The 57671-nt window shown below is 42.5% G+C and carries 56 protein-coding genes and 2 riboswitches (1 of these 58 running past the window's edge); of the genes, 45 read left to right on the top strand and 11 right to left on the bottom strand.

Going from position 1 to position 57671, the window contains the following annotated elements:
* On the top strand, positions 1-80 hold the 3' portion of the coding sequence (locus FWJ32_RS04570; RefSeq protein WP_149544796.1) for a hypothetical protein. Its footprint begins 415 nt before the window's first position; the window shows 80 of its 495 coding nt (coding positions 416-495); the start codon falls outside the window, past its left edge; it ends in the stop codon at positions 78-80.
* 169 nt (positions 81-249) lie between these two features.
* Here the strand turns inward: FWJ32_RS04570 and FWJ32_RS04565 are convergent, their stop codons facing one another.
* Positions 250-1332: a VIT1/CCC1 transporter family protein gene (locus FWJ32_RS04565; protein WP_203227579.1), complete on the bottom strand. Its 1083-nt coding sequence runs from the start codon at positions 1330-1332 to the stop codon at positions 250-252.
* 249 nt (positions 1333-1581) lie between these two features.
* Between FWJ32_RS04565 and FWJ32_RS13280 the strand changes: the two genes are divergently transcribed.
* The 17 genes from FWJ32_RS13280 (at position 1582) to FWJ32_RS04485 (ending at position 22189) form a co-directional block, all read left to right on the top strand.
* On the top strand, positions 1582-1737 hold the full coding sequence (locus tag FWJ32_RS13280; protein ID WP_162523499.1) for a hypothetical protein: 156 nt from the start codon (positions 1582-1584) through the stop codon (positions 1735-1737).
* Between the two features lie 398 nt (positions 1738-2135).
* Positions 2136-8414: an S-layer homology domain-containing protein gene (locus tag FWJ32_RS04560; RefSeq protein ID WP_149544794.1), complete on the top strand. Its 6279-nt coding sequence runs from the start codon at positions 2136-2138 to the stop codon at positions 8412-8414.
* A 161-nt stretch (positions 8415-8575) separates the two neighbouring features.
* A riboswitch (purine riboswitch) is annotated at positions 8576-8678 on the top strand.
* A gap of 66 nt (positions 8679-8744) precedes the next feature.
* On the top strand, positions 8745-9212 hold the full coding sequence (purE, locus tag FWJ32_RS04555) for a 5-(carboxyamino)imidazole ribonucleotide mutase (protein WP_149544793.1): 468 nt from the start codon (positions 8745-8747) through the stop codon (positions 9210-9212).
* A 105-nt stretch (positions 9213-9317) separates the two neighbouring features.
* Positions 9318-10025 (top strand): phosphoribosylaminoimidazolesuccinocarboxamide synthase, encoded by a 708-nt coding sequence (gene purC / locus FWJ32_RS04550; RefSeq protein ID WP_149544792.1) that lies wholly within the window; start codon positions 9318-9320, stop codon positions 10023-10025.
* Positions 10022-10270, top strand: coding sequence for a phosphoribosylformylglycinamidine synthase subunit PurS (gene purS, locus FWJ32_RS04545; protein ID WP_149544791.1), 249 nt, complete (start codon positions 10022-10024; stop codon positions 10268-10270). Before purC ends, purS begins: the two co-directional genes overlap by 4 nt.
* Entirely contained in the window at positions 10267-10932 is a 666-nt protein-coding gene (gene purQ, locus FWJ32_RS04540; protein WP_149544790.1) for a phosphoribosylformylglycinamidine synthase subunit PurQ, read from the top strand. Before purS ends, purQ begins: the two co-directional genes overlap by 4 nt.
* Positions 10929-13082 carry a phosphoribosylformylglycinamidine synthase subunit PurL gene (purL, locus tag FWJ32_RS04535; protein WP_149544789.1) on the top strand — a complete coding sequence of 718 codons (2154 nt, stop codon included), beginning with the start codon at positions 10929-10931 and terminating at the stop codon, positions 13080-13082. The genes purQ and purL overlap by 4 nt, the downstream gene beginning before the upstream one ends.
* Complete coding sequence (purF, locus tag FWJ32_RS04530) at positions 13076-14479, top strand: amidophosphoribosyltransferase (protein ID WP_149544788.1); 1404 nt, start codon at positions 13076-13078, stop codon at positions 14477-14479. Before purL ends, purF begins: the two co-directional genes overlap by 7 nt.
* 69 nt (positions 14480-14548) lie before the next feature.
* Positions 14549-15562: a phosphoribosylformylglycinamidine cyclo-ligase gene (purM, locus tag FWJ32_RS04525; protein ID WP_149544787.1), complete on the top strand. Its 1014-nt coding sequence runs from the start codon at positions 14549-14551 to the stop codon at positions 15560-15562.
* On the top strand, positions 15559-16185 hold the full coding sequence (gene purN / locus FWJ32_RS04520; protein ID WP_149544786.1) for a phosphoribosylglycinamide formyltransferase: 627 nt from the start codon (positions 15559-15561) through the stop codon (positions 16183-16185). Before purM ends, purN begins: the two co-directional genes overlap by 4 nt.
* On the top strand, positions 16182-17702 hold the full coding sequence (gene purH, locus FWJ32_RS04515; protein ID WP_149544785.1) for a bifunctional phosphoribosylaminoimidazolecarboxamide formyltransferase/IMP cyclohydrolase: 1521 nt from the start codon (positions 16182-16184) through the stop codon (positions 17700-17702). The genes purN and purH overlap by 4 nt, the downstream gene beginning before the upstream one ends.
* A gap of 10 nt (positions 17703-17712) precedes the next feature.
* Positions 17713-18960 (top strand): phosphoribosylamine--glycine ligase, encoded by a 1248-nt coding sequence (gene purD / locus FWJ32_RS04510; RefSeq protein ID WP_149544784.1) that lies wholly within the window; start codon positions 17713-17715, stop codon positions 18958-18960.
* A gap of 444 nt (positions 18961-19404) precedes the next feature.
* On the top strand, positions 19405-19818 hold the full coding sequence (locus tag FWJ32_RS13415) for a hypothetical protein (protein ID WP_203227578.1): 414 nt from the start codon (positions 19405-19407) through the stop codon (positions 19816-19818).
* Positions 19761-20507 carry a hypothetical protein gene (locus FWJ32_RS04500; protein ID WP_203227577.1) on the top strand — a complete coding sequence of 249 codons (747 nt, stop codon included), beginning with the start codon at positions 19761-19763 and terminating at the stop codon, positions 20505-20507. Before FWJ32_RS13415 ends, FWJ32_RS04500 begins: the two co-directional genes overlap by 58 nt.
* 290 nt (positions 20508-20797) lie before the next feature.
* Entirely contained in the window at positions 20798-21244 is a 447-nt protein-coding gene (locus FWJ32_RS04495; RefSeq protein WP_149544782.1) for a hypothetical protein, read from the top strand.
* A gap of 387 nt (positions 21245-21631) precedes the next feature.
* Positions 21632-21778, top strand: a complete 147-nt coding sequence (locus tag FWJ32_RS04490; protein ID WP_149544781.1) for a cyclic lactone autoinducer peptide — start codon at positions 21632-21634, stop codon at positions 21776-21778.
* A gap of 11 nt (positions 21779-21789) precedes the next feature.
* A riboswitch (cyclic di-GMP riboswitch) is annotated at positions 21790-21879 on the top strand.
* A gap of 79 nt (positions 21880-21958) precedes the next feature.
* Positions 21959-22189 (top strand): LytTR family transcriptional regulator DNA-binding domain-containing protein, encoded by a 231-nt coding sequence (locus FWJ32_RS04485; protein WP_203227576.1) that lies wholly within the window; start codon positions 21959-21961, stop codon positions 22187-22189.
* Positions 22190-22212: 23 nt separating this feature from the next.
* Here the strand turns inward: FWJ32_RS04485 and FWJ32_RS13570 are convergent, their stop codons facing one another.
* The 4 genes from FWJ32_RS13570 to FWJ32_RS04465 all read right to left on the bottom strand — a co-directional run bounded on the left by FWJ32_RS13570 (position 22213) and on the right by FWJ32_RS04465 (position 24561).
* A complete protein-coding gene (locus tag FWJ32_RS13570) occupies positions 22213-22545 on the bottom strand; it encodes a hypothetical protein (RefSeq protein ID WP_238988790.1) in 333 nt (110 codons plus the stop codon).
* 127 nt (positions 22546-22672) lie between these two features.
* Entirely contained in the window at positions 22673-23038 is a 366-nt protein-coding gene (locus tag FWJ32_RS13565) for a recombinase family protein (RefSeq protein ID WP_238988789.1), read from the bottom strand.
* The gene (locus tag FWJ32_RS04475) at positions 23035-23562 is read right to left on the bottom strand and encodes a hypothetical protein (RefSeq protein WP_149544779.1); all 528 of its coding nucleotides are present in this window, start codon (positions 23560-23562) and stop codon (positions 23035-23037) included. Before FWJ32_RS04475 ends, FWJ32_RS13565 begins: the two co-directional genes overlap by 4 nt.
* Before the next feature lie 699 nt (positions 23563-24261).
* Positions 24262-24561: a hypothetical protein gene (locus tag FWJ32_RS04465; protein ID WP_149544777.1), complete on the bottom strand. Its 300-nt coding sequence runs from the start codon at positions 24559-24561 to the stop codon at positions 24262-24264.
* 395 nt (positions 24562-24956) lie between these two features.
* Between FWJ32_RS04465 and pepT the strand changes: the two genes are divergently transcribed.
* Positions 24957-26174 carry a peptidase T gene (gene pepT / locus FWJ32_RS04460; RefSeq protein ID WP_149544876.1) on the top strand — a complete coding sequence of 406 codons (1218 nt, stop codon included), beginning with the start codon at positions 24957-24959 and terminating at the stop codon, positions 26172-26174.
* Positions 26175-26197: 23 nt separating this feature from the next.
* Here the strand turns inward: pepT and sfsA are convergent, their stop codons facing one another.
* Positions 26198-26887, bottom strand: a complete 690-nt coding sequence (gene sfsA, locus FWJ32_RS04455; RefSeq protein WP_149544776.1) for a DNA/RNA nuclease SfsA — start codon at positions 26885-26887, stop codon at positions 26198-26200.
* Positions 26884-28056: an MFS transporter gene (locus tag FWJ32_RS04450; protein ID WP_149544775.1), complete on the bottom strand. Its 1173-nt coding sequence runs from the start codon at positions 28054-28056 to the stop codon at positions 26884-26886. Before FWJ32_RS04450 ends, sfsA begins: the two co-directional genes overlap by 4 nt.
* 189 nt (positions 28057-28245) lie before the next feature.
* On the opposite strand from FWJ32_RS04450, the gene tsaE reads away from it, so the two are divergent.
* The 4 genes from tsaE to tsaD are packed head-to-tail and all read left to right on the top strand — an operon-like array spanning position 28246 to position 30865.
* Complete coding sequence (tsaE, locus tag FWJ32_RS04445; RefSeq protein WP_149544774.1) at positions 28246-28695, top strand: tRNA (adenosine(37)-N6)-threonylcarbamoyltransferase complex ATPase subunit type 1 TsaE; 450 nt, start codon at positions 28246-28248, stop codon at positions 28693-28695.
* The gene (gene tsaB / locus FWJ32_RS04440) at positions 28692-29369 is read left to right on the top strand and encodes a tRNA (adenosine(37)-N6)-threonylcarbamoyltransferase complex dimerization subunit type 1 TsaB (RefSeq protein WP_149544773.1); all 678 of its coding nucleotides are present in this window, start codon (positions 28692-28694) and stop codon (positions 29367-29369) included. The genes tsaE and tsaB overlap by 4 nt, the downstream gene beginning before the upstream one ends.
* 11 nt (positions 29370-29380) lie before the next feature.
* Complete coding sequence (rimI, locus tag FWJ32_RS04435) at positions 29381-29836, top strand: ribosomal protein S18-alanine N-acetyltransferase (RefSeq protein WP_149544772.1); 456 nt, start codon at positions 29381-29383, stop codon at positions 29834-29836.
* Between the two features lie 9 nt (positions 29837-29845).
* Entirely contained in the window at positions 29846-30865 is a 1020-nt protein-coding gene (gene tsaD, locus FWJ32_RS04430) for a tRNA (adenosine(37)-N6)-threonylcarbamoyltransferase complex transferase subunit TsaD (RefSeq protein ID WP_149544771.1), read from the top strand.
* Here the strand turns inward: tsaD and FWJ32_RS04425 are convergent.
* Positions 30849-31379: a biotin transporter BioY gene (locus tag FWJ32_RS04425; protein WP_149544770.1), complete on the bottom strand. Its 531-nt coding sequence runs from the start codon at positions 31377-31379 to the stop codon at positions 30849-30851. The genes tsaD and FWJ32_RS04425 overlap by 17 nt on opposite strands.
* An 81-nt stretch (positions 31380-31460) precedes the next feature.
* Here FWJ32_RS04425 and FWJ32_RS04420 point away from each other — a divergent pair, with 81 nt between their 5' ends.
* A complete protein-coding gene (locus FWJ32_RS04420) occupies positions 31461-32435 on the top strand; it encodes a D-alanine--D-alanine ligase family protein (RefSeq protein ID WP_149544769.1) in 975 nt (324 codons plus the stop codon).
* Here the strand turns inward: FWJ32_RS04420 and FWJ32_RS13275 are convergent.
* Positions 32430-32582 carry a hypothetical protein gene (locus FWJ32_RS13275; RefSeq protein WP_162523498.1) on the bottom strand — a complete coding sequence of 51 codons (153 nt, stop codon included), beginning with the start codon at positions 32580-32582 and terminating at the stop codon, positions 32430-32432. The two genes, FWJ32_RS04420 and FWJ32_RS13275, sit on opposite strands and share 6 nt — an antisense overlap.
* 360 nt (positions 32583-32942) lie before the next feature.
* Between FWJ32_RS13275 and FWJ32_RS04415 the strand changes: the two genes are divergently transcribed.
* The 4 genes from FWJ32_RS04415 (at position 32943) to FWJ32_RS04400 (ending at position 35738) form a co-directional block, all read left to right on the top strand.
* Positions 32943-33449: an acyltransferase gene (locus tag FWJ32_RS04415; RefSeq protein WP_149544768.1), complete on the top strand. Its 507-nt coding sequence runs from the start codon at positions 32943-32945 to the stop codon at positions 33447-33449.
* A complete protein-coding gene (locus FWJ32_RS04410) occupies positions 33430-34020 on the top strand; it encodes a DUF1405 domain-containing protein (RefSeq protein ID WP_162523497.1) in 591 nt (196 codons plus the stop codon). The genes FWJ32_RS04415 and FWJ32_RS04410 overlap by 20 nt, the downstream gene beginning before the upstream one ends.
* A complete protein-coding gene (locus FWJ32_RS04405; protein WP_149544766.1) occupies positions 34017-34967 on the top strand; it encodes a D-2-hydroxyacid dehydrogenase in 951 nt (316 codons plus the stop codon). The genes FWJ32_RS04410 and FWJ32_RS04405 overlap by 4 nt, the downstream gene beginning before the upstream one ends.
* A gap of 93 nt (positions 34968-35060) precedes the next feature.
* Entirely contained in the window at positions 35061-35738 is a 678-nt protein-coding gene (locus tag FWJ32_RS04400) for a redox-sensing transcriptional repressor Rex (RefSeq protein WP_149544765.1), read from the top strand.
* 177 nt (positions 35739-35915) lie between these two features.
* Here FWJ32_RS04400 and FWJ32_RS04395 read toward each other — a convergent pair whose 3' ends face one another.
* Positions 35916-36695, bottom strand: coding sequence for a sugar phosphate isomerase/epimerase family protein (locus tag FWJ32_RS04395; RefSeq protein WP_162523496.1), 780 nt, complete (start codon positions 36693-36695; stop codon positions 35916-35918).
* Positions 36696-36856: 161 nt separating this feature from the next.
* On the opposite strand from FWJ32_RS04395, the gene FWJ32_RS04390 reads away from it, so the two are divergent.
* Positions 36857-38863, top strand: a complete 2007-nt coding sequence (locus FWJ32_RS04390) for an oxidoreductase (protein ID WP_149544763.1) — start codon at positions 36857-36859, stop codon at positions 38861-38863.
* Positions 38864-39063: 200 nt separating this feature from the next.
* Here FWJ32_RS04390 and FWJ32_RS04385 read toward each other — a convergent pair whose 3' ends face one another.
* Complete coding sequence (locus FWJ32_RS04385; RefSeq protein WP_149544762.1) at positions 39064-40581, bottom strand: PucR family transcriptional regulator; 1518 nt, start codon at positions 40579-40581, stop codon at positions 39064-39066.
* A gap of 313 nt (positions 40582-40894) precedes the next feature.
* Here FWJ32_RS04385 and FWJ32_RS04380 point away from each other — a divergent pair, with 313 nt between their 5' ends.
* From FWJ32_RS04380 to FWJ32_RS04310, 16 genes are all read left to right on the top strand, one after another.
* The gene (locus tag FWJ32_RS04380; protein WP_149544761.1) at positions 40895-42319 is read left to right on the top strand and encodes an FAD-binding oxidoreductase; all 1425 of its coding nucleotides are present in this window, start codon (positions 40895-40897) and stop codon (positions 42317-42319) included.
* 15 nt (positions 42320-42334) lie between these two features.
* The gene (locus FWJ32_RS04375) at positions 42335-43501 is read left to right on the top strand and encodes a (Fe-S)-binding protein (RefSeq protein ID WP_149544760.1); all 1167 of its coding nucleotides are present in this window, start codon (positions 42335-42337) and stop codon (positions 43499-43501) included.
* A 93-nt stretch (positions 43502-43594) separates the two neighbouring features.
* Positions 43595-44002, top strand: a complete 408-nt coding sequence (gene gcvH / locus FWJ32_RS04370; RefSeq protein WP_149544759.1) for a glycine cleavage system protein GcvH — start codon at positions 43595-43597, stop codon at positions 44000-44002.
* Positions 44003-44842: 840 nt separating this feature from the next.
* Positions 44843-45457, top strand: a complete 615-nt coding sequence (locus FWJ32_RS04365) for an oxidoreductase (protein WP_149544758.1) — start codon at positions 44843-44845, stop codon at positions 45455-45457.
* A 1-nt stretch (position 45458) separates the two neighbouring features.
* Entirely contained in the window at positions 45459-46601 is a 1143-nt protein-coding gene (locus tag FWJ32_RS04360) for a uroporphyrinogen decarboxylase family protein (protein WP_149544757.1), read from the top strand.
* 11 nt (positions 46602-46612) lie between these two features.
* A complete protein-coding gene (locus tag FWJ32_RS04355) occupies positions 46613-46792 on the top strand; it encodes a hypothetical protein (protein WP_149544756.1) in 180 nt (59 codons plus the stop codon).
* Positions 46793-46958: 166 nt separating this feature from the next.
* Positions 46959-47780: a formate dehydrogenase accessory sulfurtransferase FdhD gene (gene fdhD / locus FWJ32_RS04350; protein WP_203227575.1), complete on the top strand. Its 822-nt coding sequence runs from the start codon at positions 46959-46961 to the stop codon at positions 47778-47780.
* A gap of 91 nt (positions 47781-47871) precedes the next feature.
* Positions 47872-48360: a 4Fe-4S dicluster domain-containing protein gene (locus FWJ32_RS04345; RefSeq protein ID WP_149544754.1), complete on the top strand. Its 489-nt coding sequence runs from the start codon at positions 47872-47874 to the stop codon at positions 48358-48360.
* Positions 48361-48381: 21 nt separating this feature from the next.
* Entirely contained in the window at positions 48382-50367 is a 1986-nt protein-coding gene (locus FWJ32_RS04340; protein WP_149544753.1) for an aldehyde ferredoxin oxidoreductase N-terminal domain-containing protein, read from the top strand.
* Positions 50368-50425: 58 nt separating this feature from the next.
* Positions 50426-50575 (top strand): hypothetical protein, encoded by a 150-nt coding sequence (locus tag FWJ32_RS13270; protein WP_162523494.1) that lies wholly within the window; start codon positions 50426-50428, stop codon positions 50573-50575.
* 131 nt (positions 50576-50706) lie between these two features.
* Positions 50707-51915, top strand: a complete 1209-nt coding sequence (locus FWJ32_RS04335; RefSeq protein WP_162523493.1) for a ThiF family adenylyltransferase — start codon at positions 50707-50709, stop codon at positions 51913-51915.
* 12 nt (positions 51916-51927) lie between these two features.
* On the top strand, positions 51928-53133 hold the full coding sequence (locus FWJ32_RS04330) for a molybdopterin molybdotransferase MoeA (RefSeq protein ID WP_149544751.1): 1206 nt from the start codon (positions 51928-51930) through the stop codon (positions 53131-53133).
* A 346-nt stretch (positions 53134-53479) separates the two neighbouring features.
* Positions 53480-55384: a molybdopterin biosynthesis protein gene (locus FWJ32_RS04325; RefSeq protein ID WP_238988788.1), complete on the top strand. Its 1905-nt coding sequence runs from the start codon at positions 53480-53482 to the stop codon at positions 55382-55384.
* A 264-nt stretch (positions 55385-55648) separates the two neighbouring features.
* Positions 55649-56587 (top strand): GTP 3',8-cyclase MoaA, encoded by a 939-nt coding sequence (gene moaA, locus FWJ32_RS04320; protein WP_149544749.1) that lies wholly within the window; start codon positions 55649-55651, stop codon positions 56585-56587.
* A 2-nt stretch (positions 56588-56589) separates the two neighbouring features.
* Positions 56590-57057 carry a cyclic pyranopterin monophosphate synthase MoaC gene (gene moaC / locus FWJ32_RS04315; RefSeq protein WP_149544748.1) on the top strand — a complete coding sequence of 156 codons (468 nt, stop codon included), beginning with the start codon at positions 56590-56592 and terminating at the stop codon, positions 57055-57057.
* 2 nt (positions 57058-57059) lie between these two features.
* Entirely contained in the window at positions 57060-57494 is a 435-nt protein-coding gene (locus tag FWJ32_RS04310) for an MOSC domain-containing protein (protein ID WP_149544747.1), read from the top strand.
* Positions 57495-57671: the final 177 nt, after the last annotated feature.

Genomic DNA, 57671 nt, shown 5'->3' with positions numbered 1-57671 from the left:
TTACGATAGTGGTTCTTATTATCACTTTAATTAAAACAGCATTTAAGTTTTTATTATCGAGAAGTAAACATGAAATATGATAGTTGTATTATCGACGCTTTGAGGCCTATTTATTTCTGCTAATAAATGTGCCATGATGAGCCGTGAGTGGTACAAGGCAATCAGGGATGTGCTTTAGATAGCCTATAGGGAAGGAAGCTGGCATCCGGAGCCACATTATTGTGCTCCTGATGCCAACTGTAACAGATTCTATGCACTTATTCCGAATACACCCTGTACCAAAAGACCGAAGAGGTATGATACTACTGCGGCACCAAGGCCAGATATTACCATCTCTGCAATCTTGCCCTTTATATTGGGGTTTCCAGCGGTCAGAGATACTACTGAGGCCACAATGGCCAGGGCCAGGCCGGCTAAAAGCGCAGATAAAGCCAGGGCAGAGAAGGATGAACCCATCAAGAAGTAGGGCAGCACAGGGAATACAACGCCGATGATGTAGGCCAGGCCGGTAAAGATAGCAGACCTTAGTTCATTCTCATCAGACTCTTCGACCAGTAACCCAATCATTGAATCCTCATTTTCCCCTATCCTTTCGGCAACCTCGTTGCTCATATCTTCGGGCATACCTGACTCAGCCAGTTTATTGATAAGTTCTCGTTTGGCCCTCTCCTTGGATACACTGAAGAGAAGGGACATTTTTTTCTTTATGCCTTCGTTTACCTGTCTTTGAGACCTTACGGATATAAATGTGCCTATGGCCATAGAGAGAGCTCCGGCCAGGCCGACCACAAGCCCGTTTATACCCACGAAAAGAGGATTTGTCGGATATACAGCGGACAACCCTGTCACGGCGCCCAGCAGTTCCACTATACCGTCGTTCATACCCATTATAAAATCCCTTATGTTACCAACAGGTAGAGCATTCTGTACACCCTCAAAAAAATTCTCATGGTCAAGTTCGTCCTCTATTATCTTTTTCAGGTTCTCCCTTTCAGTATCGGACATCTCTACCGAGGTTAAAAATTCGTAATATGTCTCTGTACTGGTGGACTCCGTCATCTCTAAGAAAGAGGTGTAAAGACGTGGCCCAAGTATAGAGCGTAGAAACTTAGACCAGATCAGACTAAATGAACTGACACGCTCGGAAAGGGTATAACCCCTGTCCTTCAAAAATTTATACCAGAACTTCACATGTTCTGCTTCTATCTGGTAGAGCTCATTGAATTTCTTTTTGTTTTCTTCGTCTTTTTCAATCTGCGACAGATAGGAATAGAGCTTTGCAGCATTAAACTCCTCTTTATAAAACCCTAATGCCATTTCAATTTCATTCATGATTTATGACTACACCTCCTTATGACAGTTTTACCATGAATTTGATTCTGCATCAAGCCGATTTAACTTTATTTTAATATAAAGATAACAGTAATTTTACAAATAGGATGTATAATTTAAAACAATCCAGAATATGAATGAATTGGACTATTATATTGGGTTTGTTGGTTGCATATAATCTTTTTATGGGCATAAAGGAGATGGGTAAAAAAAGGAACAATTGGATATATGTGAAGAGGCTGGCAAGCGATGGAACCAATGTCTGATATTGCAGCTGCCTTTTCATTTGTTCGTAAATTTGCTCCAACCTTGGGTTTCTTGTATGTTATCGTGATGTTTATAGCATTTATTATTTTAAAAGTTGCAATAATAGGTTTTATGAAGAGATGTGGGGAAAGATTATAGCAGATAATGTGAAGTATGAAATATATGCCCTGGGACCTATGGTTACCTGTGGGATTTTAGCAGTACCCATTTGATTATAAAACGTTCTAATACTGTCTAATAATTAGAGTATAATAATCATTGATTTTGATGAAAAATAGTTATTAATATCAGATGGATCAGGTAATAAAGTATAGTATATATTTTTTATTTTTTACATAATGAGGGAGGATTTTCAAGGTTTATATAGAATATTAATTGTAAGACATCTGATATTAGATAGGGGGAGATGATAAGTGCAGGCAAGTGCTTTTTAAGCAGGTTTTATGTAATGTTTTACAAATTTTGTAATTCTATCTATTCAAGACAACATAGTAAAACCGGGGGTAATCAGATTCAGTGGGATTGGAGGAATAATGATGTTCATAAGACTGAATAGGAGTAATAGATTCTATGCTTCTTTAATTCTAATATTAGCTATGTTATTTAGCATGATGCCTTTTAACCTCTTTGCTTCAAATAATGTACAGGCAGCAGCCGCTGATCATGTTGTAATAAGTGAAGTTTATGGAGGAGGTGGAATCTCTGAAGTCCCTTATAGGAATGACTTTATAGAGCTTTATAATCCAACTGGAGAGGATGTTTCACTTGATGGCTGGTCTGTTCAGTATGCTTCTGCAACTGGAACTTCGTGGAATGTAACAGTACTTAGCGGCACAATAGCATCACACGGTTATTATCTGGTGCAGGAATCTGGTGGTTCTGCCGGAGATGCACTGCCAACTCCAGATGCTGCTGGCAGCATAAATATGTCGGGCACAAAAGGCAAAGTCGCTCTGGTTAAAAATACGCAACCAATTACAGGTAAATCAGATGAGGATGTTGTTGATTTTGTTGGCTATGGAGGCGCTAATGATTATGAAGGCTCGGGTCCAACCAGTTCCCCATCCAATACAACCAGTGTTCAGCGTAGAGCCAATGATGGTTCAGATCCAACTGCTGATGGAAAAAATAACGGCAACGGATGGGATACGGAAGATAATAAAGCAGATTTTGTTACCGGAGCACCTGAACCGCAAAACAGCCAATCGCCAAAAGAACCATCCGAAGGTCCAAATCCGCCTTCCAATAATAGACCATCTATAGAAAATATAAATTTTACACCGGAGAAACCAGAGCCCAACAGTAATATTTCTATCTTTGCTGACATATCTGATATAGATAGTGATGATACGGTTGAGGCATGGGTATACTATAAAAACGATAGCGCCCAGGAGTTTTCTACTGTAAGCATGGCTGTCTACAATGGTACGACGTATACAGCCGGTTTTACAGTAGGCTCTATCACCTCATCATTCAAAATAGTGGCCTCTGACGGTAAGGATACCACCGAGAGCAGTCTGATAAATGTGCCTATAAACAGAGGCACCATATCAATACTTGAAGCTAAATCGTTACCGGACAATACCGATAATGTCACTGTCGAGGGAATTATAACTGCAAAATTTGGCACAAGTAACGCATATATTCAAGATGATACCTCGGGAGTATTGATTTATGGTGCAAACAGCAGCTTTGACCTGGGTTATAGGCTGAGGGTTACCGGTAAAATGACCACATACAATGGAGAAAGAGAGTTGAGTTTTTCCGGCAATGGTGTTGAAATATTACAACAGGGTGTACAACTACCAACACCCCATGTTATTACATTGGACCAGGTCAAGGATACTAAAATTCAAGGTACATTGGTTGAGGTACAAAATGTAAAGGTGGACAGCATTTCCGGCACTAATTTTTATGTTACAGATTCCAGGGGAGAAAACAGGGTTCAGATATACAATCAACCTAAATTTACATTACCTGATTTTATAGCAGTAGGTAATTATGTAACAGTCTATGGCATACCTGCAATATACAAAGACACATATGAAATAAAAATAAGGGTTCCTGGAGACCTGGCGATTGGTGCACCGCCGGAAGATACAACCCCACCCGTAATAACTCATACCCCTGTTACAGAGGGAGAGGCGGGAACTGATATAACTATAAATGCAGTGATTACCGATGACCTTAATATCCCGACAGCAAAGTTGTATTATCGCGTAAAAGATAGTCAGGATTTCACATCCATAGACATGACAGCAACCGGTACCAATTATACAGCAATAATACCAGGTGAAGTTATAACTACATCAGGTATTGAGTATTATATAGAGGCAAGTGACGGGAAAAACACAGCCAGAAAACCTGAGACCGGGGCATACAGTATAAATATAACAGCGGATACTACAGGACCGTCTATATCTAATATTTTACCTGTTGAGGACAGTGTGATATTTTCAGCCCGTCCTATAATATCAGCAACGGTAACAGACCCTTCGGGTATTGATGAAAGTAGCATAGTGTTCACTCTTGACGAAAATGATATTAAGCCGGACGCAACTTTTAAAAATGGCAATCTAAAATATGAGCCTGAAAGCGACCTTAATATGGGAAAACATACTGTCAGTTTATCCGTAAAGGATTTGAGAGGCAACGAGAGCAGCATTACATGGGAATTCACTATTATGGAGGAGGGAGCTCTCCAGCATTTTGTCGGCACAACCCACAACCATACTGAAATTTCCCATGATGCAAGAGGTAACCCGGAAGATGCGCTTAAGGCTGCAATAGCCCACAACTACGATTGGTTTACTTTTTCAGAACATTCCCATGATATAGATCCTTCATTAAGACCCAATGACAGTGTCAATGCACCTGGCAGCAGCACTCTTTTTGAAAGAAAGGGTGGAAACGACTGGCAATTGGAAAAGCAGCTGTCAAGTGAGTACACCAATAATCCTGAAATAAAAAGTGGAAACTTTGTTGTATTCCCGTCATTTGAAATGACGTCAACTACATGGGGACATTCAAACGTGCTGGGGACAGAGAATTTTATAGATAGAATTCAGGAGGGTGGGGCTTACCAGGACCTTCAAAAGTTTTATGCCTGGGTTTTGACTCATCCGGAAGCCGTGGCACAATTTAACCACCCCGGAATGCCTGAAGGTTCTTTTGGGGGATTTGTACCTTATCAGCCGGATGTAGACAAGCTTTTTTCCATAATGGAGGTAGGCAACGGCTCCGGAGAGTATTCTTATGTCAACACAGATTATATTTACTATAAAGCACTGGACATAGGCTGGCATGTGGCGCCGACATTTGGCGAGGACAATCACGATGCTACGTGGGGTCAGACCCCAAGAAGGACTGTTGTGCTGGCAGACAGATTGACCCCAGATTCACTTCTTGATGCCATGAAGAATATGAGGGTATACATGGTTGAAGACCCCAACCTCAGGTTAGAAGTGACAGCCAATGGTTATCCAATGGGCAGTGAACTTCCGTCCGATGGGAAAATAAATTTTAAAGTAAAGGTCTGGGATGATGTTCAGGAAGATGATTCCTACGACTGGGTTAAGAAGACTAATTTTAAGACAAATGATGAAATTAAGAACATAGAGTTGATTACCAATACCGGTAAGACTATCGAAAGTATTGACCCCGCTGGTACAAGCTATGAAGGAGAGTTCACTATAGATTCTACAGGACATAACTGGTATGTTATAAAGGTAACCCAAGAAGACGGGCAGAGGGCATATTCCGCCCCATTCTGGACACCAGAAGTGCCGGTTGACTTAAAGATGGTGGGATTAGGGACTTCACCTGAACAGTGTATTGTAGATACAGAGGTAACATTATCTGCAGGACTTTCAAACCTGGGTGTAGAAACCATAAACAATATTGAGGTTGCTTTTTACAAAAACTCTGTATCTGATGAAAATTTAATAGGTACTGTAACTGTACCTTCAATATCACCTAAAGGTAATGCTACTGCAACTTTAAAATATACACCTGATGTAGCCGGTTCTATAACTATAATAGCTAAAATACTAAATGCTCCTTCAGGTGATAATGATTCGGATAATCAGGCCAGTGTTGTTTTAAAAGTAAACGAACCTCTTGGAATAACAGTTATGATAGACATGGGTCATAACAATGATTATGCTAATGGCAACCTGACAGAGCTTCAGGATCAACTAAGGCAAGCAGGTTTTACAGTGGTACAGAATACTTCCAAATTCACTGTTGATTCTTTGAATAATATAGATGTTCTTATTATGACTCAGCCAATTGGTTCTGTTAATTACCTTACCAATGAAGAAATGCAATATGTTTCTGACTTTGTTAAAAATGGTGGAGGTTTATTTTACACTGGTAAAGGGAGTAACAACAATGATCCTACAGTAAGCAATCCTTTACTTGATAATATAGGTGCAAATATTCATATTAACTTCGACGACATATACGAAAATGATTCATCAAGGCAATATCAAGGAGACAAATCTCCATGGGCGGTTCTGATACAGAACTTCCCGAGAGAGGATAATGAGATAAATATGTGCGTTGACCGTGTCCAGAATCTAAGGTATTTCAGTGGAGCTTCTCTGGTGGATAGAAACAATCAAGAGTTAACAAACGATGATGGCGTTACAATCTTGGCTTATGCAAACCCGACAAGCTATCAGACTGACCAGGTAGGATATACCAGTGATACCACATACAAATATAGCGATCCTTCAAAAATGCCAATATTGGCCGTGCAGGAAATAGGAAATGGCCGCATTGCAGTTACGGGTAGAGGTTTCTTCTCAAATTATGAATATGGTTCTGGCAGTGACAATGAGCTGCTTACACTAAACCTGCTTAACTGGCTGGCTAAGAATGATATTACACTTACACCTATTGGCGATTTTCGTAATAAGCCTGAAGGAACTTATGGTGTGGTCAGAGGAGTTGTTACAAGTGGTGCTGGAGTATTCTTTGATGCCTTTTATCTACAGGATGAGACAGGTGGAATAATGGCATTTAATGAAGTGCCTGAAAATGCTGAACTTGAACCAGGGGATATTGTAAGGGTATACGGTAGAAGGACAGTATTTGAAAACAATGACGAACTGACATTTGATAAATATAATGTTGATGTTATTAAGGTTGGCCATACAGATCCTCTACTGCCGAAAGAGATTAAGACGGGAGACGCATCTAAACCTGAAAACCAGGGTAAACTTATAAAGACCTCAGGATATTTGAAACAATGGTACAACGATACATCATTCTATATTGATGATGGCAGTGGCCAGGCTCTGGTCTTTGTGGACGGATATATCATAAATCAAAGTGGACCATTACCGGAATTAAAGGTGGGTGACTATTTAACAGCTGTTGGATTCCCTAGTGGATTCAGTGGTGGTCAGAGAATTAGGGTCAGAGATACAAGAGAAATTACAATATCTGCACCAACTACAGTACCGGTAACAGGTGTAACCTTAGACAAAGAGACCTTAGATCTGAAGGTTGGAGAGACATATAAGCTTATAGCCACAGTAGAGCCTGAGAATGCAACAGATAAGAGAGTGACCTGGTCATCAAGCAATGGAGCTGTAGCAACAGTTGGTGAGGACGGTACAGTAACAGCAGTATCAGAAGGCACAGCAACAATAACTGTTACCACTGTAGATGGTGATAAGACAGATAGTTGCATAGTTACAATCACACATACATCAAGTGGTGGTGGGAAAAATAGGGACAGAGGCAATGACAATGATCATAATACACCAATCGCAGATATTGTTGATTCTAGCGTTAGTATTTCTACAGGTAATGAAGTAAATATAAACCTGAGAGATATAATGAATATTAATAATGACACACTATCAATAAAAGGAGAAAATGTTGATATTGAACTTCCTTTAGATGAACTTAAGAACATGGATGAATTTGCAATTCTCCATGTAAAAGTAAGCTCTCAACCGCTTAAAGAAGCTGAAATTAAGGAAGACCTTAAAGGTTATAAAGCTGCTTCGGATGTATATGATATCAACCTGGAGGTCGTAAATAATAATGAGAGCAGCAAAGTCAATTTTAATAATCATCCGGTTACGGTGAAAATAAGATATAATGGCAGTGGTGCAAACAGGGATCTACTTGGAGTATATTATATAGATGATGCGGGTAAGTTCGTGTATATTGGTGGTAAAGTGGTTGATGAGGACAGTATTATTTTCAAAACAACCCACTTTAGCAAATACGTGGTTATGGAATACGATAAAACATTTGCCGATACTGTAAATCATTGGGCACAAAATGATATAAAAATAATGGCAGCTAGACACATAGCTATGGGCATAGATGAGGCTAATTTTGCTCCAGACCGGAGTATCACACGAGCTCAGTTTGCATCATTATTGGTCAGGACTTTAAAATTGGACGACGATTCTACACAAGCACGTTTTGAGGATGTATCCAGTAACGCATGGTATTACAGTGATATAAGCGCAGCATATAAAGCGGGTATAATAACAGGTATAGACGATAAACACTTTATGCCGAACAAAAACATCACTAGAGAAGAAATGGCGTTAATGATATTTAGGGCATATAAATATGCAACAGGCAAGCAACTTGAAAAGGCTTTGGCAGAGTTTAATGATAAGGATAAGATCAGTGCATGGGCTTTGGAGGCAGTAAATAATGTCTATAATTTAGGTATAGTCAATGGTCTACCGCAGAATATGTTTGGTCCAGATCAAATTGCTACCAGAGCACAGGCGGTTACTATGTTAAAGAGATTGATGGAGGTTGCTGATATATATTAATAAATATTAGCATATAAAATACTAACTTAACACCTTAATATATTTCTGAACACATCTATAGTAAAGCATAATATTTGCATAAAATACGAACGTTATATGATGCATGAATAAAATTATTCGTATAATCTCTTGACAGTGAGATATTCATCTGTTAATATATAGATATCTCAATTCAATGCACTCATATAACCCTGATAATATGGTTCAGGGGTCTCTACCGGGAAGCCGTAAACTTCCCTGGCTATGGGTGTAACACTTTAAAGAGCCTGTGAGAATATAGGCCCTTGGGGGTGTTATACGCCCTTAAGGGCTATTTTTGTTGGAGGAGGAATGTTCGTGTTTAAGAAGATTGCCTTTATTGTTGGGAGCAGGTCAGACCTGCCGAAAATAGATGGAGGCCTTAAGATTTTGGAGAAAATGGGTATTTCCTGCGATGTAAAGGTATTATCTGCCCACAGGACTCCGGAAGAGGTAAGGGATTTTGCAATAGCTTCCGAAGGGGAATATGACTGTATTATTGCGGCAGCGGGCAAGGCTGCTCATTTAGCCGGTGTAATAGCATCCCATACGACCATACCAGTTATAGGTGTACCTATAAAGTCTGTACCCTTAGACGGTATGGTTTCTTTATTATCTATAGTGGAGATGCCGAAGGGGGTGCCTGTTGCTACGGTAGGTATAGACAATGCGGAGAATGCAGCCTTGCTGGCGGCTGAGATTATTGCACTGGGTAACAGCGAGGTGGGAGAAGCACTGAAGAGGTACAGGGAAGAGATGAGGAAAAAGGTGCTGTCATAGTTGTGATTTTGGACTCTATTCTGATGTCAAAGAAAGCGGTATTGGATGGGTTTGATTTGACTGTGGAGATAAAAAGGCGCAAATATCTGATAAGGAGGAGGAAAAATGGAGCTGTTATATGAAGGAAAGGCCAAAAAGGTCTATTCAACCGACAATCCTGATGAGCTTATGGTGGAGTATAAGGATGATGCCACTGCCTTTAATGGTGTGAAGAGGGGCACTATAGTGTCCAAGGGCATAGTGAACAACAAGGTATCGGCCCACTTTTTTAAGTTGTTAGAGGAAAATGGAGTGGCTACACACTTTATAAGGCTGCTCTCGGGGAGGGAAATGCTTGTAAAAAGAGTGGAGATAGTACCGGTAGAGGTAATAGTGAGGAACTATTCCGCAGGAAGTATAGCAAAGAGGCTGGGGCTTGATGAAGGGATAAAGTTTCCATTTCCCGTTATAGAGTATTCATACAAGAGCGATGAGCTTGGTGATCCCATGATAAATGACGACCACATAAGGGCTCTGGGCCTGGCCACTGATGCGGAAATGGCTGCAATAAGAGGTATGGCTTTAAAAGTGAACGAGGTGCTCTCAAACTACCTTCTGCATAAGGATATCATACTGGCCGACTTCAAGCTGGAGTTTGGAAGGTATCATGGGGAAGTAATTCTGGCTGATGAGATTTCTCCCGATACATGCAGGTTCTGGGATAAGAACACCATGGAAAAACTTGACAAGGACAGGTTCAGAAGGGATCTGGGCGGTGTTGAAGAGGCTTACAATGAGATATTAAAGAGGCTTACAGGGGAGAGTGTGCTATGATAAAGGCTAATATAAGGATAAGTCTGAAGAAGGGGGTCTTGGACCCCCAGGGCCAGGCCGTTAAGAATTCACTTAAAGGTCTTGGCTATGATGTGGAGGATGTAAGGATAGGAAAACATATCGAGGTCAGTATAGGCGGTGATGACATTGACAGGGCCAACGATACGGTGAGGGCAATATGTGAAAAGCTCCTGGTAAATCCTGTCATAGAAGAGTACTCCTACGACATGGAGGTGTCAAGATGAAAGCTGGAGTGGTGGTCTTCCCCGGGTCTAACTGCGACAGCGACTGCTTTCATGTACTAAATGACGTTGCAGGTATTGACACGGTCTATATATGGCACAAGGAAGAGAGACTGCCTGATGTAGATCTCCTGGTCCTTCCAGGGGGCTTTTCGTACGGGGACTATCTGAGGCCTGGGGCTATGGCTGCTCTGTCACCCATAATGAAGGATGTCAGGAGGTTTGCAGACGATGGTGGGTTACTTGTAGGAATATGCAATGGGTTTCAGGTTCTCTGTGAGGCTGGGCTTTTGCCTGGTGTGCTTTTAAGAAATACCAGTATGAAGTTTATATGCCGATGGGTTGATGTGACGGTGGAGCAGGAAACCGTATTTACAAGGGGGCTCAAGGGGAAAGTGTTACGGATGCCCATAGCCCACGCAGAGGGCAATTATTATGCAGATAGTGATACCCTTAAGAGCCTTTATGAGAATAATCAAATCGTATTTAAGTATACAGAGGATGTCAATGGTTCTATGGACCGTATAGCCGGCATAATAAACAGGAAAGGTAATGTCCTTGGTATGATGCCTCATCCTGAGAGATGCTCTGAGGAGATACTGGGTGCAACCGATGGACTTTATATATTTATGTCAGCCTTAAATTCGCTGGGGGTGAGGATATGAACCTGATGGGCCTTACTCGGAAAGAGTATGATCTCATAGTTGAGCAGATAGGAAGAGAGCCCAATGAGACGGAGCTTGCCCTGTACTCGGTTATGTGGTCAGAACACTGCGCATATAAATATTCAAAAAAGATGCTAAAGTTGCTCCCGACAAAAGGGGAAAGGGTGATACAGGGGCCCGGGGAGAATGCCGGGATACTGGATATTGGAGATGGCCAGGCCATTGTCATGAAGGTGGAAAGCCATAACCACCCGTCTGCTGTTATGCCTTATGAGGGGGCAGCTACAGGTGTGGGTGGAATATTGAGGGATATATTTGCTATGGGGGCCAGGCCGATAGCTGTCTTAGACTCTTTGAGGTTTGGATACCCAGATGACGAGCACACAGTGCGCCTCATCTCCAATATTATCAAAGGTATTGGTGATTACGGCAACTGTGTGGGTATACCGACAGTGGGTGGAGAGACTTCTTTTAATAATTCATTTAAAGGTAATCCTTTGGTAAATGCCATGTGCGTAGGCATAATAGACCAGAAGGATATCAAAAAAGGTGCGGCAAAAGGCAGGGGCAACCTGGTAATGCTGGTTGGTTCAACTACCGGCAGGGATGGTATAGGTGGTGCAAGTTTTGCCTCGGAGGAACTGGAAAGGGAAAATGAGGAAAAGAGGTCAGCAGTACAGGTGCCAGACCCATTTATGGAAAAGCTGCTTTTGGAGGCATGTCTCGAGCTTTTGAAGCATGACGCCATAGTAGGAATGCAGGACATGGGAGCGGCAGGTATAGTATCCTCTTCATCTGAAATGGCAGCGCGCGGCAACTGCGGCATGATACTGAATTTGGACAGGGTGCCTCTGAGAGAGGATGGGATGTCGGCTGCAGAGATACTTATCTCCGAGTCCCAGGAGAGGATGCTCATAATAGTAGAGCCTGAAAAGAGAGATATTGTAGAGGGGATATTTGCAAAGTGGGGACTTGTGTCCAGCGTCATAGGTGAGGTAACGGACGATGGGATGTATACAGTGATGTACAAGGGAGAGACAGTGGTAAGTCTACCTGTAAAAAGCCTGGCCGACGGAGCCCCCGTGTATTACAGAGAGGTAAAAAGGCCTGCCTATGTAGATGAAGTTCAAAATGTAGAGGTTGCGCATACAGAAAACATAAGAGAGGTCTGTGAAAAGGTCCTCTCTAACCTTAACATTTCAGACAAGAACTGGGTGTACGAACAGTATGACCACATGGTGAGGACTGATACGGTAATACCTCCAGGATGCGATGCTGCCCTGCTCAGGGTAAAGGGCAGCAGAAAGGGGATAGCCTTGAGTATAGACTGCAACTCCCTTATGTGTTACATTGACCCCAGGGAAGGGGCTAAAAGGGCTGTGGCTGAGGCTGCCAGGAACATCTCCTGCGTTGGCGCAACACCGATAGGGATAACGGATGGACTCAATTTTGGCAACCCGGAGAAGGACGAGGCATACTGGCAGTTTAAAGAGGCCGTAGGAGGAATAGTTGAGGCCTGCAACATCCTCGGCATACCTGTGATAAGCGGTAATGTAAGCTTTTATAATGAGACTGAAGGCGTATCAGTGTATCCCACTCCTCTTATTGGTATGGCCGGCCTTATAGAGGACATTAATAAGCGAATGGATGCAGCATTTAAGGATGAGGGAGACATTGTGGTTCTTCTTGGTAGAAACGAGCCCGAGCTGGGTGGCAGTGAATTTATGCATAGTGTTATGGGCATAGATGGTGGTGCCCTCTATCCTATAGACCTTAGACTGGAAAAAAGGACTCAGAAGTTCCTGAGGGACCTTATAGCATGCGGCATCATAAATGCAGCCCACGATGTATCTGACGGTGGACTTTTTGTGACACTGGTGGAGATGGCTCTTTTGGGCAATCGTGGTGCCGATATTGTCTTGCCTGAAGGTGACAGGGTGGTACAGCTCTTCTCAGAGTATCCGGGAAGGATTGTAGTAACTGTTAAAGAAAACATGCTGTGTACGCTCATTACCATGGCTGAAGACAGAGAGATTGAGACGGCCGTACTGGGAAGGGTAGGAGGCTGTGCACTGAGGTTTACCGGCATTGACCTGGCTTTTTCATTGGAGAGACTGAGAAACTTAAAGAGGGGTAATCCACCATGCTGAAAGAGGCCTGTGGGGTTTTTGGTATAGCAGGGACACCGGATGCGTCAAGGCTTACCTATTATGCATTAAATGCCCTCCAGCACAGGGGACAGGAGAGTGCCGGTATTGCTGTGTCTGATGGTGAGACAATAGGGTTTTATAAGGATGAAGGCCTGGCCTCAGAGGTGTTTAAGGGCGGTGTTATTGATACACTGAAAGGTACCATGGCCATAGGACATGTCAGGTATTCCACCGCAGGAGGAAGCGGTGTGATAAATGCCCAGCCTTTGGTGGTAAGGTACAGGGAGGGTTATATGGGCCTGGCCCATAATGGCAATCTGGTAAACAGTGAAGAGATAAAGGATTATCTGGAAGACAACGGGAGTATACTCCAGACAACAACGGACAGTGAGCTTTTCCTGCATTTGCTGGCGAGGTATCATGATGACGGTTTGGTAGGCGCTATAATGAGGTGCATGGGTGAGGTAAAGGGCTCATATTCCATAACCCTTTTAACTCAGGACAGGCTCATAGGTTTCAGGGACCCGTGGGGCTTAAGGCCGCTGTCTCTGGGTAGGCTTGGGGATAGTCTTTGTATTGTGTCGGAAACTGTGGCCTTTGACATCATCGGGGCAGAGTATATAAGGGATATAGAACCCGGAGAGATAGTGGTAATAGAAAACGGGGATATAAAGAGCTACAGGTATATGGAGTCAAGCAATAATCTCTGCATCTTTGAATATATATACTTTGCCAGGCCTGACTCAGTGCTTGGAGGCCTCAATGTTTATGAGGCCAGGAAAGAACTTGGCAGGACACTGGCCAAAGAGTGTCCTGCCGATGCTGATATGGTGATAGGTGTGCCCGATTCCGGGACCTTTGCTGCTATCGGTTTTGCAGAGGTGAGCGGCATACCATTGGGCGAGGGCCTTATAAAGAGCAGATATGCTGGGAGGACATTCATTGAGCCGGAGCAAAAGCTCCGTGAGATTGGTGTAAGGCTGAAACTCAACGTCTTAAAAGAAAGGATAAGGGGCAAGAGGCTTGTGGTAGTGGATGACTCCATAGTCAGGGGAAATACCAGCAGGAGACTTGTTAAAATGATCAGAGACGCCGGCGCAAAAGAGGTGCATATGAGGGTGGCGGCGCCGCCTGTGATTTCTCCATGCTATTTTGGTATAGATATACCTACGAAGGAGGAGCTTGTGGCCTCTTACAGCACAGTGGATGAGATAAAACAGACGATAGGTGTGGACAGCCTTGGCTATCTTTCTGTGAACGGCATGATAAGGTCATTGAAGGGTCATGGTTACTGTACAGGATGCTTCACAGGTAAATACCCTATGGAGATCCCGGAGGTGGCCAGGCCTACCTACATTAAGAGGCCGCCGCTTAGGATGAATGGTTTACATGTATGATTTGGGTGCAAGAGGGCGTTTTACTCTACCTACTTTGTGCAGTGAAATCATATATGAGGAGGTAAAGAATTGGACTACAGAAAAGCGGGAGTAAATATAGATGAGGGCAACAGGCTTGTTGAAATGATAAAGCCTGTGGCTAAAGAGACGTATATACCTGGCGTCATGGCAGGCGTGGGAGGATTTGCAGGCCTCTTTGAACTCTCAAATATGAAGGAGCCTGTGCTTGTATCAGGCACAGATGGGGTAGGGACAAAGCTGAAGGTAGCCTTTATGGCAGACAGGTATGACACCATAGGCATAGACCTGGTGGCCATGTGTGTAAATGACGTGGTGTGCTCTGGGGCCAGGCCGGTTTTCTTTTTAGACTATTTTGCCACATCAAAATTGGACGCAGCAAAGGCTGCTGCGGTAATAAGAGGTATAGCAGATGGATGCAAGATGGCAGGATGTGCCCTTCTGGGTGGTGAGACAGCAGAACTTCCCGACTTTTACTCCGGCGACGAGTTCGATCTGGCCGGTTTTGCTGTGGGGGTGGTAGAGAAGAACAGGATTATCACAGGGAGAGGGATTAAGGAGGGGGATATAATTATAGGACTTCCATCATCGGGGCTTCACAGCAACGGATTTTCCCTTGCCCGTAAGGTGTTGTTTGAAAAGATGGGATGCCATGTGGACTCGTATATAGGCAGCCTGGGTACCACGCTGGGCGAAGAACTCTTAAAGCCAACCAGGATATACGTAAGGGATGTGCTGGAGCTCATTGAAGAGGTTGAGATAAAGGGGGTTGCACATATCACAGGTGGAGGGTTTTATGACAACATACCAAGGATATTGCCCGATGGGCTTGGCGCAATAATAAGGAAGGGTACATGGCCTGTCCAACCCATCTTCTATTTCATAGGTGATGCTGGTGAGATTGAGGAAAGAGAGATGTTCAGGACATTTAATATGGGTATAGGACTCATACTTATTACCTCTCCAGAAAGTGCTGACAAGGTCCTGACAGTGCTTGATAACATGAGGAAAAAGGCGTATATTATAGGAAATATTGTAAGAAGAGAGGGAGTTGAGATAGTATGAGTTTCAGGATAGCGGTATTGGCATCAGGCAACGGTACCGACTTTCAATCCATTATAGACGGGGTAAAGTCCGGCTATATAGATGGAGAGGTAGTTGCATTGATAGTAGACAGGGAATGCGGCGCCCTGGAGAGAGCGAGAAAAAACGCAATAAGGGGCATACTTCTTGACAAAAAAGAATTAAACGAGAGGTTCTTTCCGGTACTCAAGAGTGAGATTGCCTCTCTTCATCCAGACCTGGTTGTACTTGCCGGATTTTTGACAATACTTCCTGGATGGATAGTGGATGAATTCCACGGCAGGATTATAAATATCCATCCATCGTTAATACCTGCATTCTGCGGCAAAGGGTTGTATGGGGACAGGGTCCATGAGGCGGTATTAAAGTCAGGTGCCAGATACACCGGGTGCACGGTCCACTTTGTGACAAGAGGCGTAGATGCTGGCCCGATAATAGAGCAGAGGGTGGTGGAGGTGAAGGACGGTGACACTGTAGAGACACTTAAGGCAAGGGTCCTTGAGGAGGAACATAAACTCCTGCCTTATGTGGTAAGGCTGTTTTCTAAAAACAGGATTCATCTGGACGACAGCCATGTGATAATAGAAAAGGAGGAAACACATTGAGGGCATTAATAAGTGTGTATGACAAGACAGGAATTGAGAAACTGGCTAAAGAACTGGTGGACCTTGGATTTGTAATAGTTTCTACCGGTGGCACGGCCAGGTATTTAGCTGAAAATGGCATAGGCGTGATGGATGTATCTGAGGTCACAGGTTTTCCAGAGATTATGGATGGCAGGGTAAAGACGCTGCACCCGAAGGTCCATGGGGGTATACTGGCCAGGCGGGAAAATGAGGACGACATGAGGACATTGGAGAACCTGTCCATCAAGCCTGTAGATATGGTTGTTGTAAACCTGTATCCATTTAAAGAGACTGTTTCAAAGGGGAATGTTGCCATCGAGGAGGCCGTAGAAAATATAGATATAGGTGGCCCGTCTATGATCAGGGCTGCTGCCAAGAACTTCAAGGACGTCATAGTCCTTACAGACCCGACGGATTATAATTGGGTAACTGATGATATAAAAAAAGGGGGCATCTCTCTGGAAAAAAGGATGTACCTTGCCAGAAAGGCCTTTGCCCTTACAGCCTATTATGACAGCCTGATTGCTGACTATTTTAGAGGTCTGACCGGTGAAAAGTATACGGAAAGGCTAACTTTAGCCTACGACCTGAAACAGAATTTAAGATACGGCGAAAACCCGCATCAGACTGCGGCTTTCTATGAGAAACCAATCAAGACAGGGGCAAGCATAACATCGTCGGAAATTCTCTGGGGCAAGGAACTATCATATAACAATATCGGTGATGCAGAAGCGGCCATGAAGGCTGTCATGGAGTTTGATGAGCCTGCCTGTGTTGCCTTAAAGCACCAGAACCCATGCGGAGCAGGGATAGGAGTTGACCTTATGGAGGCGTACACGAAGGCCTATGAGGCAGACCCAGTCTCCATATTTGGCGGCATTGTGGCCTTTAACAGGACTGTTACTCTGGATGTGGCTGAGAAGCTGGGAGAGCTTTTCCTCGAGGTGGTAATAGCACCAGACTATGAGGATGAAGCCTTGAAAAAGTTAAAAGAGAAAAAGAACCTCAGGATAATAAAGACAGAAACAATGGTTGACAGGGGTGACAGCATAGAGTTCAAAAGTGTCAGGGATGGACTTTTAATACAGGATGAGGATAACGGGCTTTACAGTAATATACAGGTGGTCACAAAGGCTTCGCCTACCGATGAGGAGTTAAAAGACCTTCTCTTTGCATGGAAGGTGGTAAAACATATAAAATCCAACGGCATAGTTCTGGCAAAGGGTGGACAGACCACGGGGATAGGGCCTGGCCAGGTTAGCCGAATATGGGCTGCGGAAAATGCCATAAGACAGGCAGGTGACAGGGCAAAGGGTTCAGTAATGGCATCCGATGCATTCTTTCCGTTTTCTGATGTCGTGGAAGAGGCTGCAAAGGCCGGCATAAAAGCCATCATACAGCCGGGAGGGTCTATAAGGGATGAAAGCTCTATAGATGCATGCGATAGGTATGGTATATCCATGGTCTTTACAGGCATGAGGCACTTTAAACATTGAGGTGGGTTATATGAATGTACTGGTGATAGGAAGCGGTGGAAGGGAACATGCCATAGCATGGAAGCTCAGACAGGATGACAGGATAGATAAGATATACGCTGTACCGGGGAATGGGGGTACAGCCGGAATAGCTGAAAATGTGAATATCAATGTGAACGACTTTGAAGCACTGTCTCAATTTGCCGAGAACAGGGCGGACATTACAATTGTAGGTCCTGAGGTGCCGCTGGTAGGCGGCATAGTTGACTATTTTGAGGCTAAGGGGCTTAAGATATTCGGACCATGCAGGAAAGCTGCCATGCTGGAGGGAAGCAAGATATACGCCAAGGACTTTATGAAGAGGCATAGAATCCCCACGGCGGGATATGAGGTCTTTGACAATGCCTCTGACGCAACAGCATATCTTAAAAAAGCCAGTTATCCAGTTGTCATAAAAGCTGATGGTCTGGCAGCAGGAAAAGGGGTCCTCATTGCGGAAGACTTTGGCCAGGCCGGAGAGGCCATAAAAGAGATTATGGTGGAAAGGCGCTTTGGTGAGGCGGGGAAGAGGATAGTCATTGAAGAATACCTGGAGGGCCACGAGGTTTCCCTGCTTGCCTTTACCGACGGCAAAACCGTGGTGCCTATGTTACCAACCATGGACTATAAAAGAGCGTACGATGGAGATGCCGGACCCAATACAGGAGGTATGGGCAACATAGCTCCAAACCCGTATATGGATGAAGAAAGCTATAGATACGCTGTGGAAAATATATTAAAGCCCACCATAGATGGTTTTAATGAAGATGGAATAAAATACAGGGGGGTGCTGTACGCAGGGCTTATGCTCACAGAAAAGGGCCCCAGGGTGTTAGAATACAATGTAAGGTTTGGTGACCCGGAGACGCAGGTGATACTGCCGCTTTTGAAGACGCCATTGATAGACATAATCTCTGCCATAATGGGTGAAAGACTGGATGAAATAAATGTGGAGTGGCAGAATGGACACTGCATAACCGTTGTCCTTACCTCAGGAGGTTATCCTGGAAACTATAAGACAGGATATGAGATAGTAGGGCTGGATAAGGTCACCCTGCCTGCCTTTCATGCAGGGACTATATATCGTGATGGCAAGTATTTCACTGCGGGCGGCAGGGTATTAAATGTCACCACTACAGGTGAAACACTGGATGAAGCCAGGGAAACAGTATATAGTGAAATAAAGAAGGTAAATTTTAAAGATATGTACTTTAGAAAAGATATAGGCATACTCACGTAATAAGCCCGATATAGCGGGCTATTTTTTACGGCTAGCCTCCAGATAATTATTTAATGAACTTACTATATTTTCCAGTTCGTCCTTAGGGAGTTTCACATAATCCTCGTCCTCATCACCCTTTCCTGAAATAAGCCAGACGCCTATCTCACCCTCGCAATCTATTTGTAAAGAATCAAATCTTAATTTTCCATCTAACAAAAGGAGAGCTATTTAGTAATCAACATTATTTAAGTTAAATCGGAAATCGTGTAAAATTTATTTAGTTAAAAACCCTCACAAATATCAGAATGGAAAAGAGGCGAAAATGCCATGACGGGTTTAAAAAGCAAAATGATAATAAGTGCTGCATCTTTATTCACACTCATAGGTACGGTCGCTGCTGTCAAACCTGTGTGCATGGGACGGTTTTACCGCAAAAATTATCATTGAGAGGAGATTAAAAAAATGAAAAGTAAGAAAAAATTATTATCATTCGCATTATCATTATTGATGATATGTGTGTTTTTAAAGAGTACAGTTGTTTCTGCAAATGCAGACGATATAAGTAGTCAAGAAAAATCAATCGCAGTGGGCTATACTTTTCCTGTTAAGCCTGGAACAAGCGAATGGAATGAATTAATAGACCATACTCAAATGGTGGAGGCATGTCAGGTACCAGAAGGTCTATTGCACAACATGACAACTGATGAACTAATAGAAACAGTACTGAATTATCCATTATTGATGGAAATATATACATATGATACTTTCAAAAAGGTTTTGATGCAGTATCAACAAATTTTAACGGACTTGCGGAATTATTGCAAAGAAAGGATGCAGCCAGTAAATTATTTAACAAATACAAAAAAATTGATGTAGCTAAGGATGTTAAGAAAGTTACTTCGAAACAAATTTTTGATTTGTCCTTTATAGAAATAATATTAAGCCAAGATGCCATATTAAGCCAACTGAATGATACAGAAATGAGGGAATTAGAAAAAGAAATAGAGAATAAATATTTACAAAAGAAAGCCCATCCTGATATTTATAGCCTAACGGCAGCAAGTGCTTATTCTGTACTAGCACAAAAACAGGATTCCAGTGTAAGTGCGCAGACAATTTACTATGTATATACACCTAACGGTACAGCAGTTGAGGTGTTCCATAATACCCCAGAGTTAACTGCAGCAGAAAAAGCTGCCCTCGATGATTGGGTGGATACGACATATCCAACTGTCGTCCGTATAACTTCTGCAACTAAAAATTATAATTGTCATTCTTATGCATGGTATAGTCAATCTACTACTAGTAATACGTGGTGGATGAATTATCCGAATGCTTATTGGACAGATGGAAGTTATACTAGAAGAACAGGCGATCCAGCCAAAAACGACAAAGTATATTACAGTACATCAGGTAAAGAACATTCAGGAATAATATATGAACTAGGGAGGATAACTGGATATTATGTGAGATCAAAATGGGGATCATGCGGGCTTGTAGAACATTATTACACTTCTTGCCCATATTATGTAAGTGATAGTGCTTTGCGATATTATTATAGGTAAAATTACATTTACATGTTATTTGAGTAAATGTTAAAAAACAAAATATTCTCATGAAACCGGGACGGTTTTAAGAAAGCAGACCGTCCCCATTATTAAGCACGAAGCTCTTACATTTTATTTTTATTTTATGTATTGACATAGTAAAAAATCTGTCATATTTTAACAACATATGGGTTATGCCCTTTCACTTTTTAATTGGGGTCAATTGAAAGGAGTGAAACTTGAATATTATGAAAAGGATTTTAATTATTATATCGTTAATAATGACGTGTATAGGAGTCAGTGGATGTATGAAAGCTGATAAAATGGCAGATATAACTGTGACCATCGGACAAGAAAATATTAAAAGTATCGCATTAAAAAATAATAGAAATAATTTATCGGATAATAAGAATATGTTTAAGTTCGCATTCGAACAAGAAGCTTCATCAGATATTAAATACATTAAAATTGGCGAAAAAATTGCTTTGGATTTTGGAAATAACCATCCGGATAAAATGATTATAAAAGAAATCCTCTTGAACTCAAATGGAGAAAATTTATATGGCGACGAAACGATTGTAGAAGTTCCATTTAAAAGAGAAAATAACAAATATGTTTTTATAGTTGAAAAAAACCCCGCCTCTTTTTTAAGTTCAGTAAAAAAGAAGACGGAATTCAGAGGTTATAAAATAATAGCATATTTTGGTGAAATTGAATATGTATATGCCTTCGTAATAGAAACCGATGCGTTTTAAAAATTACAATCCGCTTGAAGTTATGAGCTAATACCTTGAGCCCCACAACAATGTGCCAGCAATAGTTGTTCATATAATTCTGTCAGGGATATGATTTCAATAAATGATCAAGGAACTATTTGGTCTTTCTCCAATGCTAATTTAGAAAAAAATAAACAAAAAAATAGAAAGGAAATAGATCGATAATAGTTTTAAACAAGATTTCATGTTTGAACACCTCTTTTGGTTTTGATGTTTATAGCTTCATTATATCACTCCCCTTCCGCCGTTCATACCCAAAAAACCGCCAGTTGTACCGGAAAATCCGCCAGTTGTTCCAACCCGGCAGGAAATTTCAAACAAATGTAGAAGAAATCATAAGAAAAATCAGAAAGGAGGCGAAAAACTATGTTCAAAAAAATCGGAAAAAGCCTTCTTGCATCTCTGGCCTCAGTAATAACTTTAGTCGCATTTACAGGCGTGAGTCCCGCCAGCATATGGATACTGTACGAACCCGACATGCCGGACGCACTGAAGAAACTTTCCACGAGGTAAAAACCAAACAGTAGAGAGAAAGGCAAACTTATCGAAAGATAAGGGCGCAAAGCCACAGGGTCTAAGGTGATTGCATTCACTATGACAGCCTGGTTGCCGTTAGATATCTGCAATAGTTTATCAACCGCACCCTGTGCACGGTTTTTTATCCAAATTCATTGCCGAGGAGGGTTGGTAAACATGAATCATAATATTGTTAAAGAGGTTCAGCCACAGAAAGACAACTGCCAGGTCCAAAAAATCATAATTAAGTCCGATGAAAAAAGCGTCTTGGTAAACATCAACAATGATAAACTGTTTCGTTGCCACAAGGGCTACATAATAAATGCGGACTTTGTTAATGAGATTGTCCCCTGGGGAAAGAAAACCTTTCTCGTGAAGATGGCCTATACCAAAAAATATTGTGTATAAACCACATTAATAAGACGTTTCGATCAAAGAAATCGCCCTTTTAATAAACGAAAACACCTTTTTAAGCAACAGCATTTAGGATTCGCTATATCTTCAATCGGGACAATTCCCCGAACCTCTAAACGGTCTGGATACACCCACAATTTAACTTGTAACCTGTCAAGCAGTTCTTCCCAGGTTACTATTCTCTGAGGGAATCCGACCGTTAAATGTTTTTCATCGTGAACCTTCACAAAAGCAATATTCTCCGTAACAGTTTTTTCATCCGGCTGGTAGCGGACATCAAACAGTTCCTCATACCAGCCGTCGGTTTTTTCTTTTTTCATTTTTTCAACGTGTTCAGGACTCAACTGCACTTTGTCACCCCTCCAGAGATAATTTGTCCCAGCGTAAACAGTGTGAGTAAGAATACGCTGGATGGTAGCGTCGCCCCAATGAGCCTGCATCTTACCAGCGCGTCCCTTTCGAGTTTTGCGAAATTGGTTAGGTGTGGGTATTCCCAAGTTCTGTAAGCTTTTCGGCAATCCGCACCATGCCCAAAGGCTTTTCGGACTCGTCTCCATAGACGTACCATTGGAAAATGAGCTTAACTATCTTAGCCTCATCTTCTCGAACTACCCATTCTTCTTTTTCGTCGCCCCACCTGTGGCCGAAGGGTTGAGAGCCGCCGGAATACTTACCTGCTTTTGCCAGCTTTTTCTTGCCGGTCACCGTCCTTAACTTGATAGCTTCTCTCTCGTATTCTGCAAAGGTGGCAAGAATGTTTGACTGGAGCTTGCCTTCGGGAGTGTCATCGTTGGAACCCTGCACGAAAATAAAGCCGTCACCTTTAAAACCGCACCGCCTCACTTTTCGCGCTTCGTTCCGCAGGGCGGCAAGAGTGAATGATTTTGTTTGGAACGTGCATAATACCAAAGACCTACCAGCGATAAACCTAATAAAATCAGAAAAGTGATTATTCCTGGCCAGAATACAGATGCGGTAACTGCAATAGAACGGGAAGATAAATCTTTATTTGTTTCATTCTCCCCATTAGTCGTTTTTTCTGTTTGTGTAACAATCGGGTCAGCAGTATTGAGAAATTCATTGTATGTTTCAATGTAATCCTTAATCTCCCAATGCTCGTCATTGATACCAATGTTACTGCCACCTAATAAACTTGTTACCCGTTGTCCTTCAATGACTGCAATACAGTTAAGGTCAAATGTGACATGTGGATTGTCATTATCATCATTTCTTAAAAACAGAAGCAATTCTGTGTTGGTTTCCGGTAGAGTATGAACACTACCCATCCAACCGTAAACAGGATTTTTCTTCCCAGTAAACACTATTTCTGGTTCGGAATACTCACCTTTTAGAACCCGGTCTACCAAAACAGTAAATGTTCTTTCTTTGTATCCGTCCTTAACGACATACCAAACACCAGTAGTTTTGTTAATATACCTTCCTGTTTGTTCATCATAAATATATCCTTCAAGTGGTTCAACTTTATTCTTTGATACGATTTTTCCAGTAGAATCAACTATTGCTGTACTACTATCTGGTAATACTCTTTCCCGAGTTTCTACTTAAATTTTGACATCTTACTTTGCTGTTCTGCCATGATATACAAGCAGAGTAATTGCATTTAAAATGATGGTAACGATGAGAAGAACTGCTGCGACGAACGCCATATTATCCGTTATGTCCATAAGAGCAGACCAATCCGCAATCTTAACCAGATGATAGTTATAGAAAATCTGAAAACATAGCGAAATAGCACAAGCACTGATGCTCATAATGGAAAGAGTGACCCAATTCCTATAGTCATGCTTTTTATATCGCATGAGATTAACAACAGGAAGTATCCAAGCAATTAGACCAAGCACGAGGCTGCCAAGATTAAGCAAACCAATCATAACATACTCCTTTCATGATAAATTTGTACAATCCCGTCTGTTCATCATAGATGTATCCTTCAAACGCTTGAGATTTACTACCGTCCGGTAATATTTCCTCCCGTATTTCCACTTCTCCACAGCCAGCGAGTATAATCAGTAGTAATCCTGACATGATAAGTATAGTTACTTTCCTCACTTCATGCTTCTCCTCAAAAGCAACTCTTTCCTGACAAATATGGCAATGAACATAACTATTGAAATTAAAGCTAAAAAGGTTGAGGGCTTTACACCTATAGTATCTATATGCTTCAAGTCAGCATAAACCATCCAGGGCCAACCGATTACATCCATAGGTATACCTATCAATGGCGAAAAAACCTCCTGCTTTCCTGTGATGCTTCTATGAATATAACCTGTCAGACTATAGACCATCCCAGTTACGAAATAAGCAAGGATTATTCTTTTAATAAATTGTTTTAATGTTCTCATCAACATTATTACCTCCAACAAACAACTTTTCAATTTATATTTTACCACAACGAATCCTGTGTCTCAATAAAGTTGCTTATGCCATTCGGAGTATAAATATATTGACGAAAAAGTTCTGCAGGGCATAGAGTCGTATAATTGGTTGTAGTTTGAGGAAAAGCAGAGAGTACCGTTGTTTTCCTATGCAGTACTCTCATTGGTTTATTTTACATAAGCGATTATTTGATTTCAACAATTAGAATGAACGGTAGCGAATCCAAATTCACGCGTTTCCTAAATACTGAATAATATCTACATCCCCTAAAAAATAATAGTGAGGATTAATCTGTATATTGCTGTTTTACTAATAATGAATTATACTAAAAATGCAGCTTAAAATTCGGGAGGAGATTGTATTGATATCTGATGTTGCAGAAAGATTTTTAAGGTATGTAGGGTATGATACCAGGTCAGACGGCAGGTCTGATACCTGCCCAAGTACAGAAGGACAGAGGGTGCTGGCTGAGGCACTGGCAAGGGAATTAAAGGAAATGGGCATAAAAGATGCCGCAGTGGACGAAAACGGGTATGTGACGGGTACGCTTCCAGCTAATATGGATAGGGATGTACCAACAGTTGGTTTTATTGCCCACATGGATACAAGTCCGGAGGTAAGCGGTGCCGGTATAAACCCCAGGATAATAGAAAATTATGACGGTGGCGATATTGTACTGAACAGTGATACGATACTGTCGCCCAAAGAGTTTCCACATCTTAGAAACTACACAGGCAAAACCCTCATCACCACGGACGGCACGACTCTCCTTGGGGCTGATGACAAGGCTGGCGTTGCTGAGATAGTGACTGCTGTGGGTTACCTTATAAAGCATCCGGAAATAGAACACGGAACCGTAAAGTTCGCCTTCACACCTGATGAGGAGATAGGTAGGGGAGTGGACAGGTTTGACGTAGAAAGATTTCACGCTGATTTTGCCTATACCATGGATGGTGGGGAGATAGGAGAGCTGAGCTTTGAAACCTTCAATGCCGCTTCATGTGATGTCCTGATCCACGGCAAGAACATACATCCGGGCGATGCCAAGGGGAAAATGAAAAATGCCATCCTTATAGCCTCTGAGTTTGCAGGGATGCTTCCGCCCAATGAGACTCCTGCCTGCACAGATGGATATGATGGCTTCTATCATATTATTGCATTTAATGGTACTGTCGAAAAGGCAGAGCTCAGTTATATCATAAGGGACTTTGATAAGGCCAATTTTGAAAAACGCAAAGAGACGATGGAGTCTATAGCTGATAAACTCAACAAAAAGTATGGAAATGGCACTGTGGAGATAAAGCTCAAAGACCAGTATTATAATATGAAAGAAAAGCTTAAGGATAAGATGTATATAGTAGATATAGCAAAGAGAGCCATGGAGGAAGCAGGTATAGAGGTAAAAATAAGACCGGTGAGGGGTGGCACTGATGGTGCCAGGCTTTCATACATGGGCCTCCCTACCCCAAACATCTTCAGCGGAGGGCACAACTACCATGGCAGGTTTGAATATATACCAGTAGAGTCCATGGAGAAGGCTGTGGATGTAATAGTCAATATCGTCAAGATTGTATGCAAATAATATGAGGCAGGCCTAGCCTGCCTCTAAAGTTTGACATCAACCTTTGCCTTCAGGGCAATATCATTCCTACTGATACTGCAGGTATATGCGTTTACCTCTACACCTGATTTTACGGCCTTTCTTACATTGCTGCCAAATTCCGGGTCCATCATGTCATTGGGTGTGAAACGGTTAATTCCATCCATCTGTATGACAAACATCAGGACGGCACGCATCCCGTTTTTGACGACCTCTATAAGTTCCTTTACATGCTTTGAACCCCTTACGGTAGGGGCATCGGGGAACATGGCGATATTATTTACCTCAAGGGTAACGCCTTTTATTTCCATATAGCATACCTCTGATTCATTTGACATCTTAATGTCAAATCTGCTGTTTCCAAAGGTCTTTTCCTTTTCTATAACTGTATATCCTGCAAAGCAGGGTATTATTTTATCTCTCAATGACTGTAAAATTAATCGGTTTGGCACCTGTGAGTCTATGGATATCAGCCTGTCTCCCTTGTATACCATTTCAAGTTCGTAAGGTGTCTTGCGGCCTGGCCTCTCCCTTATCTCTAATAGAACCCTTGCACCGGGCAAAAGCAGTTCCTTTAAACGCCCGGAATTGGGTACATGGACCAGGGTTTCCCTTCCATTTAGATCCACTAACGCCTCAAATCGATTTAATCTCTTAATAAATGATGCCTCGATAACAGGGTTTTCTATCCTCAATTTTTCACGGCTCCTTTTTCCGGCTTGAAGAACAGCGTCATTATAAACGAAAGGACTGCAAATATAACGGTATATTTTACTGCAATATCCACACCGGATGCATCGGCCACTATACCGCTGATAAACGTCACTATGCTCCCTACAGCAGGTGCTATGCCCATGATAAGCCCGGTAACCATACCTTTTCCGTTGGGGAGGAGGGCCTGGCCTGCTAAGATTGAAACATTAAAGCAAAACCTGTAGAGGAAGGCCGTGATAAGGATAAATAGTATGGAAACTGCTCCGCTGGTAAAAGAAAATCCAAGGAAAAATATAATTGTAAGTCCCATGGTATAAAGCATAAGTTTCTTTATATCAAATCGGTTTACAAAGAATCCGCCTAAGAATAATCCTGCCACTGACATTATGCCAAAGAACGACTGTATGTAGCCGGCATTAAGCTGGCTCATTCCTTTACTCACAAAGTAAAGGGCTATATAGGTTGAAAGGGTGCTGTATCCGCATGCCCTGAATATCTCTATTAGCGTGAGAAGCAGCACCTTTTTCTTGCTGGACGAAGATACCTCCTCATGCACGGTGTTTATGGTAATGGCAGGCCTTTTATTTCGGTAATACATAAGCAGTATAATGCTTATTATGAGGCCTGGAATAAAGGATATTAAAAAGCCAGCCCTGTTAAAGGAGTTTAATAGCGGCACTATTATCATCGGTGTCACTGCAAATCCAAGGTTGCCCATGAGTGAATATATAGATAGGCCCAGTCCCTCATTGGAGGCCGCATGTCTGTTTGCCTCAATAACCCCAAGGGGGTGGAAAAGAGTTATTCCAAAGCCGGAGAGGGCAGAGAGCAGTATTATAACCATAAAATTGTTTGTCAGTCCTACAGAACTGATTGCTGCAGCACTCCAGAATATGGATACGGGGATCCATAGTATGTTGCCCCTGGTATCGGCATAGTGGCCAAACAATGGCTGAAAAATAGATGTGGCAACATTGGTCATCATTATTGCAAACCCCACCCGTGACGGTGTGAGATCCATGTTGATTACCAGGTAGGGTACTATAGACTGGAGTATGGCTGCATAGTAGTCGATCCAGAAATGGCCGGCTGACACAGCCATTACTCCTGTCCAATTAAATTTTGATTTTGTCTCTTCGATTGTTTCCAAAAAAATCACTTCTCCTCTTGTCCAAGGTCAACCCAGTCGTCAAAACCTTCCCTTTTCTCTGTGTAGAAGAACTCTGTGCCTCATAAATCTTTATTTATTATATCATATAAATTTATGGGTGGAAATTATACAACATTTCCATAAAATATGTTAATATTATTACATATGAAGATTTTATGAGGTGAATCCATGGAAAGAATTTTTATAACGCAATCAGAAGAAGATACATTACGGTTGGGCAATGAGATAGGGAAAAGGCTAAAACCCGGCAGTATACTCTGCCTCGTGGGTGACCTTGGTACCGGCAAGACACACTTTACCAAAGGTATAGCTACAGGACTTGGGGTAGAGGATGTTATCTCCAGTCCAACGTTTACCATTATGAATGAATATGATGGGAAAATCCCTTTATATCATTTTGATGTATACCGGATTGATGAGGACGAGTTTCTGGATATCGGACTGGATGAATATCTGTATGAAAATGGGGTGTCCGTGATAGAGTGGGCTGACAGGCTGGATGGAGAAATAAAGGATGCCATTTGGGTATATATCAGGTTCATAGATGAGAGCTCAAGGGAGCTTTTATTTAAATGGGATAATCCGATATATGACTTTATAAACGAGGTGCAGGTATGAGGATACTGGGTATAGATACGTCCACCAGTGTGGGCAGTGCAGCAGTGGTGGAGGATGACAGGATACTTGGTGAGTTTTATATAGAGAGCAACATGACCCATTCGGTCAAGTTTATGCCTATGATGGCAGGGCTTTTAAAGACCCTTGAAATGAAGATAGAGGATGTGGATGCGGTTGCTGTTACGATTGGACCGGGATCGTTTACCGGCCTCAGGATTGGCCTTGCCCATGCCAAGGCCATATGCCATGCACTGGACAAACCTATAGTTGGCATAAATACACTGGATGCCCTGGCATACAATATGTTTAATATGCGGCGCACCGTTTGTCCAATGCTTGATGCGAGGAATGAACAGGTGTATACGGCTATCTATGAGGACGGCAAGAGGGTAAGCGAATACATGGGGATAAGCATACATGACCTCATACACGAGCTCAGGGGAAGGGATGTTATGATATCAGGAGACGGGGCAAGGAGGTATGCGGAAGTGTTTAGGGATAATCTACCTGGCGTTATATTGGCTCCAGCTTATCTCATGATGCCGAGAGCATCGTCGATTGCCATGCTTGGTATAGAAAAGTTAAAGGCGGGGGAAGAGGACAATCTTTACAAGATTGCCCCGTTTTACATGAGAAAACCTCAGGCAGAGCGCCTCAGGGAACTTAGAAAATAGTAAGGGGTCTTATGATGAAGGAAAACATAAGGATTGTGCCTATGACAAAAGAGCATGTAGACAGTGTAATTGAGATTGAAGAGCTGTCCTTCAGCATACCATGGGCCAAAGAGGCATTCGAGATGGAGGTCACCATGAATAAATGCGCTACATATATTGTAGCCATGATAGATGATGTAGTGGCCGGTTACGGGGGCTTCTGGGCCATTTTGGATGAGGCGCATATAACAAATATTGCTGTCCATCCGGATTACAGGGGGATAGGGGTAGGCAATGCCTTACTGGAAGGGCTCATTGAGGCTGCAAGGAAACGGGGGGCAACATCCATGACCCTTGAGGTTAGGGCGTCCAACGAGATAGCCCAAAACCTTTATCGCAAATACGGTTTTAAGGCTTATGGAAGGCGTAAAGGGTATTATCAGGACAATGGCGAAGATGCCATTATCATGTGGAAATATGACTTATGAGGTGGAAAGATGGATATATTAACCATTGGGATAGAGTCATCCTGCGACGAGACATCAGTCGCAGTTGTAAAGAACGGCAGAGAGGTGCTTTCAAATATAATCTCATCGCAGGTTGAGGTCCATAAGATATATGGTGGGGTGGTGCCTGAAATTGCTTCAAGAAGGCATATCGAAGTCATAGACTATTTATTGGACGAGGCCTTAGAGGAGGCTGGCATCAGTCTTGAAGATATAGATGTGGTAGGGGTTACAGCCGGGCCTGGCCTTATAGGCTCTCTGCTTGTGGGTGTGTCTTATGCGAAGGGCCTGGCCTTTGCCTTAGGCAAACCCCTGGTAGGTGTAAACCACATAGCAGGGCATATCTCGGCTAACTTCATCGAGCACAGGGATTTAGAGCCTCCACTTCTGTGCCTTGTGGCATCAGGAGGCCACAGCCACATTGTCGGTGTGAGGGACTATACTGAGTTTGAAATTATAGGAAAGACTACAGACGATGCAGCAGGAGAGGCATTTGACAAGGTTGCCAGAATACTGGGGCTCCCTTATCCTGGTGGGCCAAACCTGGAGAAACTGGCTGCGGGAGGCGACCCCTGTGCCTACGAATTTCCGAAATCGTATCCATCAAGGAGGGACTATAACTTTTCTTTCAGCGGTGTGAAGACGGCGGTGCTGAACCTTGTGAATTCCTTGAAAATGAGACAGGAGCCGGTGCCTGGCGAGGATATAGCAGCCAGCTTTCAGAAGAATGTGGTGGAGGTGCTGATAGATAAACTTATAAATGCGGCCATAGACTTTAATTATGATAAGGTGGCTATAGCTGGGGGTGTCTCCAGCAATAAGGCACTCCGACAGAAACTTAAGGAGGAGGCTGAAAAAGCAGGGCTGAAATTCTATTACCCTGCTCCGGTCTACTGCACTGACAACGCTGCAATGATTGCATGCAATGCATATTATGAGTATTTAAGAGGGAATATCTCTGATATGACATTAAATGCCTACCCTCATATAGGGCTCAAGAGGATAGGCTGAGAAGAGCTTTTTTGACAGGTCTTGCAACGATAATGGCAAGGGCAGCCTTGGCTATGTCAAAGGGGATAAAGGGTATAGTGCCCGCATAGAGTGCCTTTACCATGCCCATGCCGGTTACTGTGGAAAGCTGTAATGTGCCAATGGTATAGATTATGGCCAGGCCGGCTAAACAGCCCAGGCCCGGGAATAACCATCCTGTCCTCTTATAGGATGTTGCGCTTATGATATAAGCAGCCAGGGGGAACGAGATTAAAAAGCCGCCCTTGGGGCCCGTGAGGACGGCCAGGCCTGCCTCAAACTGAGCAAAGACAGGTATCCCAACAGCCCCTAATAATATGTAAACCAGCATGGAAAGGAAGGCGTCTGCTGGGCTCAAAAGCAATCCTGCCAGTACTACGCCAAAAACCTGCAGTGTAAAAGGTACAGGAGTAAACGGCAGGGGGATTGCAATCTGTGCAAGCACCGAGACTATTGCAGCCATGAGAGCAATAAAAACAAGTTTTTGAGTCTTCATTATTGTCAACCTCCATATATAAATTAGTTTACAATAGCAATTTTAATATATGGCTAAAAAAATGTAAAGGGGGAAGGGAATATGAAGATAGCAATAGTGACAGATAAACAGAGAAGTGGCCTGCTTACCGGTGAAGAGGGAAGGCATGAGGACAGACAGAAGAGAGAAACAGTCTTAAACATCAAGGAGGTTTTATCAAAGAGGTTTGAATGCATAGACCTCATTGCCGATGACAATATAATAGCAAGGCTAAGGGAAGAAAGGGTAGACATGGTCTTTAACCTTTGCAACGGTATAAAAGGTGACTGCAAACTGGCCCAATTACCTGCCATGCTTGAGTTTGCTGGAATACCGTACACGGGCTCCAGCGTAATGGGTCATGCACTGTCGCTGAATAAGGGATATGCATGCAGGGTGTTTCAGAGCATGGGGATACCTACCCCCAATTTTATATCAGTTTACAGTGTAGATGAACTCAAGACAAAAAACATACAATTCCCTGTGCTCGTGAAGCCGTCCGATGAGGGCTCAGGCAGAGGGATTCATCAGGACAGCCTTGTCTGTGATATGGACAGCCTCATTAAAAAGGTGGACAGAGAACTTAATACCTACAATCCACCTGTAATGGTTACGGACTTTATTGATGGCAGAGAGTTTACAGTGGGTGTAATTGGAAACGGGGACGAGGTGGAGGTACTGCCTATCATGGAGATTGGCTTTGACAACCTGCCACAGGATATGGCCAGATTTTACAGTTTTGAGGTAAAGACGTACTATGGTGAAAAGACTACATATACATGCCCGGCTGATATAGACAACGTGTTAAAAGAGAGGATAGAACAAACCGCCATATTGGCATACAGGACGTTATCCATCAGGGACTATGCACGGATCGACATGAGGGTGAAAGATGGTGTGCCTTATGTATTGGAGATAAACTCGCTGCCAGGACTATGGAAGGGATACAGCGACCTTCCAAAGATGGCTGAATCTTCCGGCCTCGGATATGAGGGACTTATAATGAAGATTGTAGAAAGTGCATTAAAAAGGTTATAGGTCTTTTTCGTCTACTGCAGCATATCCCTCTAATTCGTCACATTGGAAAACCCCGCTTGATGTAATCATCTGCGGACTTCCCCAATGTGAAGTAAAAAATTCAGTTACCATATTTTTGTCAATCTCACTGATTGGAATGACTTTCATAGTCTTGTCCCCCATTGATACCACCCTCAAACAAACTGTCTCTCCAGGCTATTCTTTAGCTGCTTAACTTTATAACAATTTAACAGACAAGCGGTATGGTGTCAAGGTGCCATATGGTTCAAAAGATGTGTTCTTTTAAAATGGTGAAAGAGCAGTGGATTACCTGTACGATATAGTGAAGAAGGTTATGAAATGGATGGCCAGGCCGGACGGTTGAGGTTTTTAGTATAACCAGAAGTGGAGGGGTGGGTTCTATTCAGAAATAAGTAATATGTGGTAAAATATAATCAAGTGGATGTTGACATTGTCGCTTACTGACCTTAACATTAGAATATACCAACTGAGGGTAGGAGGGGTAGGTTGAGACGGGTAGAGATATACAGGATAGAGGGCGATAAAAACTCTCTTCAGCATCTTTATGAGACGGTGGGTTTCTGGAAGGTTATCCGCAATTATATAGTCATATCTTTGGGCAGGCGTACCCCATGGTTTAACCTTAAAAGTGCAATGTACCGCTCCATAGGCATGAAGATAGGTAAATTTGCTTCCATAGCTGTGCTGGTGATGCCGGATTTTCTCTTTCCTGAGCTTATAGAGATTGGTGAAAATACGATAATAGGGTATAACACCACCATACTGTGCCATGAGTACCTCACAAACGAATACAGGCTGGGTAAGGTAAAGATAGGCAGGAATGTGATGATTGGGGCAAACTGCACCATTATGCCCGGCGTTGAGATAGGTGACGGCGCTGTAGTATCCGCATGTTCTCTGGTCAATAAGGATATACCTCCGGGTGCTTTTGCAGGTGGAGTACCTGTGAAAATTTTAAAGAATGGGGATAATCATGAAGGAATTTCTCAGTAGAATATTTGAGGACAGGCGCTGGGTCATTATAATAATGATACTAAATCTGGCAGGCACAGTATATGGATACTTCTGGTATGAGGGACAGCTTGCTGCCACTCCCTTGATATATTGGCCGTTTACACCTGATTGTCCGGAGTTTGCCATGTTTTTTTCCATTGTATTGATTTTCTACCTGTTAGACAGGAGATTGTATGACTTTGAGGTGTTGACCTTTTTTGGCCTTATAAAGTACGGGACATGGACTGTGTTTACCATAACCCTCTACTTTATAGCCTCGGGAGATGTTACAAATTTTGATGAATGGATGCTCCTTATATCCCATGTGGGTATGGTGATGGAGGGCAGCCTCTTTTTTAAATACCTTAGGTTTAACTATATAAATATATTTGTTTCTCTGGCATGGTTTTTATTGTCAGACTACATGGACTATGTGGTGGGTGTGTATCCATATCTGCCGTATCAGGCGCACCTGCCTTTAGTAAGGGCATATGCGGTAATAAGTACATTGGCAATATTTATATTTTTAATATACATGGGGAATAAAAGGAAAGGGGTCTTCAAGGAATGAAGAGGATTGTCTTTGGCACAAGGGTTTCTGAAAAGCATCTGGTAAGGACGAGGGAGATTGCTCCCGACTGGGAGATTGTGACGACAGGGGGTCCAGAGGGGACAAGGGATAAGATAGGAGGGGCCGAAATTTATGTGGACTGGGCCTATAATTTTTACAGGGAGATTATTGAGAGAGCGGACCAGGTAAAATGGATACAGTCCCTGAGCGCCGGGGTTGATAGGCTGCCTATGGACCTCATAAAGGAGAAAGGGATAGTGGTTACCAATGCCAGCGGCATTCATAAGATTCAGATATCAGAGAATGTGCTTGGATATATGCTGATGTTTGTAAGGGGCCTTAACAGGTTTTATGAGTTCCAAAGGGGAAAGAAGTGGGATAATAGCCCCAGGACGACTGAACTGTACGAAAAGACAATGGGTATTATTGGGGCAGGGAGCATAGGTTCGGAGATTGCAAGGCTGGGCAAGGCATTTGGTATGAAGGTGCTGGGCTTGAGGAAATCTGGCAAACCAGAGGAATATTATGATGTTATGTATACCAGCAATGGCCTTAAAGAATTGCTTGCACAGTCTGATTTTGTGATTTCCTGCATTCCTCTCACGGGTGAGACCCATCACCTGCTTGGTGAAGAGGAGTTCAGGGCAATGAAACCCACGGCCTATTTCATTAATATATCAAGGGGCGGCGTAGTGGATGAGAAGGCCCTGATAAAGGCACTTAAAGAGGGTTGGATAGAAGGAGCCGGCCTCGATGTCTTTGAAGAGGAACCCCTGCCTTTAGACAGTCCGCTGTGGGATATGCCAAATGTGATAATTACTCCTCATGCAGCCGGCCTTACGGATAGATATATGGAGCGGGCCATGGGGCTTTTTAATGACAACCTTGAAAGATATCTGAAAGGGGAAGATTTGATTAATGTGGTTGACCCTGACCTGGGATATTAATTTTTTTAACAAACATTGTTAGCTGTATTGCTTTAATGAAACGAAAAATGATATAATCGTTTCATAGACAAATTAAATAGCGGGGTGGAGTGAATGGGAAAAGCTACGAGGGTATCCATGGCCGTAGTAAGGCGGCTCCCAAGGTATCACAGGTATTTAGGAGAACTTCTGAAAAATGATGTGAGAAGGATATCGTCGAGAGAACTCAGTGAACGCATGGGTGTTACGGCGTCACAGATAAGGCAGGATCTTAACTGTTTTGGAGGATTTGGACAACAGGGTTATGGCTATAACGTGGAGGAGCTATACAGCGCTATAACCAAGATCTTGGGACTTGATAAGTCATATAATTCGATTATTGTTGGTGCTGGCAACCTCGGCCAGGCCATAGCAGGATATACAAACTTTGAAAAATCGGGTTTTACACTTAAGGCCTTGTTTGACAAAAATCCTAAACTCATAGGCCTCCGTATAAGGGATATAGAGATACTGGATGTTGATATACTGGCGGATTTCTTGAATGAAAACAAAATTGACATCGGCATATTGTGTATACCAAGATCCAGTGCCCAGCAGATAGCAGATATATTAACGCATAATGGTGTAAGGGCAATCTGGAACTTTTCTGTGACAGATCTCAATGTACCGGACAATGTAATAGTTGAAAATGTGCATTTGAGCGACAGTCTCTATACCATATCCTATAGATTGAATGAGGATGAACTGTTTAAAACCATCGAAAAGGATAAACAGAAAGCATTTAACTCCTGATATCAGGAGTTATTTTTGTTTGCAGTTTTAAACTACCTAAAGCTGTCTGATTGACAGGAGAGGGATATTCGGATTGGAAAAAGCTATAAAAGAGTCTATCTCATGATACCTTGGATGAACTTGCCGATATCATAGCATTCTTCCAAAAGGATTTTGACGAATATGAGGAAAAAGGTGTTAAAAGAATATTGTATGTATTCTTTCTCTTGCAATTTTCAAAAAATCTTCAGGTTTTATGGAATTGACTTCGTCCTTTGTTGCACATATTTCTAAAGATAAAATGCCATTATAGTTTTTTGGGAAAATCTTGACATATTCATCCCAATTTATTACACCTTTGGCTGGTAAAAAATGTCTATCTTCTTTCCCATCGTTATCAGATATGTGAGTGCATAAAAGTTTATCACCCCAGCTTTTCAAACTGTCAAATTTTCCTTTGCTGGAAAGCCAGTCGTGGGAAGTATCATGACAAAATCCTAAATTTTCATCATTTATGTTTTTGAATATGTAATCCAAATACTCATTTTTCCTTGTATTTTCTAAAGCAATTTTTAGTTTTAACTCCTTTGCCTTATCGACAAGTTTTAGCATATTTTCAATTCCTTTTTCATTTGGAGAAAAAGGAGCATTATTTTCTACATGCATCACGACCAGATTAATATTATTTTCAGCACATTCCTCGAGCCACAAAAAATATTTTCGAATAATGTCAGTCTCAACATCTTTTTCGCTAATCCATAAAAGGTTACAATCATTATAAGGAAAGTGGACATTATCTATGATAAGTCCCATTTCCCGTGCCAATTTGGGCATGTCCTTTCTATTACTCTCATCTTCATCTTCCCACCATAATGACACTGCATCAAAACCTGCCTTTTTTATTAGTTCAATCCTTTTTTTAAAGGGCATAATATAACCGAACCATGAGAATACCCCGGTTAATAATTTACGCTTCATCAAAAAAATCTCCCTTCCAAGCATTCATACATTATATATATCATAACTGAGAGAGAGTTATGTTGTAAATATATTTGTTAAATTTTTATTAACGAGGAAGGATTTTGTCAGTCAAGTGTCAAATATATTACAATATAAAATATTGAGAGGAGTGAGTATAAATGGCAGGCTTTGAAAAGCTTTTTGAACCCATCAAGATAGGCAGCGTGGAGATAAAAAACAGGATTGCAATGGCTCCTATGGGTATACTTGGGCTATCTACCGAGAGAGGAGGTTTTTCCAAGAGGGCTGAGGACTACTATGTAGCAAGGGCAAAGGGTGGCACCGGCCTTATCATAACCGGTATAGTAAAGATAGAAAACGAGATAGAAAAGGTTCATGAGGGGACTATCCCGTGTCCCACTATTGACCCGTCACACTTCATAAGGACATCCTCCGAAATGGTGGAGAGGATTCATGCCTATGGGTCAAAAATATTTTTGCAGCTGGGGATAGGCTTAGGCCGTGTGGCTTCACCTCAGATGCTTGCCTGTCAGCCTGTAGCCCCATCCGCAATACCTAACTATTGGGACCCATCGATTACATGTCGCGAGCTTACTACAGATGAGGTGGAAAGACTTGTAAAGATGGCTGCCGAATCGGCGGCTATAGCAAAGGTGGCCGGGTTTGACGGTGTCGAGATACATGCTGTGCATGAGGGCTATCTTTTAGACCAGTTTACTATTGCGATGTTTAACAGGAGGACAGACAAATACGGTGGAGATTTGATGGGAAGATTAAGACTACCTATAGAGGTAGTTAAGGCTATTAAGAAGGTAAATGGTGAGAACTTCCCGGTGGCTTTAAGGTTTAGCATAAAGAGCTATATAAAGGACTGGAATCAGGGTGGACTTGACGGTGAGGATTTTGTAGAAAAAGGGCGCGACACTCAGGAGGGCCTCACAATAGCGCCCATACTTGAAAAGGCAGGCTACGATGCCTTTGATGCCGATGCCGGTTCATATGACGCATGGTACTGGGCACATCCGCCCATTTATCAAAAACATGGCCTGTACCTGCCGCTTACCGAGCAGCTAAAAAAGGTTGTCAATGCGCCGCTGATAGTAGCCGGGAGAATGGAGATACCGGAGCTTGCAGAAAAGACCCTGGAGGAAGGCAAGGCAGCAGATATGATAAACCTTGGAAGAGGGCTTCTGGCAGATCCTGAGTGGGTAAACAAGGTCATGCAGGGAAGGATCGAGGATATACGTCCGTGCATAGGATGCCATGACGGATGCCTGGGGCGTGGCTTTGTTGGCAAACCCCTATCATGTGCAGTGAATCCTGCCTGCGGCCGAGAGATAGAGTATGGCATAAGTCCTGCAGAGAAGGTTAAGGACGTTCTGGTAATCGGCGGCGGTGTGTCAGGCATGGAGGCCGCCAGAGTAGCTGCCTTGAGGGGACACAAGGTTACACTCTACGAAAAGACAGGAGAGCTTGGTGGCCATGTGGTAGAGGGTTCAGTGGACGAGTTCAAGAAGGACAATGCGAGACTTCTTGACTGGTATAAGACGCAGATGAAAAAGTTAAATATCGATGTGAAATTGAATACCGAGGTGACACCACAGCTTATTGAGGGGAGAAAACCAGATGTGATTTTGGTTGCTACAGGTTCTAAACCTATTATGCCCAATGTTCCAGGTATAGACAGGGACAATGTTGCTACTGCCACGGATGTATTGCTAAAGAAAAAACCCGTGGGACAGAAGGTGGTTGTAATCGGCGGCGGACTGGTTGGCTGTGAGACTGCTATCAGTTTAGCTATGGACGGCAAGGATGTTACTGTTGTAGAGATGTTGCCTGAGCTTATATCCTCCGGACTTCCGGTACCGCATATGAACAGGACTATGGTTCTTGATATGCTTAAGTTTTATAATGTCAAAGCTGTAACCAATAACAGCCTGCTGGAGGTAAAGGACGGTGCCGTTGAGGTTATAGACAGAGATTTCAAGAGAAGTACAATACCGGCTGATACTGTTGTAATTTCTATAGGCCTTAGAGCTGATCAAAAGCTGTATCATGAGATTGCGGATAAGATGCCTAATGTTTATATTATAGGCGATGCCAATAAGGCGCGCAATATCATGTACGCCATCTGGGATGCTTACGAAGTGGCAAGAAGTATATAGTTAATGTTGATAATGGAGTACCCCTGTTCTTATAAAAGGACAGGGGTATTTTTGTTGATTAAATTAATCTTTAGACAAAGCAGGAAAAAGTTAGAAGCACTGGGGTTAAAGGTTACCGTGGAAAACGTAGCGTAACAAAAACATTAAATATTTTTTAACATAAACATAGAGAGAGTTTTAAAAAACGACTTTTTCTGGGTTTAGGTGGTTGTTGTTTTTTTGCCTTTTTTGCTGGGATTTATTTTCGGGATAGTACTTTTCATGTGTTCCTTTATCTGGTATGAAAGCATAATATGCATTCTAACATCAGGGTTATCCAAATCTGCATCAATTAATTCATATATTCGCCCAAGTCGGTACTGCAGGGAATTACGGTGGATAAATAAGGCATTGGCAGTTATAGTGCAGTTGCGTTCATTACGCAGGTATTCATACAACGTTCGAGTAAGTTCAGTCCCCTTTTTACGGTCATATTCCTCAAGTTGATTAATAGCAGGATGGAGCATCATTGTATTTTTGCTGTATTGTGCAAACTCATTTAAAAGATAACTCCAAGCATGGTCAGCGCACATGTTTACAATGTCCTTATCCTGTGAATATTCTATTGCAACCTCTGCTTGCTTGAGGTAGACAGACAAGTTGCTCCAATCACTAAATGGCATTGAAACACCACAGCAAAATAGCCCATCTTTTAACAGTTGTTGTATCCTGGGTAGGGCTATAGGCCAATCCTGACAATCAATAAGCATAATTAAATAAGTTTTCCAAATGAAGGTAAAACCTTGCGGAATATGGTGTTCAAGTAGTCCCAACAGGGCTGTTCTTGACAACTGGTCAGGGTATAGGTTGTGAAATGAAATTAAATACCAGTTTTTTGTATCTTCCCAGCCCATTGTGAACATTACCCATTTTAACGCATCGTCATCTGGAAGCTTACCGGATAGCATTTCTGAAAACAGCACTGAAGCAGGATGTACATCAGTGGGTAAATTGATAAATCGCAGTAGAATCAAAATTGCTTGCTTTAGAGTTTCTGCCAGCTGTATCATACCATTAGTCAGCACTGTATTCTTTTGAATTATGTGAAAATATATAAAATTTCCCTTGCCATAGTTTATACTGCAGTGAATACATCGATAGTTATACGGCGGAAAAAACATAATTGCGATTTCCTTTTTGTATTCGATTTCAAGACACTGTTCAGGGAATTGTTTCAGTCTGCCATATGCGTAAGCTGGAACATATCCGTGTAAAATCATATATTCCCACATTTCCTCATCCGGGCCCGGCTCATATTGACTCGTCTGGGCAAGTACCTTTCCGCGCCAGTCTGCGATAAACATAGGATTATTAAATACAGATTGGCTTAAATCAAGAAGTGCCTGGAATGATTCACCTGAATAAGCAGCTTCCTTAAGCGAGGTTTCCCATTCATTATAAAATTCAAAGGCTTTGAGAATATCATTCAATACATCTCTCAAATTCTTATGGTCGAACATTATCCAATCTTTATTATTTACGCATAAAACTTTTTCTTCAGAAAACTTATCAGGGAAAAAATCGGAAGCACGACCGATATAAACTATGGAGTTGCTCATGTTGGGATCTTCAGCAGAAAACAGCCGAACACCCGAAAGCACAGCATGTCCTTCGCAAATGTTAACAGATGGTTTGTATTTGGCTAACCAATCCGCGAGAATCCACATGCTCAACTTCATAAAATATATCACCCATTTTCAGTATAATGCAAAGTGACCGAAAAAACAACCAGTTCGGTAGAGATATTTCAGTCTGTGTGCACATACTAAATGGCAATATAATTTTCTATAATAAAATCAATAAAATAATTAAGAAAAAGCTTATCAAATGTAACCTTTACAAATGTCATTAAAAATTAGCAGATTAATTATTAAAAAGAGGAATTTATAATATGTTTGCAGAGAGGAATATAATTATTTAAAAAGAGTCAAGTGCGCACGCTGGAAAAATACCAGCGTGTGAAAGAAGAATTAAAGAAAGGAGATTGTAAAAATGGAGACAAGAAAACATCATCCATTGTATGAGGCCATAGGTGCGATTGTTGGATCAAAATATGTTACGGATGAAGACTTCGCCCTTATACCTTACTCACGTGATGTAAGTGCATTTGCACCGGTAAAACCTGGGATAGTTGTTCGACCTGGAAGTACTGAAGAGGTGTCGGAAATTGTAAAGCTTGCAAATCGAACGGGTTTCCCGGTGACGCTAAAAGGAGGCGGGCAATCCGCCGGCGGTATAACAAAAGGTGAACCGGCAAGAAACATTGTTCTTGATCTAGGCCGTTTGGATAAAGTATTCGATATTGACGTAGAAAACCAGAAGGTAACTTATGGCGCAGGTATCCGTCCCAGTATGCTTGACGATGCGTTGAGAGATTATGGATATTTTGTTCACTCAGTTATAGGGCCTTACTTTACTGCTTCGATGGGCGGAATACTAAGCGGGGTAAATGGTGGCGGCGTTAACGTTTCAGGAGGATATAACTGGCGTCATATATTGGGCTTGAAAGTAGTCTTGCCTACTGGCGAAATTATCACCACGGGAGCAGGGCCTGACACAAATGTAAATCGAACGGGTATTGACTATAGGGAAGCAACAGCGCCGGATTTGACTAATTTATTCTTAAGCAGTGGAGGTGCATTCGGCATCATTACAGAAGTAACTCAATTGATGTATCCTATCCCCAAGATTAGTAAGTCCGGTAGTTTCCTTTTTAGCACAATGGAAGACGTGTGGAACGTTCAGTTGGAACTGAGTAAGACCACCCCGCCATTATACAGCGGCATAATAATGCATGATATGCCCACCATGGCAAAGTTCGGTGTACGCGGCGTGGAAGGATACGGTCTGTTCTTCTCGGTGCAAGGCAATAACCAGGAAGATGTAGACCTCAGGCTCAAAGGTATCGAAAAAATCTGTTTAGACGGAAAGGGTCAACCGGGAACTCCTGAGATGGTTTTTTATGGTGCTCATGGTTGCACCGGGACGGCGGAAATAGTGCATGAAGCTTGTTCCAACTCCTGTCCGTTTATGACATGGGAACTAGCATATCCCAGGAAGGGTTCTCTGGAATTTTGCAAAAAACTTCTTTACGTATTTGATAAGCATGAAGAAGAAAATGCAAAATATGGAGCCTCAAGGGTATTTTATTCGTTCCCAATCGCAAACGCGATGTTAATTGGAGTAACTCTGCATTGGAATGATGCTGTTCCCGGAGCAGGAGATTATGTAAGAAAGGTATGGAAAGAGGGTGTCGATTTTATTCTGAAAGAAGGAACGAGTGTATGCTACGCCCAAGGCAGCAACTCAAACCTTGTAAGTTCGGTTTGGTCACCTGCATTCTCCAAATTCATTGGCGGTATCAAGAAAACGCTTGACCCGAATAATATTCTATGTCCAGGACTTTGGAACCTATAAGGAGGAAGAATAAACATGTTGGAAAAATATAGAGTTGCAGTTGAAAGCTGTGGAAGATGTGGGAAATGCATCGTTGGAGAGGCCGGTTACATATGTCCTGTCCAACAACATACAGGTGGCTTTGACCATTATGTCGCTAGAGGAAGAAACCAGATAGCAAGAGCAATCCTTGATGGTAAACTTGAATACACTCCTGAGCTCATTGATGTCGTCTATACCTGTCTTGGATGCAAAAGTTGCTATGAACAATGCGGACTGCTGGATCATCACACAGGACAACCGGCAATTGATGAAACGAAGATTACCCGGGCTATGAGAGTAGATATTGTCAGAGAAGGTAAAGGCCCTCTGCCAGCTCTCAAAGCAGTAGATTCCAATGTTCAGAAGTCACATAACCCATTTGGTGAACCTGTAGAAAAACGATCTGCGTGGGCTGCAGGACTAGACCTTCCTAAGACGGGTGATACAGTCTACTTTGCTGGTTGCTATGCATCTTATCGAAACCCTAAAATAGCTAAGGCTACAGTAGCCATTCTCAAAAAAGGTGGTATCGATGTGGCATACCTAGGGGAGGATGAGTGGTGCTGCGGCGTTCCAGAATTATGGGATGGTAATGCGTCTCTTGCAGAAGAATTGATCCAGCACAATGTTAATGCGTTAAAAGTGGCGGGTGTTAAAAGAGTTATAACATCTTGTGCAGGTTGTTTTCATTCCCTTAAAACAGATTACCCTGAAATCATTGGCAAACTTCCCTTTGAAGTTGTGCATAGCAGCGAAGTAATTGCTGATTTGATTGAGAATGGTAAGATTAACCTTGACACAGAAATTGTAAAGACCCTCACTTACCATGATCCATGCCACCTTGGAAGACACGAAAATATTTACGAGCCGCCAAGGAATGCCTTGAAGGCAATCAAAGGAGCAAAGTTTGTTGAAATGCCTAGAAACAGAGGTAACGCTTGGTGTTGTGGCGGTGGTGCCGTGGTTGCTGTAGCGTTTCCAGATCTATCAAAGGACATAGCGTATGATAGAATACAAGAGGCCAAAGGCACGGCAGCAGAGGCCCTTGTGTCGGCTTGTCCTTTGTGTGAGAACAGTTTGACTCAAGCAGCGAGGAAAGACAAAATGGAAGTATATGATCTGTCGGTGATTGTGGCTGAGGCCATGGGGATACAGATTTGACCATGCCTTTTATTGAATAAAGATAACAATTGCTTTGCAGGTGGTTATTGACTTAATTCAGAATTAGCGAATGTGCGAGAGGAGTGTTATTAAATGGCTGAGGAATATGAAGTTAGAATAACTCTTTATTATACAAAGGAGGACACGTGGGCTAGGGTTATGACTGACGGCACGGTGAGGGTCGGTATAACTGACTTCGCTCAAAAGATGTTGAAAGAAATAGTATTCGTCGAATTACCTGAAGTTGGGAGTGAGGTCAAGCAGATGCAGCCTTTCGCATCGGCGGAGTCTATAAAATCAGTTTCAGACATCTACTCTCCCATAAGTGGCAAAGTAAAGGAGGTAAACGCTAATGTGATCGACGAGCCAAGCATTATAAATCGGGACCCATATGATGCAGGGTGGCTAGTGGTGATTGAGCCAACGAAACTAGAGGAAGAGCTTAACAACTTACTCAATGCTGATGCCTATAAAGCGCTTATCAAAGAAAAGAACCGTTGATATCTATATAGCCCCCTAACGAACTTGGAAGAAATCTTTGTATCATGGGTAACATAATAAATATAGCAATAGTTAAAAGAAGTAAGCATACAAAACGACCAACTGAAACAACTGCTCGCTGAAAAAAATTGGAACTTGCTATATTGCGTGAAATTAGAGACCTTAAAAACCATCGGTAGCCGACAAAGTCGCTATTGCCAACAGGTGGATCAGGAATAGTTATCCCAAACAAACCGTCCTGAACTTTGTCGGCTTAGCCAGTTCCACCTACTATACCCATAGCCAAAGCAATAAGAATTCTAACTCGAGTTTTAAAACTAGAAAGGGTTGTAAAATACCGGGATACAGCCTAAATCTAAAAGGCACACTGATTAAAGATGAAGCCATTAAAACCTGGCTGATTGAACTAACAGCGCCATAGAGTCATGCTGTTAACCAGGGCCACAATACCCTGGATGTATACTTCCCTATACAGCTCTGTAATGGATACACATGATAACGATATCCCCAGGCCATGGGTGGCTGACAGGCGAGAGCATTAACTTCAATGACTACTGCTAGGGGAAAAGAACCGGGATGTCCGCCACGGGCTGATCTTGCAGGTCTATGACGCGATCATAATAAAAACGTTTGCACCACTTGCTTACAATCTAACGCGGGGCATCTAATCGTGAAGAAATTTCATCATTATCGTAATTCTGCGCAGCTAGCAAGGTTATTTAGTCCAAACCACATCACGATACGGTGACGCATACTTTTTTTGCTGCTGATTCAAGTACTTTCTTTTCATGATCTGTTAAATCAATTTCATATAGCTTTTTCCTTATACCGGGCCTTGCTGTGTTGGCGGATGCCGTACATCGGTATGGAGCCAAGGCATCGATCGAACTCGCTGGATTTGCATTTGGACATGAAATGCCTGAAGGCAAGTCGCCTATCGATATGATGTCTCAAGAAGATATAAATAATTGGATCAAGTTATTTGCCGATGCAGCAGAACGCGCTCTTAAAGCTGGAATGGACATGGTCTTGCTTCATGGAGGGCATGGCATACTTATCAGCAACTTCTTTTCACCGTTGTTTAACCACCGTACAGATAAATATGGCGGCAGCATAGAAAATCGAGCCCGTGGTAAGAACATATTCAAGAGCATGGTTGAAGCAGGCGGATTTGAAGTGTATGACCTTAGGATAGACCAATCAGTTGAAAATTTTGTGGAAAAGGTAAAGGAAGTAAAGCCAGACATAGTGGGCTTAAGCGGGGTATTGACGCTTGCAATAGACTCCATGAAGGATACAATTGACGGATTAAAGGAAGCAGGACTCAGGGACGGGGTAAAGATAATAATAAGCGAAAATCCTGTAACCAGGGAATCATATGAGTATGTTGAGGCAGATGCATTTACCACAAACGCCGCTGAAGGTGTAAAAATATGTAAGGGGTGGGTGAAATAATATGACAAGTGCACAGGAGATGCTTCAAGAAAGAATGAAGTTGTTTAATGATGCAATGAACTTCAGAAAACCTAAAAGAACTCCGATGATAGCCAATACTTTCACATGGAAGATATTTGATTCTGATTTGAATGTCAAGCTCAGTGAGGCAACAAGCGATTGGGACATTATGGAGAAAGTTATGTGTGAGCATCACGAGCGCTACCAGTTTGATGCTTATCTTGATTATGGAACAAGAAATGTTAATAAATTGAACAATATACTTGGCGGACTTCAACATCAGATCAATGACGAAACTGGTGCTATTAATGCGGTAGATCATGTACTTATGGAGGGGGACGAATATGATGAATATTTGGCTAATCCTACCATGTTCCTCTGGACAAAAGTAGCACCAAGAAAATTCGGGGAACTTACAATTGGGCAGATACAGGAAGCAATTATAGAACTGGGCAAATTCAGAGCATATGATGCAAAGATAAAAGGCATATTCCAAAACAAATATGGTATTCCTGAAGTTTACAAGAATTACTGCCAGCTTCCAATTGAAACTTTATTCACCGGATATAGAGGGATAAAGGAGTTTTCCATCGACATGAGAAAGCGCCCCAACAAGATAAAAGATTTTGTACAGGCATCAGAGCCTGGCTTTTTAGCTTATGTTGATAAGCTTTTGGAACTTCCAAATACACATTATGTTTGTGACTTGTATTCAGCATTTTTGGCCCACAGTATAATGAGCGTAAAACAGTTTGAAGAGCTCTACTGGCCTACATACAAAAAAGTGATTGACAGATTGACAGCACAGGGAAAAACCACATATCTTTTCTGTGAAGCCGAATTCCTGCGAATTGCCGATTTCTTCCAGGATGTACCCAAAGGTACAATAATACTGCACGTTGAAAATGATAATATATTTGAAGTCAGAAAGAAAGTCCCAAATATTTGTCTTGCAGGAGGAATGCCTGTTGACCTATTGGGAAAATCAACACCACAAAAATGCGTAGATTATGCTAAAATGCTTATTGATGAAATGGGTGAAGGTTTTGTATTCAGCCAGAACAAAATGATGTCCTATAAAAATGATGCCACTCGTGAAAATATGCTGGCTGTCAATGAATTTGTTAGAAATTACAGTGGATAGGAGGCAAAACTATGGATTTGAATAAAAAAGTTTCATTTACTCCAGAAGGTTTCAAAACTATGGATTTGAATAAAAAAGTTTCATTTACTCCGGAAGGTTTCAAGGAAGTTGTGGATTCACTGGAATTTCTGCCTGAAGACCAAAGGGAAATAGCCCTTGTAGGACTTCTTACACTTCTGCCAAATCTTTAGAATTAATATGTTTGTAATAAGCAAAGTTGGTGGGATATTGCAGAAACGTAGGCATAATGCTCACCTTCCTATGAGCATCATACCACAACCATATTAAATTTTACAATAGATAATGCGTCATCGTATTTATGTTAAAGAGTGCTAAGTATTAAAGGAGTCAAAGGAGTTGGGAGATTTGGAAGAAAATTTAATAGAGATACCACAAGGTGTTGCCCCGGGTATTAAGAGTCAAAGATATGCTAATGGAAAATGGGAAGAAATTGATCTTTCCGTACCAAAGGAGATGTCTCTCACCATATATATAAACAGTCAGGAGTTGGTGACCATCCTCTGCACTCCTTTAAAATTGAAATTCCTGGTGATAGGATACATGCTCGCTGAAGGAATTATTAATGATATCGATGATATAACTTACGTGTTTTTCCGTCGGGTTTGCGTGGATGATGCCATTGCAGATGTAAAATTAAAGAAAGAGGATTTCGTTTTGCCTGTAAAAAGAGTTCTTACCTCCGGTTGTGGTGGTGGCATGAACCTAATTGATAGTGATATTGGCCCCAAATTAAATTCTAAAATATATACAACACCTGAAAAACTACTTTTTTTGATGCAGCAAATGCAGCAAAGCGCTGTGCATTATCGCACGAGTGGTGGTATTCATACTTCTGCTATCTGTGATAGCCAGAGCATTATTGCATTGGAAGAAGACATAGGGAGGCATAATACTATTGATAAAATCATTGGTGAATGTATGATGCGAAAGATTTCTACCAAGGACAAGATATTAATAACCAGTGGAAGAATATCTTCAGAGATGTTACGTAAAGCTGCAAAAATGCAAACTCCTATAATAGTTTCGCTCACTTCACCTACAGAACGGGCAATTTTACTGGCACAAGAGCTTAATATAACACTTGTTGGGTATGCTCGAGGTAGCCATCTTACGGTATATTCAAAACCTGAACGACTGGGTGTCGTGGCAAAGTGTTAGTCTTGTTTCGCTATATAGATAGATCCCCAGAAATTAGGTATATGCTTTTAAGTGATTTATAAAGTCTATAATCTCAAAAGGAGGGTTATCTATGAAAAATACAGAAAGTGTAAATCATGAAAAAAAGGGTGGTCCCTGGAAAAAAGCAATAGGTTATATATCCATGGTAGACCCAAGTGAATCACTTTGCCAGGACTGCAGAATCTGTGAGATGTATTGCGCAGCGGTACACGATGGAGCTTGTGGACTAGAACTGAATAGAATATGGGAGTCAAGGGATCCATTCCGCGGTGAGTACTTTGCTTATTCTTGTAAGCAATGCATATCCCCATCATGTATGGCCGCCTGCCCTACACATGCAATATATATTGATGAAAGGACAGGTGCAAGGTGCATAGATGAGGAAAAGTGCATAGGGTGTAAATTATGCATTAAAGCTTGTCCGCTTGATCCCCCGAGAATCAACTTTAACAGTGTAAAGAAAAAGGCTGTAAAGTGCGACCTCTGCAAAGATAGACCAAATGGACCTGTCTGTGTGGAAATGTGTCCAACTATGTGTTTGGAATTAAAGAAATATTAATGATAAAGGAGATGATTAGAGATGAGTAGCGAATATGGATGGGCGGGGAAAATACTGAGAGTTGACCTCACAACAGGAACCTTCTCAACAGTTGATACGATGAAATATGTCCCAAAGTATGTGGGCGGTTACGGTGTAGCGCTTAGAATATGGTGGGAGGAAGTTGGACCTGGGATAAAGGCTTTCGACCCGGAGAACAAAGTTATAATTGTGAACGGACCTGCCTCTGGAACTCTATCCCCTTGTTCAGGAAGGTGTAATGTTATTAGTATATCACCACACAGCTATCCAGAACAGCTAACAAATACTTCAATAGGTGGACATTTCCCGGCAAAGTTAAAGTGGAATGGCTATGATGGAATCATATTGGAGGGGAAATCGCCAGAACCGTGTTATTTATTAATCCAAGATGGTGTACCTCAGTTAAAACCAGCGAAAGATCTTTGGGGCCTGGGCCTTATAGATGCACAACAATTACTTCGTGAACGTCATGGTAAAGACACCGAGTCCTATGGCATCGGTCCTGCAGGCGAGAATCTTGTTCGTTTTGCCATAATGGGATGTGGCGCACATAACGCCACTGGACAGGGCGGAGTGGGTGCAGTATTAGGCTCCAAGAATCTGAAGGCTATCTCCCTTGTTGGAGGAAAACATCAGTGCAGGGTTGCAGATGTTGAAGCAACAATTGAAAAAGTAAAGGAATTCTACCCTATTAGGAGAAAACGCCCTTTAATATATGGTAATCTTGGTAAGAAAGAGGAAAATCCTTGGTGGACAGATTGGTCAGGCGATAAGCCAATGTTTGACACACATGCATACGACTGGATGGGCGAAATTCAAAATATGCCTTATCCAATTTTTGCCAAGTCATGTGCTACAGGCTGTCTCGGTGGCTGTGGATTCTTTGAATTTAGAAATGTACCTACAGTTTCCCGTATAGGCCTTGTAACCGGAATGACCGGCTGTGTACACACCAGATATGAACAGATTCTTAGCCATGCTGATACTGACAGAAACTTTGAACGAGGTTTTGAAATCCATGTGCTTGCACAGCAATTAGGTATAGGACATCATGAGATTGTTTATGGCATAGTTCCATGGCTTCAGTACACAAAAGAGATGGGAATTGATACTGAATCACTAATGGGTATGCCGACAGATATACTAAACAATCAGTGGTGGATAGACCTTCTCTACATGATAGCTTACAGAAAAGGCTTTGGCGATACATTGGCAGAGGGTCTGAGAAGAACGGTTGAGAAGCTGGGACCGGAAAAATACTGGTATCCTCAACATGAAGGCTATGATCCTGCATTTGGTACAAAGCATAAAAGGAAAGGTCCTGTGGCTCCTATTGGGGGCTGGGGTTATGCTTCAAGAGGCATATTGTCTGAGTTGAAATTTCCTATGTGGCTGCCTGGCGCATTGAATTGGATGATTGACACACGTGATCCTCATCATAATAAGTGGCCTGATTGGATCCACGATGATTTCCTTGCTTACTTGGCGAAGGATCCGGACAAATATGGAAGTGACTTCCCGGTAAAATGGGCAAAGGATTCTACAATACGTGGAATACTCATCGATTGCCTGCCTGTTTGCTTCCAATTCCCACTGCGCAAGTATATGGGTTGGCGTTGGGAAAATGAAGATGAGATTATTGGGGAAGGTCATAAATCTACAGGATTGGAAGCTGCACTTTTCTCCTCAGTTACCGGCGTAGAAACTTCCGAAGAGGAATACTATAGGGCAGGGGAGAGGATTAATACATTAACAAGGGCGATACTGCTTCGTAATCACGATAGGACCGCCAAAATGGAATGGGACGAAATTATCAGGGTGCTTTATGATCAGGTTGACCCAGAAAAGTTTGAAGTTACAGTAGCAAACTGGTATGAGGCACTGGGTTGGAATAGAGAGACCGGCTACCCAACAAGGGAGCATTTAAGAGATGTAGGTCTTGAAGATCTAATCCCCGAATTAGAGAAGATTGGGAAGATAGGTTAGTTAAATGAGAGATCCAGAGCTATGATAGGAAGCTTCTTCCGCAGCTAAGATGTTTACTATGATAAAAGGCTGGCTGGCAGGCGAGGGAGTAACTACTGTCGTTTATCCAAGTCCGACTGATGGAATAGTAAAGCTAATTGCGGAAGCAATGAAATCCCATGGTGGAGAAGTACGTGCAGGACATAAGGTAATTGAGGTAATTATATAGAATGGTAAAACTATTGGGGTAGCTGTTAAAAGGAATGATCAGACACATGCATAGGCTGTGCGTCATGTGCCAGGATGCTAAAATACTCAAAATGTGGCAGCTATTTTACTGCAGAGGAGTATTTTAAATATGTGAAGAGCAGGTCAGATTCTGCTGTGGAGGTATTATGTGAACGCTGCAAGAGGGATGCCGTTGCTGAGGAGATAGCTAATGTACATTTCAGGGATATAGTGTTGTTATATAATTTGTTATATAATAAAGGAGATCGGTACAAGGGAGGGATTGATATCGATACAAACGAAATAAACCTTGACTGGAATTCTAAAGACGCTGTTTCCAGATATATAAGACAGATGACGTTTAAACCGTTTGGGGTAGATGGACAGGAAAGACTTTTAAAGTCGAGGGTGCTGGTGGTAGGGTGTGGAGGCCTGGGCTCTACCATAGCAGAGATTCTTGTAAGGAGTGGTGTTGGTTATATACGTCTGGTGGACAGGGACTATGTGGAGATGCACAATATACATAGGCAGATATTATATGACGAGTCGGATATATATAAGCCTAAGGCGATAGCTGCCTCGGAGAAACTCAAGAAGATAAACAGTGAGGTTGAGATAGATGCCTATGACACGGACTTTAATGGTGCAACGGCCCTTCGTCTTATTGACGGGATAGACCTGATGGTGGATGGTACAGACAATTTTCAGGTAAGGTTTTTGATGAATGACCTTGCGGTAAGGTTTGGCATACCCTGGATATATGGGGCCACCATAGGTGGATATGGCAGTATAATGGATATAATACCCGGAGAAACTCCGTGTCTGAGATGCTATATCAGGGATATGCCGGCACCGGGAACCTTTGATACCTGTGAGACCGGCGGGATACTATCTCCGCTTCCCAATATTATAGGAAGCATAGAGGCTCTGGAGGCCATAAAATATCTCTCGGGGAATCAGGAGACAATGATAAAAGGACTGCTGTTTATAGATGCCTGGTTTAACTCCTATAATATTGTGAACATAAAAAGGAATGATGAGTGTCCCTGCTGCATACAGGAAGATTTTCAATTCTTAAATCTTAACAACCCGGATACTGTGTCCCTGTGTTCATCAGACAGCTTTGAGGTATTTCCCTATGTAATGGATTCTATCAACCTTAAGAGTATTTATGATAGATTAAAAGAGGTTGGGATTGATGTCAGTATAAGTCCTTATCTTTTGAGCTTTGAAACAGAAGGAAAAAGGTTAACCCTGTTTAGAGACGGGAGGGCTATAATTAAAGGGGCTAAAAACAAAGGTGAAGCCAAGGAGATATATGCAAGATATATTGGATTTTAACGGAGGAATAATATGCTGGAGGTTTTGAGAACATCTGAGGTTATTGATATTATAAACAATGAGTTCAGGTATGATGAGGCTGAGGAGGTGGGCCTTCTGGAGTCACTGGGGAGGATAGTTTCCCGGGAAATAATTTCTCCGGAAGACCTGCCTCCTTTCAGCCGGAGTACGGTGGATGGGTATGCGGTTTTTGCAGCAGATACATTTGGGTCCAGTGAGGCCTTGCCGTCATACCTTACCATCCAGGGCGAGGTGAGGATGGGAGAGGCGACCGATATTAAGCTGGAAAGATACCACACCGTATATGTGCCTACAGGCGGTATGTTGCCAGAGGGTGCTGATTCGGTGGTTATGATAGAGTACACGGAGAGGCTGGGCAAAGAGGTGACAGTGGCCAGGCCGGTAGCGCCGGGAGAGAATATCATTTCAAGAGGAGACGATGTGAAAAGAGGTGACCTGCTTTTTACAAAAGGCCACAGGATAAGGCCGCAGGACGTGGGAGTGTTAGCTGCTCTTGGGATAATAAAGGTGCCTGTATTTAAAAAGTTGAGGGTAGGTATATTATCCACGGGGGACGAATTAGTAAGCCCAGGAGAGAATCCAGGTCCGGGGGAAGTGAGAGACATAAACTTGTATTCTCTGGCAGCATCTGTAGTGAAGGATGGAGGGACACCAGAGGTGTATGGTATAGTGAAGGACGACTTCAAATCATTGAGGAAAGTTCTTTCAGACATGCTGCTGGATAATGACATAGTCCTGATATCTGGCGGAAGCTCTGTAGGGGTGAGGGACATGACAGAAAGGGTGATGGGATCATTTGATGGGTCCCGTATGTTGGTACACGGTGTCTCCGTTAAGCCTGGTAAACCCACTCTGCTGGCCTGTATAGACGGCAAAGCTGTGTTTGGCCTGCCTGGCCACCCTGTATCTGCTTTGACTATCTACGGGCTTTTTGTAAGGCCTATTATATCCCATGGGGAACTGGATTCCGATGTATATGTAACAGCACGCATGGCAGAGAATTACTCATCCAACCATGGGAGAGAGGAATATCTGCCGGTCAGGCTTGAAGAGGATGGAAATGAGTACCTTGCCTATCCAGTCTATGGAGAATCTGGTCTAATCACATCGCTTACCAGAGCCCATGGGGTTGTACGAATAGAAGCTGGCAGAGAGGGTTTAAACAGGGGGCAGGTGGTTAAGGTTAGGCTATATTAAATTATTGGAATGACGTTGTAGTCGCTTGCTATAGGTGACATAATAACGTTCAAAGGCATCCTTGAAGCGGGTATGTGATACTCTTAATGAGTGACAAATGTAGCAGGGGCATCAGGTATGGACGCCGAATGGAGGTGTCTCATGCAAAATGCAGGTATTAATAGAATTATAGATATTTCTCAGTTGGATTGCCTATCATCGAGGTAGGGGAATATCCCTTGACCTTGTTGTACCAGGATGAGCGCCGAGATGCCGGGATGGTAGCGCCATTTTTGCAATAGAATCATTATGCCATATCGTTATGTGCTATAATATATATCGAGAGATTAACTTGGGAGGACTTTTAATGAATGAGGTTTACCTTCAAAATATGGACATGGAAGAGGCAGTGGAAATTTTCCTCGGTAGCTGCAATGTAAAGATGGAGGTTGAAAGGATAAAGACAAAGGAGGCACAGGGCAGGATTACGGCCAGGCCGGTTTACTCCATAAACTCCTCACCCCATTTCAATGCAGCGGCCATGGATGGTATAGCTGTAAGGTCCTATGAGACATTTGGAGCTACGCGCCTCAACCACAAAAGGTTAAAGAAGGGTATCAACTATATGGTTGTGGACACGGGTGATCCTCTACCCGAAGGTTTTGACGCAGTTATCATGGTGGAAAATCTTATTAGAATAAGCGACGATGAGGTTGAGATAACAGAGCCGGCAGTGCCTTGGCAACATGTAAGGCCTATAGGAGAGGACATGGCAGCCAATGAGCTCATCATCCCCACCAACCACAGGATTACACCGGTGGATATAGGGGCTATGCTGGCAGGCGGTGTACTGGAGGTGGAGGTATACAGGGTGCCGAGGGTAGGCATCATACCCACAGGCACAGAGATAGTAAAACCTGGCTCTGAGTTAAAACCCGGAGATATTGTGGAGTTTAATTCCAGCATAATTTCAGGTTATGTGAGGGAATGGGGCGGAGAGCCTGCAGTGTATGAGATTGTACCCGATGACAGGGAACTTCTTAAAAAGGCACTGGAGAGGGCATGTGATGAATGTGATATTGTCATGACCATAGCCGGTTCCTCTGCAGGGAGAGAGGACTACACCTCATCCATTATTGAGGAGATGGGCAGGATGCTTGTCCATGGCGTGGCCACAAAGCCGGCCAAGCCTGTTATTCTTGGTCTTATTCAGAACAAACCATTTATAGGTGTGCCCGGTTATCCGGTGTCATGTTATTTTACTCTGGATAACTATTTAAAGCCCTTGCTTTACAAGGTGAACAGGCAGATTTTACCGGCCAGGTCGCAGATAGATGCCATAGTCTCCCACAAGCTTGTATCATCGTTAAAAGAAAAGGAGTTTGTAAGGATAAAGCTTGGCAAGGTAGGGGATAAGCTCATTGCCACATCCTTAAACAGGGGCGCTGGGGTCATAATGTCGCTGGTCAGAGCAGATGGCATACTGATAATACCCAAGGAAAGCGAAGGATATGAGGCAGGAGAGCAGGTGAGGGTGGAGCTGCTAAAGGACATAAGGGAGATAGAGGGGACATTAGTGGTAATCGGAAGTCATGACCTGCTCATAGATGTCCTGTCTGATTTTCTCCATGCCAGGTTTCCGTTCTACAGCTTATCATCAGCCAATGTGGGGAGCATGGGTGGTATAATGGCCCTGACAAGAGGAGAATGCCATTTGGCACCGATGCATCTTTTAGATTTTGATACAGGGGAGTATAATGTGTCATATATAAAGAAATACCTCAAGGACAAAAGGATTTCGCTCATAAAGTTTGTTAAAAGAGTGCAGGGGTTTATTGTACCAAAGGGTAATCCCAAGGATATTAGGAATTTTACAGACCTGGTAAGAGACGATGTCACCTTTGTAAACAGGCAGAGGGGAGCTGGTACAAGGCTTCTTCTTGACTATAACCTTCAGAAACTGGGGATAAACCCTGCAAGTATAAAGGGATACGAGCACGAGGAGTACACACATCTGCAGGTGGCAGCACAGGTGGCAAGCGGCGCTGTGGATACGGGGCTGGGTGTAAAGTCGGCGGCTCAGGCCTTTAATCTGGATTTTATCCCTGTAGGTGAGGAGGAATATGATCTGGCCATACCAACAGAGTTTCTGGAAATGGATAATGTAAAAAAACTCCTGGACATAATGAGATCGGATGAGTTTAAAAGAGAAGTCGATAGACTGGGCGGATACGATACTTCTAATATTGGAACTATATTACATATAACATAAATCCAGCTTGAAAAGTAGGTATAACAGCATGCCAACAGCATCCGTTTGCCTGACCATTTGTCCTCATACTCTAATATTTGCTTTATTTTGCAGGTGCTGAAAATTCAATAGTATCATGGACTTTCTTTAAGGACCTATCTGATATTGTATGTTATGCTCAAATGATTCTTAGTATTGTAAACAGAGCAATTCTGCTCACGGAGTCAGTTCAATTGACAATGAGGGCCCTATATCAGAATTATATCATAGAACAGGGTGAGGGGATTGAGGGATGAATTTGGGAGAGAGATTGATTACCTCAGAATTTCGATTACCGACCGATGCAATTTGAGATGCCGCTACTGTATGCCTGAGGATGGAGTGAAATGGATACCAAAATCGGAGATACTGTCTTTTGAAGAGATACTGGAGGTATGCAGGGCAGCGTCAAAGCTGGGATTCAAAAAGTTTCGTCTTACCGGCGGGGAGCCCCTTGTAAGGCTTGGTATAATTGGCTTCATAGAAAAGATATCAAAGATAGATGGAATAGATGATATAGCCATGACGACCAACGGCATACTCCTGGGAGATATGGCAGATGAGCTTAAAATGGCTGGATTAAAGAGAATAAATGTAAGCTTGGACACCTTAAACCCAGAAAAATACCGCTATATAACCAGGGGCGGTGATGTAAAAAGGGTGCTGGATGGGATAAGAAAGGCCTTTTATGCCGGGCTTTACCCTGTAAAAATAAATACAGTCCTGATAAAAGGGTTTAATGACGATGAGATAGATGACCTGGTTAACCTTACCAGCATTTATCCTGTTGATGTCAGGTTTATAGAGCTGATGCCCATAGGCGAGGCAATGAATATGGACTACATCCCGTGTGATCGGGTATTGGATGGCGGAAAATTGATACCCCTGGGTGAGGATGGTGTGGCAAGCTACTACAGGCTGGAAAACGCCATAGGCAGGGTTGGACTTATAAGACCAATGAGCTGCAAATTCTGCTCAAGATGCAACAGGTTGAGGCTTACCTCCGATGGCCGGTTAAAGCCATGTCTCTTAAAGGATATGGAGGTGGATTTGAAAGGGCCTCTGCGCAGGGGTGAGGATATTGTACCCGTAATCAAAAAGGCCTTAGACATAAAGCCAAAGGAACATGAGGCAGATGCAGGTGAGTATTTAAAGAACGGGGATATGTATGAGATAGGAGGGTGAATATGGAATTTACCCATTTCAATGAGGAAGGCCGGGCCAGGATGGTAGATGTGAGCGATAAGGACATAACGGCCAGGGTTGCTGAAGCGAGAGGCACTATAGTAATGAAGCCAGATACCATAGACCTCATACGGTCAATGAAAATTGAAAAGGGAGATGTGCTGGCTGTAGCACAGGTAGCCGGCATAATGGCCGCCAAGAGGACATCGGATTTAATACCCATGTGTCACCCTGTTATGACTACAGGCATTGATATAGATTTTACAGTACAGGAAAACAGTATAGATGTGAGGGCTAGGGTAAAGACAGTAGAAAGGACAGGCGTGGAGATGGAAGCCCTCACTGCTGTATCTGTTGCCTGCTTGACAATTTATGATATGTGCAAAGCAGTAGATCGGGGAATGAGGATAGGAGATATAAGGCTTACGTACAAGTCTGGTGGGAAATCTGGAGAATATAGGGGGGAATAGATATGGCAAGGGTTACCGCTGTAAATATCAGCCAGGAAAAGGGTGTGGTAAAAGAACCTATACCATTGGGGTATTTTAAGGAAAATCATGGACTCATGGGAGATGCCCATGCAGGAGAATGGCATAGACAGGTGAGCCTGTTAGGCCAGGAGAGCATAGACAAGATTACTGCCTTGGGGATTAAGGGGCTTTGTACCGGAAAATTTGCAGAAAATCTTACGACCGAGGGTATAGACCTATACAGATATCCCGTTGGGACAAAGCTCAGGATAGGCGAAACCATTATGGAGATTAGCCAGATAGGGAAAAAATGCCATAAGAAGTGTGCTATTTTTGAACAGGTGGGTGTATGTGCCATGCCCCTTGAGGGTGTATTTGCCAGGGTATTAAAGGGAGGATATATAAGACCGGGAGATGAGATAGAGGTCCTGGAATGATTGATAGTGTAAAATTTTATTAGGTCACTTAGCAGGAAAAATCAGTCTTGATGTAGAAATAAGACCTCACCATCCTATAATCCGGATGAGTATAAAACTCAAGGAAGGTGAGGTCTTATGAAATTAATTCTACTTGTCCTTAAGAAATTCCTTCTTGTATCACAAAAAATATTTGAT

The sequence above is a fragment of the Calorimonas adulescens genome, assembly GCF_008274215.1.
In the GTDB taxonomy this organism is placed as follows: domain Bacteria; phylum Bacillota; class Thermoanaerobacteria; order Thermoanaerobacterales; family UBA4877; genus Calorimonas; species Calorimonas adulescens.
The sequence above is the reverse complement of the archived record's forward strand: the minus strand, read 5'-3'. Positions and strand labels throughout refer to the sequence as shown.

What these genes read in the sequence shown, in the direction of transcription:
- FWJ32_RS04385 (WP_149544762.1), bottom strand. Translation starts at nt 40,581, where the DNA reads ATGAAGTTGAGCATGTGGATTCTCGCGGATTGGTTAGCCAAATACAAA.
- FWJ32_RS13280 (WP_162523499.1), top strand. Translation starts at nt 1,582, where the DNA reads ATGGAACCAATGTCTGATATTGCAGCTGCCTTTTCATTTGTTCGTAAA.
- FWJ32_RS04355 (WP_149544756.1), top strand. Translation starts at nt 46,613, where the DNA reads ATGGATTTGAATAAAAAAGTTTCATTTACTCCAGAAGGTTTCAAAACT.
- gcvH (WP_149544759.1), top strand. Translation starts at nt 43,595, where the DNA reads ATGGCTGAGGAATATGAAGTTAGAATAACTCTTTATTATACAAAGGAG.
- FWJ32_RS04420 (WP_149544769.1), top strand. Translation starts at nt 31,461, where the DNA reads ATGAAGATAGCAATAGTGACAGATAAACAGAGAAGTGGCCTGCTTACC.
- FWJ32_RS04405 (WP_149544766.1), top strand. Translation starts at nt 34,017, where the DNA reads ATGAAGAGGATTGTCTTTGGCACAAGGGTTTCTGAAAAGCATCTGGTA.
- FWJ32_RS13275 (WP_162523498.1), bottom strand. Translation starts at nt 32,582, where the DNA reads ATGAAAGTCATTCCAATCAGTGAGATTGACAAAAATATGGTAACTGAA.
- purL (WP_149544789.1), top strand. Translation starts at nt 10,929, where the DNA reads ATGAACCTGATGGGCCTTACTCGGAAAGAGTATGATCTCATAGTTGAG.
- FWJ32_RS13270 (WP_162523494.1), top strand. Translation starts at nt 50,426, where the DNA reads ATGATAAAAGGCTGGCTGGCAGGCGAGGGAGTAACTACTGTCGTTTAT.
- purC (WP_149544792.1), top strand. Translation starts at nt 9,318, where the DNA reads ATGGAGCTGTTATATGAAGGAAAGGCCAAAAAGGTCTATTCAACCGAC.
- rimI (WP_149544772.1), top strand. Translation starts at nt 29,381, where the DNA reads ATGATGAAGGAAAACATAAGGATTGTGCCTATGACAAAAGAGCATGTA.
- FWJ32_RS04565 (WP_203227579.1), bottom strand. Translation starts at nt 1,332, where the DNA reads ATGAATGAAATTGAAATGGCATTAGGGTTTTATAAAGAGGAGTTTAAT.
- FWJ32_RS04395 (WP_162523496.1), bottom strand. Translation starts at nt 36,695, where the DNA reads ATGAAGCGTAAATTATTAACCGGGGTATTCTCATGGTTCGGTTATATT.
- FWJ32_RS04390 (WP_149544763.1), top strand. Translation starts at nt 36,857, where the DNA reads ATGGCAGGCTTTGAAAAGCTTTTTGAACCCATCAAGATAGGCAGCGTG.
- purE (WP_149544793.1), top strand. Translation starts at nt 8,745, where the DNA reads ATGTTCGTGTTTAAGAAGATTGCCTTTATTGTTGGGAGCAGGTCAGAC.
- FWJ32_RS04560 (WP_149544794.1), top strand. Translation starts at nt 2,136, where the DNA reads ATGTTCATAAGACTGAATAGGAGTAATAGATTCTATGCTTCTTTAATT.
- purN (WP_149544786.1), top strand. Translation starts at nt 15,559, where the DNA reads ATGAGTTTCAGGATAGCGGTATTGGCATCAGGCAACGGTACCGACTTT.
- tsaB (WP_149544773.1), top strand. Translation starts at nt 28,692, where the DNA reads ATGAGGATACTGGGTATAGATACGTCCACCAGTGTGGGCAGTGCAGCA.
- FWJ32_RS04425 (WP_149544770.1), bottom strand. Translation starts at nt 31,379, where the DNA reads ATGAAGACTCAAAAACTTGTTTTTATTGCTCTCATGGCTGCAATAGTC.
- purD (WP_149544784.1), top strand. Translation starts at nt 17,713, where the DNA reads ATGAATGTACTGGTGATAGGAAGCGGTGGAAGGGAACATGCCATAGCA.
- tsaD (WP_149544771.1), top strand. Translation starts at nt 29,846, where the DNA reads ATGGATATATTAACCATTGGGATAGAGTCATCCTGCGACGAGACATCA.
- FWJ32_RS04490 (WP_149544781.1), top strand. Translation starts at nt 21,632, where the DNA reads ATGTTCAAAAAAATCGGAAAAAGCCTTCTTGCATCTCTGGCCTCAGTA.
- tsaE (WP_149544774.1), top strand. Translation starts at nt 28,246, where the DNA reads ATGGAAAGAATTTTTATAACGCAATCAGAAGAAGATACATTACGGTTG.
- FWJ32_RS04360 (WP_149544757.1), top strand. Translation starts at nt 45,459, where the DNA reads ATGACAAGTGCACAGGAGATGCTTCAAGAAAGAATGAAGTTGTTTAAT.
- FWJ32_RS13415 (WP_203227578.1), top strand. Translation starts at nt 19,405, where the DNA reads ATGAAAAGTAAGAAAAAATTATTATCATTCGCATTATCATTATTGATG.
- FWJ32_RS04485 (WP_203227576.1), top strand. Translation starts at nt 21,959, where the DNA reads ATGAATCATAATATTGTTAAAGAGGTTCAGCCACAGAAAGACAACTGC.
- FWJ32_RS04495 (WP_149544782.1), top strand. Translation starts at nt 20,798, where the DNA reads ATGAAAGCTGATAAAATGGCAGATATAACTGTGACCATCGGACAAGAA.
- purF (WP_149544788.1), top strand. Translation starts at nt 13,076, where the DNA reads ATGCTGAAAGAGGCCTGTGGGGTTTTTGGTATAGCAGGGACACCGGAT.
- FWJ32_RS04340 (WP_149544753.1), top strand. Translation starts at nt 48,382, where the DNA reads ATGAGTAGCGAATATGGATGGGCGGGGAAAATACTGAGAGTTGACCTC.
- moaC (WP_149544748.1), top strand. Translation starts at nt 56,590, where the DNA reads ATGGAATTTACCCATTTCAATGAGGAAGGCCGGGCCAGGATGGTAGAT.
- FWJ32_RS04325 (WP_238988788.1), top strand. Translation starts at nt 53,480, where the DNA reads ATGAATGAGGTTTACCTTCAAAATATGGACATGGAAGAGGCAGTGGAA.
- purQ (WP_149544790.1), top strand. Translation starts at nt 10,267, where the DNA reads ATGAAAGCTGGAGTGGTGGTCTTCCCCGGGTCTAACTGCGACAGCGAC.
- FWJ32_RS04330 (WP_149544751.1), top strand. Translation starts at nt 51,928, where the DNA reads ATGCTGGAGGTTTTGAGAACATCTGAGGTTATTGATATTATAAACAAT.
- FWJ32_RS04400 (WP_149544765.1), top strand. Translation starts at nt 35,061, where the DNA reads ATGGGAAAAGCTACGAGGGTATCCATGGCCGTAGTAAGGCGGCTCCCA.
- purS (WP_149544791.1), top strand. Translation starts at nt 10,022, where the DNA reads ATGATAAAGGCTAATATAAGGATAAGTCTGAAGAAGGGGGTCTTGGAC.
- FWJ32_RS04410 (WP_162523497.1), top strand. Translation starts at nt 33,430, where the DNA reads ATGAAGGAATTTCTCAGTAGAATATTTGAGGACAGGCGCTGGGTCATT.
- FWJ32_RS04345 (WP_149544754.1), top strand. Translation starts at nt 47,872, where the DNA reads ATGAAAAATACAGAAAGTGTAAATCATGAAAAAAAGGGTGGTCCCTGG.
- FWJ32_RS04380 (WP_149544761.1), top strand. Translation starts at nt 40,895, where the DNA reads ATGGAGACAAGAAAACATCATCCATTGTATGAGGCCATAGGTGCGATT.
- FWJ32_RS04310 (WP_149544747.1), top strand. Translation starts at nt 57,060, where the DNA reads ATGGCAAGGGTTACCGCTGTAAATATCAGCCAGGAAAAGGGTGTGGTA.
- FWJ32_RS04375 (WP_149544760.1), top strand. Translation starts at nt 42,335, where the DNA reads ATGTTGGAAAAATATAGAGTTGCAGTTGAAAGCTGTGGAAGATGTGGG.